The organism is Paenibacillus sp. HGH0039, from assembly GCF_000411255.1.
Classification (GTDB): Bacteria; Bacillota; Bacilli; order Paenibacillales; family NBRC-103111; genus Paenibacillus_F.
The window spans coordinates 1,334,831-1,392,501 of sequence record NZ_KE150412.1 but is presented as its reverse complement, the minus strand read 5'-3'; the positions used below and the strand labels follow the sequence as shown (position 1 = coordinate 1,392,501).

General features: G+C 53.8%; 50 protein-coding genes and 1 pseudogene (2 of these 51 running past the window's edge). 39 read left to right on the top strand and 12 right to left on the bottom strand.

The annotated features are described in order from the left end of the window. Positions 1 to 1,305: the 3' portion of a potassium/proton antiporter gene (locus HMPREF1207_RS06025; protein ID WP_009674277.1), read on the top strand. The gene continues 174 nt to the left of window position 1, outside the view; the window shows 1,305 of its 1,479 coding nt (coding positions 175-1,479); the start codon falls outside the window, past its left edge; the stop codon is at positions 1,303 to 1,305. Between the two features lie 377 nt (positions 1,306 to 1,682). On the opposite strand, the gene mnmA is transcribed toward HMPREF1207_RS06025, so the two are convergent. Continuing rightward, positions 1,683 to 2,765 (bottom strand): tRNA 2-thiouridine(34) synthase MnmA, encoded by a 1,083-nt coding sequence (gene mnmA, locus HMPREF1207_RS06020; RefSeq protein WP_009676581.1) that lies wholly within the window; start codon positions 2,763 to 2,765, stop codon positions 1,683 to 1,685. Between the two features lie 248 nt (positions 2,766 to 3,013). On the opposite strand from mnmA, the gene cymR reads away from it, so the two are divergent. The 17 genes from cymR to HMPREF1207_RS05935 all read left to right on the top strand — a co-directional run bounded on the left by cymR (position 3,014) and on the right by HMPREF1207_RS05935 (position 22,196). Then, positions 3,014 to 3,433: a cysteine metabolism transcriptional regulator CymR gene (cymR, locus tag HMPREF1207_RS06015; protein WP_009676580.1), complete on the top strand. Its 420-nt coding sequence runs from the start codon at positions 3,014 to 3,016 to the stop codon at positions 3,431 to 3,433. Between the two features lie 16 nt (positions 3,434 to 3,449). Next, positions 3,450 to 4,592, top strand: a complete 1,143-nt coding sequence (locus HMPREF1207_RS06010) for a cysteine desulfurase family protein (protein ID WP_009676578.1) — start codon at positions 3,450 to 3,452, stop codon at positions 4,590 to 4,592. A gap of 57 nt (positions 4,593 to 4,649) precedes the next feature. Continuing rightward, entirely contained in the window at positions 4,650 to 5,177 is a 528-nt protein-coding gene (locus HMPREF1207_RS06005) for a PRC-barrel domain-containing protein (protein WP_009676584.1), read from the top strand. Between the two features lie 14 nt (positions 5,178 to 5,191). Beyond that, entirely contained in the window at positions 5,192 to 5,389 is a 198-nt protein-coding gene (locus HMPREF1207_RS06000; protein ID WP_009676575.1) for a hypothetical protein, read from the top strand. A gap of 236 nt (positions 5,390 to 5,625) precedes the next feature. Beyond that, positions 5,626 to 6,696 carry an AI-2E family transporter gene (locus tag HMPREF1207_RS05995; RefSeq protein ID WP_009676582.1) on the top strand — a complete coding sequence of 357 codons (1,071 nt, stop codon included), beginning with the start codon at positions 5,626 to 5,628 and terminating at the stop codon, positions 6,694 to 6,696. A 184-nt stretch (positions 6,697 to 6,880) separates the two neighbouring features. Beyond that, positions 6,881 to 9,133, top strand: a complete 2,253-nt coding sequence (locus tag HMPREF1207_RS05990; protein ID WP_009676592.1) for an ABC transporter ATP-binding protein — start codon at positions 6,881 to 6,883, stop codon at positions 9,131 to 9,133. After that, positions 9,117 to 9,650: a DUF1854 domain-containing protein gene (locus tag HMPREF1207_RS05985; protein ID WP_009676586.1), complete on the top strand. Its 534-nt coding sequence runs from the start codon at positions 9,117 to 9,119 to the stop codon at positions 9,648 to 9,650. The genes HMPREF1207_RS05990 and HMPREF1207_RS05985 overlap by 17 nt, the downstream gene beginning before the upstream one ends. Positions 9,651 to 10,191: 541 nt before the next feature. After that, positions 10,192 to 12,819: an alanine--tRNA ligase gene (gene alaS, locus HMPREF1207_RS05980; protein WP_009676593.1), complete on the top strand. Its 2,628-nt coding sequence runs from the start codon at positions 10,192 to 10,194 to the stop codon at positions 12,817 to 12,819. 114 nt (positions 12,820 to 12,933) lie between these two features. Beyond that, the gene (locus HMPREF1207_RS05975) at positions 12,934 to 13,194 is read left to right on the top strand and encodes an IreB family regulatory phosphoprotein (protein ID WP_009676594.1); all 261 of its coding nucleotides are present in this window, start codon (positions 12,934 to 12,936) and stop codon (positions 13,192 to 13,194) included. A 52-nt stretch (positions 13,195 to 13,246) separates the two neighbouring features. After that, on the top strand, positions 13,247 to 13,657 hold the full coding sequence (ruvX, locus tag HMPREF1207_RS05970; protein WP_009676576.1) for a Holliday junction resolvase RuvX: 411 nt from the start codon (positions 13,247 to 13,249) through the stop codon (positions 13,655 to 13,657). A gap of 12 nt (positions 13,658 to 13,669) precedes the next feature. Next, positions 13,670 to 13,972 carry a DUF1292 domain-containing protein gene (locus HMPREF1207_RS05965; protein WP_009676589.1) on the top strand — a complete coding sequence of 101 codons (303 nt, stop codon included), beginning with the start codon at positions 13,670 to 13,672 and terminating at the stop codon, positions 13,970 to 13,972. Further along, on the top strand, positions 13,969 to 14,265 hold the full coding sequence (locus HMPREF1207_RS05960) for a DUF1292 domain-containing protein (protein WP_009676585.1): 297 nt from the start codon (positions 13,969 to 13,971) through the stop codon (positions 14,263 to 14,265). Before HMPREF1207_RS05965 ends, HMPREF1207_RS05960 begins: the two co-directional genes overlap by 4 nt. An 84-nt stretch (positions 14,266 to 14,349) precedes the next feature. Next, positions 14,350 to 15,429, top strand: coding sequence for an endolytic transglycosylase MltG (mltG, locus tag HMPREF1207_RS05955; RefSeq protein WP_009676587.1), 1,080 nt, complete (start codon positions 14,350 to 14,352; stop codon positions 15,427 to 15,429). A gap of 13 nt (positions 15,430 to 15,442) precedes the next feature. Continuing rightward, positions 15,443 to 16,375: a peptidase U32 family protein gene (locus HMPREF1207_RS05950; RefSeq protein WP_009676590.1), complete on the top strand. Its 933-nt coding sequence runs from the start codon at positions 15,443 to 15,445 to the stop codon at positions 16,373 to 16,375. 17 nt (positions 16,376 to 16,392) lie between these two features. Next, positions 16,393 to 17,673, top strand: a complete 1,281-nt coding sequence (locus HMPREF1207_RS05945; RefSeq protein ID WP_370866914.1) for a peptidase U32 family protein — start codon at positions 16,393 to 16,395, stop codon at positions 17,671 to 17,673. A 214-nt stretch (positions 17,674 to 17,887) separates the two neighbouring features. Then, on the top strand, positions 17,888 to 20,038 hold the full coding sequence (locus tag HMPREF1207_RS05940) for a methyl-accepting chemotaxis protein (RefSeq protein WP_009676577.1): 2,151 nt from the start codon (positions 17,888 to 17,890) through the stop codon (positions 20,036 to 20,038). 136 nt (positions 20,039 to 20,174) lie between these two features. After that, positions 20,175 to 22,196: a peptidoglycan D,D-transpeptidase FtsI family protein gene (locus HMPREF1207_RS05935; RefSeq protein WP_009676595.1), complete on the top strand. Its 2,022-nt coding sequence runs from the start codon at positions 20,175 to 20,177 to the stop codon at positions 22,194 to 22,196. Here HMPREF1207_RS05935 and HMPREF1207_RS05930 read toward each other — a convergent pair. Next, the gene (locus tag HMPREF1207_RS05930; RefSeq protein WP_009676583.1) at positions 22,184 to 23,488 is read right to left on the bottom strand and encodes an ATP-binding protein; all 1,305 of its coding nucleotides are present in this window, start codon (positions 23,486 to 23,488) and stop codon (positions 22,184 to 22,186) included. The two genes, HMPREF1207_RS05935 and HMPREF1207_RS05930, sit on opposite strands and share 13 nt — an antisense overlap. A 292-nt stretch (positions 23,489 to 23,780) precedes the next feature. Here HMPREF1207_RS05930 and HMPREF1207_RS05925 point away from each other — a divergent pair, with 292 nt between their 5' ends. Next, positions 23,781 to 24,605, top strand: coding sequence for a lipoate--protein ligase family protein (locus HMPREF1207_RS05925; protein WP_009676591.1), 825 nt, complete (start codon positions 23,781 to 23,783; stop codon positions 24,603 to 24,605). A gap of 91 nt (positions 24,606 to 24,696) precedes the next feature. On the opposite strand, the gene HMPREF1207_RS05920 is transcribed toward HMPREF1207_RS05925, so the two are convergent. Next, the gene (locus HMPREF1207_RS05920; protein WP_036739828.1) at positions 24,697 to 25,425 is read right to left on the bottom strand and encodes an alpha/beta hydrolase; all 729 of its coding nucleotides are present in this window, start codon (positions 25,423 to 25,425) and stop codon (positions 24,697 to 24,699) included. Positions 25,426 to 25,652: 227 nt separating this feature from the next. On the opposite strand from HMPREF1207_RS05920, the gene pdhA reads away from it, so the two are divergent. From pdhA to HMPREF1207_RS05895, 5 genes are all read left to right on the top strand, one after another. Then, complete coding sequence (gene pdhA / locus HMPREF1207_RS05915) at positions 25,653 to 26,720, top strand: pyruvate dehydrogenase (acetyl-transferring) E1 component subunit alpha (protein WP_009673331.1); 1,068 nt, start codon at positions 25,653 to 25,655, stop codon at positions 26,718 to 26,720. A 131-nt stretch (positions 26,721 to 26,851) separates the two neighbouring features. After that, complete coding sequence (locus tag HMPREF1207_RS05910) at positions 26,852 to 27,832, top strand: alpha-ketoacid dehydrogenase subunit beta (protein WP_009673352.1); 981 nt, start codon at positions 26,852 to 26,854, stop codon at positions 27,830 to 27,832. A gap of 51 nt (positions 27,833 to 27,883) precedes the next feature. Beyond that, positions 27,884 to 29,221 carry a dihydrolipoamide acetyltransferase family protein gene (locus HMPREF1207_RS05905; RefSeq protein ID WP_009673302.1) on the top strand — a complete coding sequence of 446 codons (1,338 nt, stop codon included), beginning with the start codon at positions 27,884 to 27,886 and terminating at the stop codon, positions 29,219 to 29,221. A 4-nt stretch (positions 29,222 to 29,225) separates the two neighbouring features. Next, the gene (lpdA, locus tag HMPREF1207_RS05900) at positions 29,226 to 30,641 is read left to right on the top strand and encodes a dihydrolipoyl dehydrogenase (RefSeq protein WP_009673310.1); all 1,416 of its coding nucleotides are present in this window, start codon (positions 29,226 to 29,228) and stop codon (positions 30,639 to 30,641) included. Between the two features lie 323 nt (positions 30,642 to 30,964). Next, positions 30,965 to 31,876 (top strand): diguanylate cyclase, encoded by a 912-nt coding sequence (locus HMPREF1207_RS05895; RefSeq protein WP_016423504.1) that lies wholly within the window; start codon positions 30,965 to 30,967, stop codon positions 31,874 to 31,876. Positions 31,877 to 32,172: 296 nt separating this feature from the next. On the opposite strand, the gene HMPREF1207_RS05890 is transcribed toward HMPREF1207_RS05895, so the two are convergent. From HMPREF1207_RS05890 to HMPREF1207_RS05880, 3 genes are read right to left on the bottom strand one after another with little or no spacing between them, the layout of a single operon-like run. Further along, positions 32,173 to 33,558, bottom strand: coding sequence for an ABC transporter substrate-binding protein (locus HMPREF1207_RS05890; RefSeq protein ID WP_009673335.1), 1,386 nt, complete (start codon positions 33,556 to 33,558; stop codon positions 32,173 to 32,175). 45 nt (positions 33,559 to 33,603) lie between these two features. After that, complete coding sequence (locus HMPREF1207_RS05885) at positions 33,604 to 34,425, bottom strand: carbohydrate ABC transporter permease (RefSeq protein ID WP_009673345.1); 822 nt, start codon at positions 34,423 to 34,425, stop codon at positions 33,604 to 33,606. After that, positions 34,422 to 35,366 (bottom strand): carbohydrate ABC transporter permease, encoded by a 945-nt coding sequence (locus HMPREF1207_RS05880; protein ID WP_009673295.1) that lies wholly within the window; start codon positions 35,364 to 35,366, stop codon positions 34,422 to 34,424. Before HMPREF1207_RS05880 ends, HMPREF1207_RS05885 begins: the two co-directional genes overlap by 4 nt. A gap of 366 nt (positions 35,367 to 35,732) precedes the next feature. Here HMPREF1207_RS05880 and HMPREF1207_RS05875 point away from each other — a divergent pair, with 366 nt between their 5' ends. The 7 genes from HMPREF1207_RS05875 to HMPREF1207_RS05845 all read left to right on the top strand — a co-directional run bounded on the left by HMPREF1207_RS05875 (position 35,733) and on the right by HMPREF1207_RS05845 (position 44,469). After that, positions 35,733 to 37,064, top strand: a complete 1,332-nt coding sequence (locus HMPREF1207_RS05875; RefSeq protein WP_009673299.1) for an ABC transporter substrate-binding protein — start codon at positions 35,733 to 35,735, stop codon at positions 37,062 to 37,064. A gap of 100 nt (positions 37,065 to 37,164) precedes the next feature. Beyond that, complete coding sequence (locus HMPREF1207_RS05870; RefSeq protein WP_016423503.1) at positions 37,165 to 38,052, top strand: carbohydrate ABC transporter permease; 888 nt, start codon at positions 37,165 to 37,167, stop codon at positions 38,050 to 38,052. 1 nt (position 38,053) lies between these two features. Further along, a complete protein-coding gene (locus HMPREF1207_RS05865; protein ID WP_009673303.1) occupies positions 38,054 to 38,896 on the top strand; it encodes a carbohydrate ABC transporter permease in 843 nt (280 codons plus the stop codon). A gap of 20 nt (positions 38,897 to 38,916) precedes the next feature. Beyond that, a complete protein-coding gene (locus tag HMPREF1207_RS05860; protein WP_231392016.1) occupies positions 38,917 to 40,695 on the top strand; it encodes a cache domain-containing sensor histidine kinase in 1,779 nt (592 codons plus the stop codon). Further along, positions 40,665 to 42,290 (top strand): response regulator, encoded by a 1,626-nt coding sequence (locus HMPREF1207_RS05855; protein ID WP_016423502.1) that lies wholly within the window; start codon positions 40,665 to 40,667, stop codon positions 42,288 to 42,290. The genes HMPREF1207_RS05860 and HMPREF1207_RS05855 overlap by 31 nt, the downstream gene beginning before the upstream one ends. A 23-nt stretch (positions 42,291 to 42,313) precedes the next feature. Next, the gene (gene nagZ, locus HMPREF1207_RS05850; RefSeq protein WP_009673353.1) at positions 42,314 to 43,951 is read left to right on the top strand and encodes a beta-N-acetylhexosaminidase; all 1,638 of its coding nucleotides are present in this window, start codon (positions 42,314 to 42,316) and stop codon (positions 43,949 to 43,951) included. 239 nt (positions 43,952 to 44,190) lie between these two features. Next, positions 44,191 to 44,469 (top strand): hypothetical protein, encoded by a 279-nt coding sequence (locus tag HMPREF1207_RS05845; RefSeq protein WP_009673313.1) that lies wholly within the window; start codon positions 44,191 to 44,193, stop codon positions 44,467 to 44,469. Between the two features lie 21 nt (positions 44,470 to 44,490). On the opposite strand, the gene sda is transcribed toward HMPREF1207_RS05845, so the two are convergent. Next, positions 44,491 to 44,628 (bottom strand): sporulation histidine kinase inhibitor Sda, encoded by a 138-nt coding sequence (gene sda, locus HMPREF1207_RS30715; protein ID WP_009673311.1) that lies wholly within the window; start codon positions 44,626 to 44,628, stop codon positions 44,491 to 44,493. 399 nt (positions 44,629 to 45,027) lie between these two features. On the opposite strand from sda, the gene HMPREF1207_RS05840 reads away from it, so the two are divergent. From HMPREF1207_RS05840 to HMPREF1207_RS05825, 4 genes are all read left to right on the top strand, one after another. Then, entirely contained in the window at positions 45,028 to 45,801 is a 774-nt protein-coding gene (locus HMPREF1207_RS05840) for a sporulation protein (protein WP_009673307.1), read from the top strand. Between the two features lie 30 nt (positions 45,802 to 45,831). Beyond that, complete coding sequence (locus HMPREF1207_RS05835; protein ID WP_009673325.1) at positions 45,832 to 46,257, top strand: hypothetical protein; 426 nt, start codon at positions 45,832 to 45,834, stop codon at positions 46,255 to 46,257. A 179-nt stretch (positions 46,258 to 46,436) separates the two neighbouring features. Then, the gene (locus tag HMPREF1207_RS05830; protein WP_009673294.1) at positions 46,437 to 46,988 is read left to right on the top strand and encodes a cysteine hydrolase family protein; all 552 of its coding nucleotides are present in this window, start codon (positions 46,437 to 46,439) and stop codon (positions 46,986 to 46,988) included. A 42-nt stretch (positions 46,989 to 47,030) separates the two neighbouring features. After that, a complete protein-coding gene (locus HMPREF1207_RS05825; RefSeq protein WP_009673305.1) occupies positions 47,031 to 48,479 on the top strand; it encodes a nicotinate phosphoribosyltransferase in 1,449 nt (482 codons plus the stop codon). A gap of 110 nt (positions 48,480 to 48,589) precedes the next feature. Here HMPREF1207_RS05825 and HMPREF1207_RS05820 read toward each other — a convergent pair whose 3' ends face one another. Continuing rightward, positions 48,590 to 49,915 carry an MFS transporter gene (locus HMPREF1207_RS05820; protein WP_009673317.1) on the bottom strand — a complete coding sequence of 442 codons (1,326 nt, stop codon included), beginning with the start codon at positions 49,913 to 49,915 and terminating at the stop codon, positions 48,590 to 48,592. A gap of 233 nt (positions 49,916 to 50,148) precedes the next feature. Here HMPREF1207_RS05820 and HMPREF1207_RS05815 point away from each other — a divergent pair, with 233 nt between their 5' ends. Continuing rightward, positions 50,149 to 50,910: an NAD-dependent protein deacylase gene (locus tag HMPREF1207_RS05815; RefSeq protein ID WP_016423501.1), complete on the top strand. Its 762-nt coding sequence runs from the start codon at positions 50,149 to 50,151 to the stop codon at positions 50,908 to 50,910. A gap of 140 nt (positions 50,911 to 51,050) precedes the next feature. Then, positions 51,051 to 52,670 carry a phosphodiester glycosidase family protein gene (locus tag HMPREF1207_RS05810; RefSeq protein ID WP_016423500.1) on the top strand — a complete coding sequence of 540 codons (1,620 nt, stop codon included), beginning with the start codon at positions 51,051 to 51,053 and terminating at the stop codon, positions 52,668 to 52,670. A gap of 524 nt (positions 52,671 to 53,194) precedes the next feature. On the opposite strand, the gene namA is transcribed toward HMPREF1207_RS05810, so the two are convergent. The 4 genes from namA to HMPREF1207_RS05790 form a co-directional block, all read right to left on the bottom strand. Continuing rightward, a complete protein-coding gene (gene namA / locus HMPREF1207_RS05805) occupies positions 53,195 to 54,205 on the bottom strand; it encodes an NADPH dehydrogenase NamA (protein ID WP_009673300.1) in 1,011 nt (336 codons plus the stop codon). A gap of 88 nt (positions 54,206 to 54,293) precedes the next feature. Next, positions 54,294 to 55,040, bottom strand: coding sequence for an amino acid ABC transporter ATP-binding protein (locus tag HMPREF1207_RS05800; RefSeq protein ID WP_009673329.1), 747 nt, complete (start codon positions 55,038 to 55,040; stop codon positions 54,294 to 54,296). Positions 55,041 to 55,049: 9 nt separating this feature from the next. Continuing rightward, positions 55,050 to 55,727, bottom strand: coding sequence for an amino acid ABC transporter permease (locus tag HMPREF1207_RS05795; protein ID WP_009673347.1), 678 nt, complete (start codon positions 55,725 to 55,727; stop codon positions 55,050 to 55,052). 31 nt (positions 55,728 to 55,758) lie between these two features. Then, positions 55,759 to 56,601: an amino acid ABC transporter substrate-binding protein gene (locus HMPREF1207_RS05790; RefSeq protein WP_009673312.1), complete on the bottom strand. Its 843-nt coding sequence runs from the start codon at positions 56,599 to 56,601 to the stop codon at positions 55,759 to 55,761. A gap of 102 nt (positions 56,602 to 56,703) precedes the next feature. Here HMPREF1207_RS05790 and HMPREF1207_RS05785 point away from each other — a divergent pair. Beyond that, positions 56,704 to 57,098, top strand: a pseudogene (locus HMPREF1207_RS05785) (YvaD family protein). Positions 57,099 to 57,484: 386 nt separating this feature from the next. After that, positions 57,485 to 57,671, top strand: partial view of an NAD-dependent epimerase/dehydratase family protein gene (locus HMPREF1207_RS05780; protein ID WP_009673340.1) — the beginning only. The gene runs 830 nt beyond the window's last position; the window shows 187 of its 1,017 coding nt (coding positions 1-187); it begins with the start codon at positions 57,485 to 57,487; its stop codon lies off the right edge, out of view.

Genomic DNA, 57,671 nt, shown 5'->3' with positions numbered 1-57,671 from the left:
ATGGCGCTTATCGTTATTCTGTTCGACGGAGGCATGCACACGAAGTGGACGCACGTGAAGGAAGTGATCCGGCCTTCCCTGATGCTCGCTACCTTAGGCGTACTGCTGACTACGGTTATCGTGGGGCTAAGCGCCTACTGGATTTTGCAGGTATCGCTTAAGGAAGGGCTTCTCCTTGGTGCCATTGTCGGGTCTACGGACGCCGCGGCGGTATTTGCCGTTCTCGGCAATCAGAACGTAAAGAGAAGGCTGACCTCGACGCTGGAGGCGGAATCCGGAACGAACGATCCGATGGCCGTGTTTCTGACGGTTTCCCTCATCGAGCTTATTCAAATGCCGGACACGAGCATCCTTCTTCTGATCGGCAGTTTTTTATGGGAGATGGGTTTGGGGCTTGTGCTGGGACTGGTCATCGGCCGTCTGGCCGTTTGGAGCCTCAACAAAATCGATTTGGATTCTTCAGGGCTGTATCCCGTTCTGGCGCTTGCCTTTGCCATCTTTACATACGGGTCTACGGCGCTGCTTCACGGGAGCGGACTGCTGGCCGTCTATGTGATGGCCCTGCGGCTCGGCAACGCGGATTTTGCCTACCGGTTCTCGATCACGAGGTTTCATGAAGGGTTTGCCTGGATGATGCAGATCCTGATGTTTATGCTTCTCGGACTGCTGGCGTTCCCGGACGATCTTATCAGTATTGCCTGGCAGGGAGTAGCTCTTGCCCTTATTCTGATGTTTGTTGCGAGACCTGTCGGGGTATTCGGAAGCATGCTCGGCACCGGATTTCAATACCGGGAAAAGCTGCTGATCTCGTGGGCCGGTCTCAGAGGAGCCGTTCCGATCGTACTCGCCACTTATCCGCTGCTTGCGGGACTGGAGCACGGACGCATGTTTTTTAACATCGTTTTCTTCATCGTGCTTCTATCGACGCTGATTCAGGGTTCAACCATTTCCGTCCTGTCCAAAAAACTGGGCCTTACCGAAGGTTCGGCGAAGAACGATACCCACACCCTTGAGCTTCTGGCTCTCGGGAAAGCGAATGCGGAAATTATCGAAATTAAAGTGACGGAAAACGGTCCGGTCAACAACAGGCTGATCAGTGACCTGGATCTTCCGGAAGAAGTTCTCATTACGGCCATCGTCCGAAAAGGAAAAATTATAACGCCTCACGGGAATACGGAGCTTATCGAAGGGGATCTTCTGTATACGCTCGTTTCGAAGCCGATGAGGGAGAAGGTCAAGAAAATCTTTTATGAGGAATCCCCCGCCATCAAACCTGCCGATCTTACGCCCGAGAAAGGGCTGTGAACACAGCTTTGGAGCCGGAACAGCTAACGGGGTAAATTATTTCCCAGGTAATCAATGCTGCACCTATTGTAAGTATGCTTGGCCTATACATGTACTTACAAAAAGAACGCGAATCCCTTTTGGAGGGATTCGCGTTCTTTTTGCTGCCGATGCCGAGCAGGCAGCCTGCTTAGACTGCAGCTGCCGCGCAAGCAGACAACCGGTCCCGATTGAAGCCAGGGGCGGCCGCGGTGATGCGGAGCCGCCCAGGCAACATTCCGGAGGGCATGTTCTGTCCGCTTTCCGTGAACCGCCGCTGCTCAACGAGCGAATGCTTCCGTCAAAGTACACGGCCCTGCGGCCGCTCTTATGAGCCCTACGGCCCGGGATGGTTCATCTTAGCGGTGCACCTTATCGATGATTCCGCCGCCCAGGCAAATTTCGCCGTCGTAGAAAACGACGGACTGGCCGGGCGTGATCGCTTTCTGCGGCTCGTGGAATACCACTTCGGCCGCTCTGTTCTCGCCCAGTGTTACCGTAACGCCCTGATCAGGCTGACGGTAACGGAATTTAGCCGTACAGGCGAACTCACCCTGAGGTTTCCGTGTGCTGATCCAGTTCACGTCCGTGGCGGACAGGCCTTTGCTGTAAAGGCGCGGATGCTTGTCCCCCTGAACGACGTACAAAATGTTGCGTTCAAGGTCTTTGTCCGCAACGAACCAAGGCTCGCCGGTACCCGAGCCGCCGATTCCGAGTCCCTGACGCTGACCGAGCGTGTAATACATCAAGCCGTCGTGGCGGCCCTTCACTTCACCGTCCAGCGTCTGGATGTCTCCCGGCTGGGCGGGCAGGTATTGGCTCAGGAATTCTTTGAAGTTCCGTTCCCCGATAAAGCAGACGCCGGTACTGTCCTTCTTCTTGGCGGTCGCAAGGCCTGCAGCAGCCGCGATTTCGCGGACCTGAGGCTTCGGCATGTGCCCGATAGGGAACATGGCTTTCGAAAGCTGGTACTGGTTCAGCGCGTGCAGGAAGTAGGTCTGGTCCTTGTTCGAATCGTTTCCGCGAAGCAGAACGAATTCCCCGTCGCGTTCCTCCAGGCGGGCATAGTGGCCGGTCGCGATAAAATCGGCGCCCAGATCAAGACCTTTCTGCAGAAACTCGCCGAACTTGATTTCCCGGTTGCACATAACGTCCGGGTTCGGGGTGCGCCCGCTTTTGTATTCATCCAGGAAGTATTGGAACACCTTCTCGGAGTACTCTTTTTCAAAATTAACCGTATAAAACGGGATGTCGATCTGGTCGCAGACTCTCCGTACGTCTTCCGCGTCTTCCTCGGCGGTACAATGGCCGAACTCGTCGGTATCGTCCCAGTTCTTCATAAAGACGCCGATGACGTCATAGCCCTGCTCTTTCAGCTGCAGAGCCGCTACGGAAGAGTCTACCCCGCCCGACATACCGAGAATGACTCTCTGTTTGCTCATGGCCGGTTCTAATCCTTTCTTGCCAAAAATGGCTGGTGACACCTGTATGAACCTCAGGGTTCTACCCATTATAACGCGCTTTTCGCAAAGTGAAAATATTTCATCAAGATGTCATGGTTTTGTAACCAAATTAATCGGAATTGTGATAACATAGTAAAGAACATGCCTAAATGGAATGAATCATAGAGAAATAGGTTACCCTAGAGCTAGTAATCTTACACATAAGCAGGGGTAGAAGAGGTGTTAATTTGAAAATTTCAACAAAAGGCCGTTACGGCCTCACTATAATGATGGAACTGGCCGCAAGATTCGGGGAAGGGCCGACCTCGCTGAAAAGTATCGCAGAGAAACATCAACTATCCGAACATTACCTGGAGCAGCTCGTAGCTCCTCTGAGAAACGCAGGTCTTGTTAAAAGTATCCGCGGCGCCTACGGCGGATATATCCTTTCAAAGAACGCGGAAGAAATTACCGCGGGTGAAGTGATCCGAGTCCTGGAAGGGCCGATTTCACCGGTCGATTTTACGGAAGAAGACGATCCGGCCAAGCGGGATTTGTGGATTCGTATCCGGGACAGCATCGCGGAGGTTCTGGATTCCACAACTCTGGCTTCTTTGATTTCTTATCAAGAAGAAGGCAAACGCGACAGCTATATGTTCTATATTTGATTGCAGGGTGACCACTATGGGAATATATCTTGATCATGCCGCTACAACTCCTCTCCATCCGGAGGTGCTGGAAGCCATGATGCCTTACTATACGGACTATTTCGGCAACCCTTCAAGCATCCACAGCTACGGCCGGGCCGCCAAGACGGCGCTCGACCGTTCGAGGAGCGCTTTCTCGGCGGCAATCGGCTGTTCACCGGCCGATCTGCTGTTTACGAGCGGGGGAACCGAGAGCAACAATACAGCTTTGTACGGGGTCGTCGAAACCTTCGGGGGCAGACGGGCTCACGTGATTACAACCCAGATCGAGCACCATGCGGTGCTGCATCCGGCAGAACGTCTGGCGCGAATGGGCTGCGACGTTACATTTCTGCCAGTAGATATGACCGGTCTTATCCGAATAGAAGACTTGGAGGAAGCCATCCGGCCCGAGACCGTTCTGATCAGCGTCATGTACGTGAACAACGAGGTCGGCACTATCCAGCCGATCGAAGAGATCGGACGGTTGGCCAGAAGCCACGGCATCGCTTTTCATGTGGATGCGGTTCAGGCGCTGGGGAAGCTTCCGATAGATCTGTCCGTGCTTCCCGTAGACCTCATGAGCTTCTCCGCTCATAAAATCAACGGGCCCAAAGGCATCGGCGCTCTCTTTGCTTCCCGTAAGCTTCAATTGGCTCCGCAAGTATTGGGAGGCTCGCAGGAACGTAAAAAAAGAGCCGGCACAGAAAATGTGGCCGGAGTAGTCGGTTTTACAAAAGCACTGGAAATATATAACAACAATAACAAAGAATACAACATTCAAACTTCCGAGTACCGCCAACATATGGAGCGGATTTTCCTGGAGGAACTGGGGCCTGACGGTTTTGTGGTCAACGGCAACCCTGATGTGTCCGCTCCCCATATTTTTAACGTGAGCTTTCCGGGGAGCCATACGGAAACCCTGCTCATGAATCTCGATCTGGAAGGTATCGCGGCTGCCAGCGGGTCCGCCTGCTCGTCGGGCTCTCTTGAACTTTCTCATGTCCTGCGGGCCATGGACCTTCCAGAATCTGTATGCAAGTCGGCTGTCCGTTTTAGTTTTGGTTTTGGGAATTCTATAGACCAAATTGAGACGGCGGCCCGTAAAACCGCAACCATCGTGAAGCGGATTCGTAGATAAGAGAAGGGCGCGCCCTTTGGCGGCGGCAAGCTGTCACGAGGAGGTTTAATATTCCCCTTGCGTAAAGCCCGCGACATTATCGGATTGCCTATATTCTGCTTGTCCACAGGCAAACGTGCAGGAACGGTGAGAGACGTTTTATTCGACAATGAATGGACGATTCTCGGCGTTTTGCTGGACGCACAGCATTGGTATTCTTCTTGCCGGTATATTCCTGCCGGTGAAATTACGGCCTGCGGACAAGACGCAGTCACGATTGCCGACATGAAATCCGTACGAAGTTATGCGGAAGCGGAGAGCCTGGGGCTGATCCCGCTGAACGGCGGCAAGCACAAGCTCAAAGAACTCCCCGTTATTACGGCAAACGGTCAGCAATTGGGAACGATCGAGGACGTTTATTTGCTTGAACAATTGGGTACAAAGATAATAGGTTTTGAACTGTCCGAAGGTTTCGTATCCGATTTAATGGAAGGTCGCAAGTGGCTCCCAATGCCGGTATCGCTAACCATTGGTGAGGATGCGGTGATTGTTCCGCTTAACTCCCGGCTTGAGGCGGAGGAAATCTTCGTATCTAAAGAAGAATAGGGTGAAAATTGCACATGATGCGCTGTCCAAATTGCAGTTCCAAGGATATCGGCAAAATCGGATCCCATCAATTCTATTGCTGGGGCTGCTTCATTGAACTCGCTGTGAACGGGGAGAAAATGTCCGTTTATCAAGTGGAGGAAGACGGTACGCTGAGTTCGCTCGACGATCTGTTTTTTGAAGAAGAAATGCCGCAAATTCATGCCCAATAAGGGTTTACAACTTGACTAACCGAAATACGAGAAATAAATAAAAGGCACTGCCTCTGCAGGGATAAGCTTAACCGCTTCGGCCCGGCAGGAGCGGTGCTTTTTGGTTTGGGCCGATAGAAAAGAACCTGCTGGTGCCGAAGGAGCTTGGATTAATTGCCAAGGTAGTACATATACTGAAGAAATGGAGAGGGACACTCATTCGCCGAAGTCTGTCAGCGTCAACAGGAGGGAACGCCATGAATTCGATTTTTAAAAACGGCTGGTTTGCCGGCCTGATTTATACGCTTCTCGGACTACTGGTCCTGTTCTTCCTGCTGCAGATAAGACCGATTCTGGGGAGTGTCTTCCATTTCTTGAAAGCGGTGCTGACCCCTTTTCTGATTGCGATGATTATTTCCTATGTACTCAACCCCGTCGTCAATCTGCTGAGTACGCGCAAAGTTCCCCGGACGTTTGCCGTTCTGCTCATTTATGCCGTGTTTCTGACCTCGCTTACGGTCATTTTTATGAATGTGACTCCGATGTTCGTCAAGCAGCTTGGGGAACTGAACGAGCATATGCCTGAAATGACGATCAGGGCCCAATCGCTTGTGGACGGCATGAAAAACAGCCAGCTCCTTCCGGATACGGTCCGGTCGGGTATCCACGATGCGATTTTTAAACTCCAAAAAAATCTGTCCCTCAAAATTTCGGACACGATTCATGGCATCGGAGGCACCATCAATATGCTTCTGACCGCTTTCATCGTTCCTTTTCTCGCTTTTTATATGCTCAAGGATTTTCAATTGATCGAGAAAACCGTGCTGGCCATTGTTCCGAAATCGCGGCGCAGGCAGGTGGTCAAGGTGCTGGTCGATATCGACACGGCGCTGGGCAACTATATCCGGGGGCAGTTCCTCGTTTGCGTTATCGTCGGGGTGCTGGCTTATATCGGTTACTGGGCCATCGGGATGCCGTATGCGCTGCTGCTGGCAGGGCTCGTTGCGGTTTTTAACATCATTCCTTATCTGGGCCCGTTCTTCGGGGCGGCTCCGGCTGTTATTATGGCGGCGACGGTTTCGGTAAAAATGCTTCTGCTTGTTATCGTAGTCAATACGATTGTGCAAATTTTGGAGGGAAACGTAATATCCCCTCAGGTTGTGGGACGGACCCTGCATATGCATCCGCTGCTCATTATTTTTGCGCTGCTCGTCGGCGGAGAAGTGGCGGGGATACCGGGCCTGATTTTGGCCGTTCCCTTTTTTGCCGTGCTTAAGGTGGTGCTCCAGCATCTGTTTCTTTATTACATCCACCGGCGTACGGTGTAGATTCGGATAGAGGGCGGAGAAAGATGCCGTACGGAGAAAGGAGCCCGAAGTCTACTAAATAAAGGCGCGTCCGGGCAGAGTCGCCAATCGGATCCGGGCCGTTCTCTTGCGCTTGCAAGAGGCGTGCGTTACGATCAGACTAACGATTCTGCCGCCATTGAAGAGCGGCAAAAGGAGGTTGCCCATGGCACTCAAGGAGCCGCCCGCGACAGCGGAAGAACTGCCGACCGAACTTCTCCGCAGCCTGGGGGCAAAGCCTGCGGCATCCGCCCGGGCGGACATGGACGAGAGCGGCCGGCCGGATGACCGCTGGCTGGTTGTAGGCGCCGGACAAATTGGCGTCTACGCTTCCGGCGGCGCCTGCCTGCGCAGATTCGCGCCGGAAGCGGTCCGGAGCCTGCGGACCCAGGATGCTCCGCAGGGCGGGGGATGCCTCATCGCGGATACGGATGCGGGCCCGGTCGTGCTCGTCCGCTACACGGGCGCCTGCGCCAAAGGGCTCGAAGCGGCGGTTCATGCAGCCAATCTGCTGCTGGAAACCGGCGGCTTTGACCCCACTGGCGGAGCAGGCGGAGAACGTGCCGGCCTATGCGCGCTGTGCGGAGAGGCGGCACCCGGGCAGGACCATGACTGCACGGCCGGAGATAAGACGGAGCGGAGCAGTCCCGGACGCCGGCGCGTGCTGACTCGGCTGCTTGCGTATACGCGCCCGTACCGCGGCCGGATGGTCCTGGCTGCGCTGTTTTTGATCATCGCGGTTTTGCTGGAGCTGGCGCCTCCGCTTGTGACCAAGATTATCGTCGACGACGTGCTGCATCCGGGAGGGATGGCCGAGACGCTGCTGATTTGGGTGGCGGCTCTGCTGGGCGCCCGATTGGTGCTGTCCGCGCTGCAGATCGCCCGGGGGTTTATCGGGGTCAAGGTCGGAGCGGCCATGATGAACGATATCCGCCGTGAAACGTTCGAGGCGCTGACCGAGCAGTCTCTCAGCTTCTACGACCGCCGCCAGACGTCACAGTTTATCGGCCGGCTCAATCAGGACACGGATTCGATGAGACAGTTTCTCACGGAAGGCGTGATCTGGGTGGCGAGCCAGGTACTCACGGTCGCGGCTATTTTGTCGATGATGCTCGCCCTCAGCTGGAAGCTCACCCTGGTTGTGCTTCTGCCGACTCCGCTGCTGCTTGCGGGAGTCTGGATTTTGTGGCCGAGGGTCCGCCAGCTTTGGTACAAGCAGTGGAGAGCGCTAAACGCGCTTCAGACGCTGGTAGGCGACTCCCTTCAAGGCATCCGTGTCGTCAAGGCATTCGGCCGGGAAAAAAGCGAGCAGGCCCGATACGGGGAAGCCAACCGGGAAATGATGACGCAAACCGTGCGGATGGAAGGGCTGTGGCAGGCTGCAACCCCGCTGTTTATGCTCGTTACGGGCGCAGGCGGGATCATCGTGTGGTATTACGGCGGCCTGCAGGTGCTGGACGGCGGCTTGACCTTGGGCACTCTGATGGCCTTTACGGTTTACCTCACGATGTTTTTCGGTCCTTTGCAGTGGTTTACGCAGGCGATCAGCTGGACGAACCGGGCCGTGTCGGCCGCCGAGCGCGTTTTTGAAATTATGGATACGCCACGCGAAGTTTCCGATACGGCAGATGCGGTAACTCCCGGCCGGCTGGAAGGCTCCGTTTCGCTGGACCGGGTTACATACGGTTATGAGAAGCATAAGCCTGTCCTGAAAGACATCTCTCTGGAAGTGAAGCCCGGTGAAATGATCGGATTTGTCGGACATTCGGGAGCGGGTAAATCTACGCTGATTCATCTGATCTGCCGGTTTTACGATCCGGACCGGGGGCGGATTTTAATAGACGGGATTCCGCTGAAGAAGCTGAGCCAGGAAAGCCTGCGGGCCCAGATCGGGGTCGTGCTTCAGGAAACGTTCCTTTTCGACGGGACGATTGCTGAAAACATCGCTTACGCGAAGCCGGAAGCGTCGCCTCTGGAAATTATGCGGGCCGCAAAGATCGCCAACGCCCATGATTTTATCGTCGCGATGAGCGACGGCTATGATACGCGGGTCGGCGAACGCGGTCACCGCCTGTCCGGCGGGGAGAAACAGCGCATTGCCATTGCGCGCGCCATCCTGCACGATCCCCGTATTCTTATCCTGGACGAGGCGACCGCTTCCGTGGACACGGAGACGGAGCGTCTTATCCAGGAAGCCGTTTCCCGGCTTGTCCGGGGACGGACGACCTTCGCGATCGCCCACCGCCTGTCGACTCTGCGCAGCGCGGACCGTCTCGCGGTGATCGACAAAGGGCGCATAGCCGAAACCGGGACTCACGAGCAGCTGATGGAACAGGAAGGCATCTATTGGAAGCTCGTGAAGGCCCAGACCGAAACAGCGTTGATCAGGGAGCGTGATACCAGTGCCGAACCCGTATGAATCCGGCGGTTTCCCCGAAGGCGGGGACCCCTTCGATATCTTACTGCTCGAAGCAGATAAATGCCGGTTTCAACGCACGGAAGGCGGCCTGCTTTTGTTGTCCTGCGATGGGAGGGATCATGAGGAAGTTCTGGTGTTCCGGACGTTTCCCTTCTCCGAGCCGGACCGGTACATCTCCATCCGCACCAAAGAGGGAGAGGAGATCGGTATCATCGCCGATTTGCGGCAGCTGGACGATGCCTCCCGCCAGGAGCTGGAGAAGGAGCTGCATTTGAGATACTTGCTTCCCCGCGTCGAAGCTATCCGCAGCATCAGGCAGAAGACGTCAGGATGGCAGTGGGACATCGTTACCCAGTTCGGACCGGAGCGGCTGCAGCTTCCCAACCTGCATGAGCACGTGTTCAGGCAAGGAGAGGATCGTCTCCTCCTGGTGGATACCGGAGAGCGCAGACTGGAAGTGGCCAGCATTCGGAAGCTGGATCCGGCAAGTTTTAAGCAGCTGCGGAAGATTTTTTGAAATAAAGAAACCTTCCGCTCGTCACGGAGCCTGACCGATCCGTTTGAAGCGGTTGTGCTTCTTTTCCGCCAATTTGCAAAGAGGGGACATGCCATCGGCGGGGCTTCTTTAATCCGCATCCGTCAGGTTGACATCGTTTCCAGATATGAACTATAATTTTCGGTAACTGAGTCAAACTCGATATGCAAAGCGCTGAAGAAATCCAGTACGCCATAGCCCATTGGCAGAGAGAAGGTTCCTTCTTCTATAGAAGAAGGCTGCGAGAACCTTTCATGAAGGATGGCCGAACGCTCATTTCGGAGTGTGGGTGACAAGTTACACAAGCCCAACGGCAAGCGGATCCGTTATCGTCCGCAACGAGGAGATTGGATGAAACGGCAAGGCGCCTGCCTGCACGTCATCCGATAACCAGGGTGGTACCGCGAATTTTTCGTCCCTGTTGATAACAGGGGCGTTTTTTGTTTCCTGTAGAGAGGGCCGAAGGAGCAGCAGTCCAAGCCTACTAAACCAAAATTTTCAACAAACGGAGGCTCGAAACGCTATGAAAGCAAGTGAAATTCGTTCCAAGTGGCTGGAATTCTTCGCCAGCAAAGGACACAAAATCGAGCCGAGCTCCTCGCTCGTGCCTCACAACGACCCTTCTCTTTTATGGATCAACGCCGGGATGGCGCCGCTCAAACCTTATTTTGACGGCCGTGTCGTTCCCGAGAATCCGAGAATCGTAAACGCGCAGAAATGCATCCGTACAAACGACATTGAAAATGTCGGCAAAACCCGCCGTCACCATACATTTTTCGAGATGCTCGGAAACTTCTCCATCGGCGACTACTTCAAAGAAGAAGCCATCACCTGGGCCTGGGAATTTCTGACGGACCCGAAATGGATCGGGTTCGATCCGGAGCGCTTGTCGGTCACCGTTTATCCCGAGGATACGGAAGCTTTTGAGTTTTGGAATAAAAAGATCGGTCTGCCGGAAGCGCGTATTTACAAGCTCGACGAGAACTTCTGGGATATCGGGGAAGGCCCGTGCGGACCTTGTACGGAAATCTTCTACGACCGCGGAGACAAATACGGCGATCTGAACGATCCGGAATGCTGGCCGGGCGGAGAGAACGAGCGTTTCCTGGAAGTGTGGAACCTCGTATTTTCCCAGTTCAACCACAACAAAGACGGCAGCTACACGCCGCTGCCCAACAAGAATATTGATACGGGCGCGGGTCTGGAGCGTTTCGCTTCGATTTTGCAGGATGTGGACTCCAACTTCGATACGGATTTGTTCCAGCCGATCATTGAAGCGACCTGCCGCATCGCGGGTGTGAAGTACAAGGAGAACGAAGAGTTTGACGTGGCTTTGAAGGTCATTGCCGACCACGTCCGTACCGTCGCTTTTGCGGTGGGAGACGGCGTACTGCCTACGAACGAAGGCCGCGGCTACGTTATTCGCAGACTTCTGCGCCGCGCCGTCCGCTACGGCAAAGTACTCGGCATGGATAAACCGTTCCTGTACCAGCTCGTTCCGGTCGTAGGCGAAATCATGGGCGTTTACTACAATGAAGTCGTGGAGAAACGCGAGTTCATCGAGAAAATCATCCGCATCGAAGAAGAACGTTTTCACGAAACGCTGTCCGACGGTCTTGCCATTCTTGCCGGCATGGTCGAGAGCACCCGTGCGGCGGGCGGGCGCGCCATCAGTGGACCGGATGCTTTCAAGCTGTACGACACGTACGGATTCCCGGTCGACTTGACGGAGGATTTCGCGAACGAGCAGGGTCTGGCCGTCGACCGCGAAGGATTTGAAGCGGCGATGGAAGAACAGCGCGAGCGTGCGCGCAGCAACCGGAGCAAATCCGGCAGCATGAAAGTGCAGGGCGGAGCGCTCTCCGAGTTTACGGATAAAAGTGAATTTGTTGGATACACTGAATTGGTAGTTCCAGCCAAAGTGCTGGCGATCGTGCACGACAACGAGTTTGTGGATGCGGCGGGAACCGGCGAAACGTGCCAGATCATACTCGACCGGACGCCGTTCTACGCCGAAAGCGGCGGACAGGTAGCCGACCGCGGCGTCATCGCGGGCGACGGCGTACGCGCGGCCGTACTCGAAGTCGGCAAAGCGCCTCACGGCCAGCACGTTCACAGCGTGACCGTCGAGCAGGGCATCCTGCGCACGGGCGATTCGGTTACGGCTCAAGTCTCCGGCGAGCTTCGCGGAGATACCGTGAAGAACCACACGGCCACTCACCTGCTGCATAAAGCGCTGAAGGAAGTGCTCGGCACGCACGTTAACCAGGCGGGCTCCCTCGTTGAGCCGGACCGCCTGCGGTTCGACTTCTCCCACTTCGGCGGCATCACGCCGGAAGAACTGCAGGATGTCGAACGCCGCGTGAACGCTCAAATCTGGGCGAACACGCCGGTGGACATCTCCCTTCGCGGCATCGACGAAGCGAAAGCGATGGGCGCCATGGCGCTGTTCGGCGAGAAATACGGCGACATCGTCCGCGTCGTCCGCGTCGGCGATTACAGCCTCGAGCTTTGCGGAGGCTGCCACGTACTGAGCACGGGCGAAATCGGCTTGTTCAAGATTGTCAGCGAATCCGGAATCGGTTCCGGTATCCGCCGCATCGAAGCGGTGACAAGCCGTCAGGCTTACGAGTACGTGGACGGCCAGCTGCAGCTGCTGAGGGATGCGGCCGGCGTTCTCAAGGCCAACACCGCGGACGTGCCGAAGCGTCTGGACTCCACGCTCCAGCAGATGAAAGAGCTGGCGCGCGAGAACGAATCGCTGCGGGCCAAACTGGGCCGCATTGAAGCTGGCGCCCTGGAAGGCCGCCTAAAAGAAGTGGCGGGCGTACCGGTCCTGGCCGCCCAGGTGAGCGCATCCGATATGGATTCCCTGCGGGGCATCGTGGATGAAATGAAAGCGAAGCTGGGCTCGGCCGTGATCGTGCTCGGCGCCGTCGCAGGCGACAAAGTCAATCTGGTTGCCGCCGTTACGCCGGATCTGATCGCCAAAGGGCTTCATGCCGGCAAGCTGATCAAAGAAACAGCGGCGAAATGCGGCGGCGGCGGCGGCGGACGCCCCGATATGGCCCAGGCCGGAGGCAAGGACCCGTCCAAGCTCCAGGAGGCGCTGGACGGCGTCGAAGCGCTTGTGGCCGGACAGATTTCTTAAATTTTCCTGCGGGAACAGGAATTTTCCGTCCCGCAGAGAATATATGACAATAGCGGGATTAGCAGCATTTACAACCGATAGAGTTTGAAAAAGCAAACATTGGAGGTGCCTTTCATGGATTTTATGGACAAAACGGTGAAATTCAATGTCAAAGCCGATGAGATCGAAACATCCCCCAAAGAAGTGCTATTAACTGTCTATGACGCTCTGCAGGAGAAAGGCTACAATCCGATCAATCAAATCGTCGGTTACTTGCTTTCCGGGGATCCGGCTTACATTCCCCGGCACAACAACGCCCGGAGCCTGATTCGCAAACGGGAACGCGACGAACTGATCGAAGAATTGGTACGCTCTTATCTCAAAGAGCATAAATAAACGGGCCTGCGCCGATTCCCGGCAGACGGGTCCGGCTTAGGAGTTCACACGTATGAGAACGATGGGCCTAGACTATGGCGACAAAACAATCGGCGTTGCTGTCAGCGATCTTCTCGGGCTTACCGCCCAAGGGATCGAGGTTATACGCAGAGCCAGTCCGCAACACGATTTAGACCACCTGCGGCGGTTAATCGGGGAGTACGAAGTAACGGAGATCGTGGTCGGCCTCCCCAAAAATATGAACGGCTCGATCGGGCCGCGCGGTGAGCTTTGTCAGGAATTCGCCGCACAGTTGACCGAGACGTTTAACCTGCCCGTCCGTATGTGGGACGAACGATTGACTACGGTATCCGCGACCCGCACTCTTTTGGAGGCGGACGTTAGCCGGAAGAAGCGCAAGCAGGTGGTCGATAAGATCGCCGCTGTGCTGATTCTGCAGGGATATATGGACTCTAAACGATGAGGTGATGGAACCATGGCTAAAGAAGAGGATTTTCAGCAAGAGGAAGCGGAAATTATTTATATCCCCGATGATGAGGGCAACGAAGAAGAATTCGAAGTCGTCATGAAATTCGAAGTGGATGGTTCCGACAAAAAGTACATGATGGTCGTGCCGGTTGAAGGCGACGAGGAATCCGACGAAGTGTACGCATTTCGTTACGAGGAAGACGAGAACGGCGACGATCTGAAGCTTTACACCATCGAGGACGAGGAAGAGTGGAATATCGTTGAAGAAACGTTTAATACACTAATCGCCGAAGAGGAAGAAGAAGCATGAGTGTAAAACAGACGAACGAGTTGCGGAGTTCTTTCGGAGATGATATTATTTTATTCGACGAACAGGACGAATCCACCGTCTTTCGCATTTTGACGGAGATTCTCCATGAAGACCGCCACTACGCCGTTCTGCAATCGGAAGAGATGAAGAAAGAAGGCGAAGTGTCCGTGTTCCGGGTATCCCGGGATTCGGAAGGCACACTGGAGCTGGAAACCATCGAAGATGACGAAGAGTGGGAAACCGTCTCCGAATTGTACGACGAACTCACGTTTCCGGAACACGACGAACCTTAAGAAATCTAAAGCAAACCAGAGCGGAGTCAAATCCGCTCTTTTTCATGCGAATGATTGACCAAGATGACTATTGTGGAGGAACTTATGCATCGTCCTAAATCACGAATAAAACGCTTGATGACCGGGCTGCTGGTAATTGTTCTGCTCTTAGCCGGCTGTGCTGCGGCCGCGGCTTATTATATACGGGGAGAACTGCAGCCGACCTCGGCTTCCGATAAGGAAACGAAAGTCGAGATCGTATCCGGCGACGGCGTGAAAAATATCGCTTCCAAGCTTGAGAAGGAAGGCCTTATCCGCAACGCCTCCGTTTTTATGTATTACTTGAAATGGAAGAACGAAGGCGGCCGTTTCCAGGCCGGCGAGTATGTGATGAAGCCCGGGATCGGAACGGACGAGATCATTGCGATGCTGAACAACGGGCAGACGGCAAAAGCGAACCGCCTGACTATACCCGAAGGATACACGGTCACGCAGATTGCCGACAAAGTCGGACAGCATAAGGGGATGGAAGCGTCTGCCTTTGTTAAGGCGGCGGAAGCGTACAAACCTGCGGAAGGGGAAGAACTGCTTGCCGGAATTCCGGCCGATACCAAACTTAAGCATAGGCTGGAAGGGTATCTGTTCCCGGATACGTACAATATCCCCAAGGATGCTACCGAGCAGAAACTGATAACCCTCATGGTCGATCAACTGGACAAACGGCTGCAAAGCCTTCCCGCGGATTGGAAGGACAAGCTGAAGGCAAGCGGGCTGACATTCCATCAAATGATGACGATCGCTTCCCTGATCGAACGTGAAGTGGTTGTGGACGAGGAACGTCCGCTCGTGGCAAGCGTCATTTACAACCGGCTGAAAATCAAACAGCCGCTGCAGATCGACGCGACTGTGCAGTATGCGCTGGGCAAGCAGAAAGAAAGACTGCTCGAAAGCGATCTGAAGATCGAAAGCCCTTATAATACGTATAAAAATCCGGGACTGCCTCCGGGTCCCATCGCGAGTCCAAGCCTGGCGTCCATCGAGGCGGCGCTGTATCCGGCGGAGTCGAAATACTTTTATTACGTAACGAAAAAAGACGGAAGCCAGGGACATTTGTTCGGAGAAACCTATGCGCAGCATCTGGCCAACATCGAAAAGAGCAAGCAAACCGAGAAAAACGCGAAATAAGAAGGTGACGAGGTTGATTTCAAAACCCGAGCTGCTTATAACGGCAGGAACAGTAGAGGAAGCGAAGCGATTCATACAAGCCGGGGCGGACGCCGTACTGATCGGCGAAGCGGCATTCGGCATGCGCCTTCCGGGCGATGTGACGATTCAAGATCTGGAGGAACTGGTTCCTTACGTTCATGCTAAAGGCGCTAAAGTCTATGCGGCTGTAAACAATGTTTTCGATAACGAAGCGCTGCCTGAAGTTGAGAAATATCTTGCGGCCATCTCCGCTATCGGTGTGGACGGAGCCGTTTATGGAGATCCCGCCATACTGCGGATGGTGAACAAAGCGGAATTTAAGCTCCCGCTTCACTGGAATGCGGAAATGACGACGACGAACTACGCCACCGCGAATTACTGGGCGTCCCGCGGAGCCGTGCGTGCGGTTCTGGCCAGGGAACTGAACCTTGAGGAAACGCTTGAATTCAAGCGTCACGCCAAGCTGGAAGTCCAAGTTCAAGTGCACGGGCTGACGAATATTTACCATTCCCGCCGCAGCCTGGTCGCCAATTACGTGGAGCATCTGGGGAAAGATGCAAACAGTGTCGATCGCTCCATGGATAACGGACTTTTTCTGATTGAGCAGGAACGTCAGGAGGAGCGGTATCCGATTTATGAAGACAGCAACGGCACCCACGTGATGAGCTCCGACGATATTTGCATGCTGGAAGATCTTCATGAGCTGCTCAAGGGGAGCATAGACAGCCTTAAGATTGAAGGGCTGCTGAAATCCGCCGAATATAACGAAACCGTGGTAAGGGCATACCGTCAAGTGATTGATGCCTACTGTGCGGATCCGGATTCTTACAAATTCAACGACGAAATGCTGGAGCCTATCCGACGCCTGCAGGATCCGAGCAGGGAATTGTCTTTCGGCTTTTTCTACAAAGAACAAGTATATTGAGGTGAACCACCATGAGTATGGCCGCAGCTGTTAACGAGCGTGCGCGCGGCAGACGCGTTCGTCTGGACAAGCCGGAACTGCTTGCCCCGGCGGGAAGTCTGGAGAAGCTTAAGTTTGCCGTACATTACGGGGCCGATGCCGTGTATATCGGCGGTCAGAAGTACGGTCTGCGCTCCAACGCCGACAATTTTACTTTCGAAGAGATGCGCGAAGGCGTCGAATTCGCAAACCGTTACGGCGCCAAAGTTTTCGTGGCGACGAATATTTATGCCCACAATGAAGATATCGAGGGAATTGAAGAGTATTTGAGAGAACTGCAGGAAGCCGGCATTTCGGCTATCATCGCCGCAGACCCGATTATTATGGACACCGCCAGACGCGTGGCCCCCAAACTTGAGGTGCATCTGAGCACCCAGCAGTCGGTCATGAACTGGCAGACGGTGCAGTTCTGGAAAGAAGAAGGCATCGAGCGGGTAGTTCTCGCCCGGGAAGCGAGCATGGGCGATATTGACGAGATCAAACGGCATGTCGATATTGAGATCGAAGCGTTTATTCACGGTGCGATGTGCAGCTCCTATTCCGGACGCTGCGTGCTGTCCAATCATTTTACGGACCGCGACTCCAACCGGGGAGGGTGCTGCCAGTCCTGCCGCTGGAAGTACGACTTGTACGCGAAGGGAGCTCCATTGTCCGATCCGCTTGCGCCCGATTTTCCCCTTTACGGTGAAGAGGAAGATGCGTTTATGATGAGCGCCAAGGATTTATGCATGATCGAGCATATTTCCGATATGATCGAGTCCGGCGTGGACAGTTTTAAAATCGAAGGCAGAATGAAAAGCATCCATTACGTGGCGACGGTTGTGAATGCCTATCGCCAAGCCATCGACAGCTATTTTGAAAATCCGGCAGCCTATGAGGTCAAACCGCTCTGGCGCGACGAGATCAATAAAGCGGCTAACCGTCCGCTGAATACCGGATTTTTCTACGAAGCGCCCGGTCCCGAAGATCATATTTTCGGACCGGAGGACAAGGCGGCGAGCTACGACTTCGTCGGCGTAGTCATGGAGTATGACGAGAAGACGGGAACCGCCGTCATCCAGCAGCGCAATTACTTCAAACCGGGTACGGAAGTGGAATTTTTCGGTCCGGGGGGCACGCACTTCAAGCAGCGGGTGGATGTCATTCGCGACGAGGAAGGCGCCGAGCTCGATGCGGCTCGTCATCCTCTACAGCTTATCCGCATTCAAACCGAGAAGCCGGTTAAACCGCTGGATATGATGCGCAAACGTACCCGTTAATGGATTTTAATACCGACTGGCTTAAGCCGGGCGGTATTTTTTTTTATTTCTAGGTCTGTGTAATCAAAAAAAGATGATTTTATAGGAAAAATGGCACAAATCGAAGAGGAAAAACACAAATCGTCGTCGAACATTAAAACAAAAGTAGAAAATACTGGGGATATTAAGTTTTTGCGTAAGACTTTCTTCCTAAAAAAAGTGGATGGTGGTGCCCATGAACAAAAAACTCACACAGACAGCAACCCAGTTAAGAGAGCGTTTTCAAAAGAAACAAGCTCCATCAGGGGGCGCTCCGAAGCCGGGAGGATCGGGAGGCGGTTTTCTTTCTTCCTCTATGGGATTGAGCAACCCGGCAAAATCCGTAGGCATGAAATTGTTTCTTATTTTTATCGTCAGTATTTTATTTTTTGTTCTGACCGTGGGGATCACCTCGTACCAGCTTTCGAAAAGCGTCGTGCGCGGCAAAGTGAGCGAAGCGTCGAAGCAGACCATGATTCAGGCGAGCCAGAAGCTCGATCTTCTTTTTGGCGGCTTTGAAGATTTAACGATGCAGATGATGCTCGACGCCGATTTGCAGCGCCTGCTTGATACACGCAACGAGGTTAAAGAAGGTACATACGAACAGCTCGAAGTCACCCGTAAAATTACGGAAAAAGTGAATTCCTATTTATTTTCCAACAAATCGATCAAAAGCATGACGCTGTTAAAAACAGACGGTCATATGATCAACTCCAACGGAGCTTCCTTGAACGCTACGACGGAAGAAATTACAAAAACGGACTGGTTCCAGGCCGTTTCCAAAACCAGCGGGCAGCCGCTGTGGCTGGACACGAAACCGAAAGGTTATTTCAGCGGAGAACCGAGTGTCGCCATGGGCCGCTACCTGAACTCGACGAGCACTTCCACGCCGATCGCGATGCTTCTGATGGAGATTCCTACGTCGATTCTGGAAAAAGAGCTCGGGCTTATCCAGCTCGGCGATGACAGCACGATGTACATTTCGGATGCGTCCAACAAGCTGATTTATGCGAAAGATCAGGAGCTTCTCGCAAAACCGTCCCCGGTTACGATCAGTGAGGAGAAGCAGAAGACGGATGCCGGCGACTTCCTCTCGTCGGATAAACAGACTCAGAACGTATACTCGAAATTCGCCGGTACCGGCTGGTTCCTCGTAGGAAGCATGCCGGTCGGAGAACTGGTTAAAGACGCGAACGTAATCTTCAACCTGACGCTGGTAATCGCCCTTGCGGCGGCCGTTATCGCCGCTTTGATCGGCATTTTCGTGGCGAGAATGATCGGCAGGCCGCTGGCCGGACTGGCCGGGCTTATGAAGCAGGGTGCCCAGGGCAATCTGAAGGTACGAGCGAATCTTAAGAGCCGGGACGAAATCGGTATGCTTGGAGAAAACTTCGACATGATGATGGAGCAGATTACGACGCTGGTCCGCCAGACGAACGAATCCGCCCAGGAAGTGCTGAACACGGCCTCCGAAGTCGCGAACGCCTCCAAGATTACGGCGACTTCCGCCAAGGAAATCGCGGTAGCAACCGACGAGATCTCGGGAGGAGCCGCAGGACTCGCCTCCGAGTCCGAACGCGGGAACGAGCTGACGCATCATATCGGCGAGAAAATGAAACAGGTGATGTCCGCTAACCTGGAGATGGGAACGGCAGCCTCCGGGGTCCGAAGCTCAGGCGAACAGGGCACGAAGTACATGGAAGAGCTGATGGACAAAACCGGCCAGACGGAAGTGATGACCCGTTCCATGGTGGAGAAGGTCGACAACCTGAAAGAGAGCACCCGGTCCATCCGCAAAATATTGGAGATGCTGCACAATCTGACGAAGCAGACGAATATCCTTTCTCTTAACGCAACGATCGAGGCTGCAAGAGCCGGAACGGCAGGCAGAGGATTTATGGTGGTCGCCGATGAAATCCGCAAACTGGCGGATCAGTCCAAGCAGTCCATCGACGTTGTGGCCCAGATTACGGAAACGATTCAGCGCGAAATCGACGAAACCGTCCACGTGCTTCATCAAGCCTACCCGCTCTTCAATCAGCAAATCGGTGCCGTGAAAGAAGCGGACGGGATTTTTGCCCAGGTCCAGAATCACATGAGCCAATTTATCGAACGGTTGAACGCGGTGACGGAATCGATAAGCGAGCTCGATCAGTCGCAAGCCGTCTTGTCCGATGCGATGACGAATGTGAGTGCCGTGGCGGAGGAATCCCTGGCGACTTCCGAGGAAGTTGCTTCCCTCAGCTCCGAGCAGCTCAGCATCAGTCAGAATCTGGTGAAGCTGTCCGACAGATTGGAGAACCTCTCGAATTCCCTGAAAGACACGCTGTCCAAGTTTACATTGTGATCCCGCAGAACGCCTCGTTTCCGGAAAGCCGGAAGCGGGCGTTTTTCTTTTTTTTCGTTCCCGAATGGAAGGTTTGAGCGTATTCCCCCTTGTCTATACTGGAATCAAAAGAAGCGGACACGGGAGCGGTGAATGTATGGGCAAAGAATTACGCGGTACTGCCGGAAAAGAAAAGACAGATGCCGGAACGGGGATCTGGCTTGAGGGAATTGGTATCAACGGTATCAATGGCGGCAATGGCGGCAACGGCAGCAGTAGCAACAGCAGCAGAGACGTGGGCAGCAGGAGCATCAACCGCATCGACGGCAGCAAAACGGACCCGCGCCGCAAACTCCTGCTGCTGCTCGGGTTGACCGCTATTCTGGCACTCCTGGCCGCGCGGTTATTTTGGATTCAGGTGCTGAGACCCCACCGCTTTTCGTCTTATGAAGTAGACCTGGTCAAAAACTCCGTTTTGCAGCGTCAGAAAAGCATTGTGCTCGATACGGGAAGAGGAGACATGTACGACCGGAATTTGAAGCCTCTAACCGGCAAAACAATCCGGACGGCCATTATCTTTCCGGTCCATCCCGATTATACGGGCTCGGCCGAACAACTTCGGAAGGTCAGCGGAGCTTTCGGGGTGACGGCGGACGACTGGAAGGTTTTTGTAAAACAGGTGAAGGAGCCGCTTTTATGGACGGGGAGCCTGACTATTCCGGACGGGGGAAAGAACGTCGGCCAATGGGCTTCTTCCAAATCCGGCGAGTCTGTAAAAGAACCGCTGGAATTAACGCCTTCCCAAATCGCTCTGCTTGAGGGGAGCGGGCTTTCTTACGTGCAGGTGACGGATTACAAAACCCGCTATCCGGATCATCCCGCCGCAGCCCAGGTGATCGGCTACATCGGGCAGAATCCGGAGCGGATCTCCGGCCTGTATGCCCGCGAGCTTGCGGCCGGACATTTGACGCTTACCAGCGAGATCGGGGTATCCGGACTCGAGAAAACGTTCGAGTCCCGGCTGCGGGGTATCGGGGAACGCACTTTATCCGTGTTTACGGATGCGGGTAAACGGCCGCTGGACGCTCTAAGCGCCAGACTGATTTCACCCGATCAGTCCCGTTATCCCCTGCAGTTGATGACTACACTGGATTCGGGCATTCAGCGGAGCATCGAAGAACGGATGACGAGACGGGGAATTACAAAAGGGGCGGTCGTCGTCCTGGATGCCGCCAATGCGGATATCGTGGCGATGGCTTCCAAACCGTCATTCCATCCGGGGGAGATCAACGCGATAGATGGAGACTGGGCCAATCTGGGAGTCAAAGCTGCCGCGCCGGGTTCGATTTTCAAAACGGTTGTAGCCGCAGCGGCGCTTGAGAAAGGCGTTGTTAAGCCGGATGAGACTTTTGACTGCCACGGGGCATGGGGAAAATACGGGTTTACCTGCTGGAAGAAGGAAGGTCACGGAAAGCTTACGTTCGAAGAAGGATTTGCCCAATCGTGCAATATCGTTTTCGGCGAAGTGATGCGGCGTGTGGATTCGGACGAGCTGGAAACCTATGCACGGAATCTGGGGCTGCTGGCTCCAGTCGGATGGAAAGGAAGCCTCACGGGAGGGGCCGCGGTCGCTCAACTCGACGGTGAGGAAGGCGGCCAGCTCTTCGGCGCACAAACGCCGAGAGACGATGAAGGAGTCCGGCTGCAGACCGCCATCGGCCAGAGGGACGTCCAAGTGACGCCCCTTCAGGCGGCGAATCTGGTCGTAACCGTCCTGCACCGGGGAAAAGCTCGCGCTCCGCGCCTCGTGAAAGAGGTCCGGTTCCGGGACGGCCTGACCCTGGACTCGTTTCCGCCCAAATTTCTTCCCGGTGCGAAGGAATTTCTCTCTCCTAGGGCAACAAGTGAACTCCTGCGGGAGATGAGACTCGTCGTGCGGAGCGGAACGGCGGGACAGCTGAATGCGGCGAAGTGGCCGCTGGCCGGAAAGACAGGCACGGCGCAGGTACAGTCGGGACCGCATGAGACCGTTAACCAGTGGTTTATCGGCTACGGGCCCGTCGATGCTCCCCGCTATGCCGTAGCTGTCGTCATTCGCGAAGCTGCGCCGGAAGCGCCTTCAGAAGCGGTTCCGCTGGCGCGTGAGATCATGGACATGCTGGCGGATCAGCCGAACTGATCTTGCGCGGGAGCGAACTGGGGCGGTTTCGCCGCTTGGGGGAGTGTGACAAGCACGCGGGTTCCCCGGCCGGGCACGCTCGTCACCTGCACCTTTCCGCTGAAGGTTTCGATGATGCGGAACGCCACCATGACGCTGAGTCCGGTCCCCTTTTGCTTCGTGGAATAAAAAGGGGAGCCGAGGCGGGCGATTTCTTCCGCATCCATCCCGATTCCGGTATCTTCGATGGAGATGCAGACGCTTTTCGGTTCGGGATAAGCTTCTATTCGTAAGCGTCCTCCTTCCGGCATCGCTTCGATTCCGTTCCGCGACAGATTCACGAGGCATTGGATCAATTTTTCCGCGTTTGCCGTGATCCACAAAGACGGAGGAGCGTGCGTTTCCAGCTGAACCTTGCTGCTGCCGGCGTACCCTTGAATGCGCTGGACCAGGCTGACTATGATAACGCTTACGGATACCGGCTCGGTTATTTCAGCTTGAGGCTTGGCGAAGGCGAGATAGCTTGTAATAATTTGCTGGACGCGGTCCATTTCTTCGATCGCCATCGAGGTGTACATTTTTTTCTTTTCTTCGTTAACTTCCGTTTGGGATAAAATTTGCAGAAAACCTCTGGCAACCGTCATCGGATTACGGATTTCATGCGCCACGGAAGCGGCCAATTCGCTGAGGACGTTCAGCTTTTCCGCCCGCTGCGATTCCAGGCGGCTGACTCGGCTCTCCCGGATAAATTCAGACAAATAGATGACAATCGCCATGGAAATACCGTGCAATAAAATAGAGAACGCATGAAAGGAAAAAAAATCAGGTGCAAGAGGCAACTGGTTCTTGCGATGGAAAAAGATTTGAAAAGCCATAAACACAAAGCCTAGGCCGGCGGACAGAAGGACGGGACATAAAAAAGCGGAGAACCGGCCGCCTGTCTTGTGGAATTTGATGTAAAGCCCGGCAAAACAGGCGCAAATCAACAGAAAAACCGCATCTGTCGGTAAGGAGGCCGGGAAAACGAATCCGTGCAGAAGCAGAAGGCTGGCCGAAACGGCTAAAGCAGGAAGAAGACCTCCGTGCACAAAGCTGCTGACGAGGGGGATCATGAACAAGCTTTGCTTGATCCCGCTGCCGGAGCTGTAGGGAAAAGTCGCGCATGCGAGCGCAGCAAGAATGCTAACGAGCGTCATCATAGGTTTATACGATTTTTTGCTTAACGGATTGCTTTCATCGAAGAAAGGGGACACGATGACAGGTGAACACGCTATCAGGACGTTAAACAATACCTCATGAAAACTGATTGACATACGGTTCGCCTACTATCTTTAGGGTTTTATAGGAAATATGTCCCATACTTCAGATAAGATTAGGACACTAATACCTAGGCATTATTTTCCACAATTGTTCAGCTGTGTATTACTTCGATAGAGTTATACAAATTTCCTACTTGGAAAATGCCACACCTCACATCCTGATGGAAGAAAATGAACCCGTCCTTGCGGCAGGCGCCCGGTTTCCCCTACAATAAATAATAAACGGCTAAAAGCCGTGCCGAACTGCATCAGAGGATGGACCGATAGTCAGAAGGAGAATTGCCGAATGGAATCATTGCCGTTATTACCCGAAAACATTACGCTCCTTGACCGCTCAGGGGACCTGGAGGCGGATTTGTTGTTTCCGTTTGCCCTCGAAGAGCTGCTCATCCGCAAAGTGGGAGAAGGAGCCGACCCCATCGTTCATTTGTGGAGGCACCCCCAAGGTCTGGTACTCGGTCTCCGAGACAGCCGGCTGCCTCAGGCCCCCCAAGCGGCGGTCAGAATAGGCAGGGAAGGAAGAGCGGTGATTGTGCGCAATTCCGGGGGAGCAGCCGTGCCGCTGGATCCGGGAGTAGTGAATGTAACTTTGATTACACCCAAACCTGTGGGCAAAATAGATTTTCACGATGATTTCGAAACCATGTACCGCTTTCTGGGCGGTGTCCTGGCAGACTGGAATACGGGCGTCGCCAAAGGGGAAATCGCGGGCTCCTACTGCCCCGGCGATTTCGATTTGAGCGTTGGCGGCCGCAAGTTCTGCGGTATCGCCCAGCGCAGGCAGGCACGCGCGCTGTCGGTGCAGGCTTTCGTCGTCGTGGAGGGCACCGGGGCGGAGAAAGCCGCCGTGGCGCGCTCGTTTTACGACGAGGCGGGGCAGGGCGCGGCGCCGGACAGCTACCCGGACGTGGAGCCCGGGCGCATGACGAGCCTCGCCGAGTACGCGGGCGCCGGGCTCACTTCGCCCGCGTTCTGCCGTCTGACGGGCGAATGGCTCGCTCGTCAGACGCGGGTGCGTGCAGCGGATTACCGGGAATTCGCTGCGGACGAAGACATCGCGGCGATGATGCGCACGATGCGGGAGCGCTACGGCTTCAAGGCCGCGGACTAGCGCTTCGCCGGCGCAATCCGCCCGTACACGACAAAAAACCTCCATGTCCACGTAATTTCGTGGACATGGAGGTTTTTTGTCGTTCAGACAGTTAGCAGAAAAATCTTTCCAAAATCGCGGGAAGCTCTTTCTGCCAGAAGCCCCATACGTGCTTACCCGGCTTTTCTTCATAGAAGAGCCGTGCATTTTTTTGTTCGAAGAGAGCTTTCGAGAGCCGGTTCGCCTCCACGAAGTCAAAGGTGCCGCGCTCGGTCTTAACCTCTTCCTCGTCCAAGCCGATCAGCATGTACAGCTCCAGCCAGGAAAGATCTCCCTCGGACTGCAGACGGCTGCGGGTCGGTTCCAAAAAAGCGCCGGACAGGGATATAACTCTTGCAAAGAGGTGAGGATAAGTTAGGGCAAGATGCAGAGAAACCGTGCCCCCGAGGGAATCTCCTGCCAAGACGCGATCGCTTTTGTCGGTGCGTACGGCATACTTGGACTCGACGAAGGGGAGCATCTCTTCCGCGAAGAAGCGGATGTACGCCTCGTGGTTTTCCCCATCCGGCGAATATTCCGAGGTCCGGATTTTGACGTTCACGTCGACGCCTACGATAATGGCCGGCTCCCAGCCGTGGTCGAGAATGCCTGCGGTCATGGTGGTCGCTATCCGGCCGAAGTTAAAAAATTCTTCTCCGTCCTGACAGTAAATGACCGGATACGACAGAACTTCGTTATAACCCGGAGGCAGGAAAATACGCACGGATCGTGTCGAATTGAGGTGTTTGGAGCTGATTTCCTCTTTTACAATGGTTCTTTTATAGTGTCTGGAATCGGTCATAACGGGCATCCTTTCTTTACTCCTTTAAAGGAGGTTGTATTATAATAGTGTAAAGGTTTTGTTGATCTGTATTATATATATAAAACATCTGTACTATCCCGAATCGATATACGGGCGTTATTACAGCAAGTTACCTGTTGATATTCCATACGAAACAGGTTTATAATAATTAGTATAACAGAAAGTCTTTTTCCTGGCATGAAAATCATAGATGAGGTGACAATCACATGAGCAAGCCGCAGTATGAAGTTAGTTCCGAGCAAGTACAGCCCTTGACCATTATCGGGCCGGACGGAACCGTGGTTAATGAAGAAAAATTGCCGAAACTTAGTGACGATCAATTAAAAGAACTTATGCGCCGCATGGTGTTCACCCGTGTTTGGGACGAACGCGCGATCAATCTGGGACGTCAAGGCCGCCTTGGCTTCTATGCGCCGGTTTCCGGACAAGAAGCTTCCATGATCGGCAGCGAATTCGCCCTGAACAAAGAAGACTTCATTTGCCCGGGCTACCGCGATATGCCGCAAATCGTATGGCACGGTCTGCCGATGTATCAGGCGTTCCTATACTCCCGCGGCCATCAGCACGGCGGCCAGGTACCTGCGGATGTGAACGTCCTGATGCCGCAAATCATCATCGGCGCTCAAATCCTGCACGCTACCGGTATCGGTATGGCGTTCAAGAAGAAAGGCGAGAAGCGCGTTGCCATTACGTACACCGGCGACGGCGGAAGCTCCGAGGGCGATTTCTACGAAGGTCTTAACTTCGGCGGAGCGTTCAAGCTTCCGGTTATTTACATGGTACAGAACAACGGTTACGCGATCACGACTCCGTTCTCCAAGCAGACCGGCGCTCAATCCATCGCCCACAAGGCGCTGGCAGCGGGTATCCGCGGCGTACAGGTTGACGGTATGGACGTTCTGGCCGTTTACGCGGCCGTATCTGAAGCGGCTGAAATTGCCCGCAACGGCGGAGGCCCTACGCTGATCGAATCCCTTACTTACCGTTTCAAGCCGCACTCCATGGCGGACGACACGACGAAATACCGTACGAAGGACGAAGAAGGCGAATGGGCGCCTAAAGATCCGATCGTACGCTTCCGTACTTACCTGACGCAGAAGGGCCTCTGGAGCGAGGAAGAAGAAGCGAAAGTGAAAGAGGAAGCGAAAGCGACTGTAGCGGAGCAGATCAAAAAAGCCGAGCAAACCGAGAAAATGACGGTAGGCGGCCTGATCGATTCCATGTTCGAAACGACTCCGAAGCACCTGGAAGAGCAAAAAGCGCAGTTCTCCTAAGCGAGACCGCAGACGCAACCAGCAGACGGTCAGCGGCCTCTTTGGACGGCCGCCAGCCCTTTTTATACTAAATATTCCGGTCTAAGGCCGTGTTCTCTGATAGAAGAACGATATGGGAGGCAGTAGATGTCATGGCACAAATGACGATGATTCAGGCGATTCAAGACGCTATGCGCGTAGAGCTTGCAAGAGATAAGAACGTTGTGTTGTTCGGTGAAGACGTAGGCCATGTGGGCGGCGTGTTCCGTGCAACGGAAGGACTCCAGAAAGAATTCGGCGAGGATCGGGTATTCGATACTCCGCTGGCCGAATCCGCTATCGGCGGTCTGGCGGTAGGTATGGCGACTCAAGGCTTCCGTCCGATCGCTGAAATCCAGTTCGTGGGCTTCATTTATGAAGCGCTGGACCAAATGGCTGTACAGGCAGCCCGTATGCGCTACCGTTCCGGCGGCAGCTACCAGGCTCCGATCGTATTCCGTACGCCTTTCGGCGGCGGCGTTAAGGCAGCCGAGCTTCACACGGACTCCCTGGAAGGTTTGATGATCCAGACACCGGGTATTAAAGTAGTAATTCCTTCTAACCCGTACGATGCGAAAGGTCTTATGATCGCGGCGATCCGCGACAACGATCCGGTATTCTTCATGGAACACCTGAACTTGTACCGTTCGTTCCGCCAGGAAGTTCCGGAAGGCGAGTACACGGTAGAGCTGGGCAAAGCGAACGTCGTTCGCGAAGGTTCCGACGCTACGATCATCACTTACGGCGCCATGGTTCACACTTCCCTGAAAGCTGCGGAAGAGATCGAGAAAACCCGCGGCGTGAAAGTGGAAGTCATCGACGTCCGTACGCTGATGCCTTTGGACATCGACACAATTGTCGAATCCATCAAGAAAACGAACCGTGCCATTGTGGTGCAGGAAGCACAGAAAACGTCGGGTGCTGCTGCTGAAATTATCGCACAAATCAACGAAAAGGCTATTCTGCATCTGGAAGCGCCGGTTCTCCGCGTTGCCGCTCCGGATACGGTTTATCCGTTTGCCCAAATTGAAGATCAGTGGCTTCCGACACCTGCCCGCATTATCGACGGGCTGAACCAAGTGCTGGATTTCTAATCCTGCCTGCGGCTCCACGATTTTACTACTCAATATAGGAGGTTGTTCTTCTTGGCACGTTTTGAATATAAGTTCCCGGAACTTGGCGAAGGCATTCACGAAGGCGAGATTGTCAAAGTCAATGTTAAAGCGGGCGACAAGGTTGATGACGATACGATTCTGATGGAAGTTCAGAACGACAAAGCGGTCGTGGAAGTTCCTTGCCCGGTTAACGGCCAGATTCAGGAAGTGCTGATCAAGGAAGGCCAGGTTTGCCACGTCGGCGAAGTGGTCATGATCATCGACGCGGAAGGCGAGATTCCGGAATCGGAAACCTCCGCTGCGGCTCCTTCACCGGAAGCGGCTGCACCGGCTCCTTCCAACGCGCCTTCGACTGAGCTTCCTAAGAAGGAAGACCAAGGCGCTCCGACAGCTCCGGCTCCGGAAGAAACGAAGAAATCCGAAGGCGGCAAGCCGTCGGCTGCCCCTAAAGACATTCTGGCCACTCCTAGCGTCCGCAAATTTGCGCGCGAGAAGGGCATCAACATCGCGGAAGTTTCCGGCACAGGCAAGAACGGCCGCATTACCCGCGAAGACATCGAAGGCTTCGTTTCCGGCGGCGGCGCATCCGCGGCACAGGCCGATCAGCCTGCTCAGGAGAAAGCGGCTCCTTCCAAAGCGGCCTCCGCACCTGCGGTACAAGGCGAGCTGGAAGAAGAGCGCATTCCGTTCAAAGGCATCCGTAAAGTGATCGCCAATGCCATGGTTAAATCCAAGCATACGGCTCCTCACGTGACGCTGATGGACGAAGTCGACGTAACACAGCTCGTAGCGCTCCGTACCAAAGCGAAGCCGCTTGCCGAGAAGAAAGGCGTTAAGCTTACTTACCTGCCGTTCATCGTTAAAGCGCTCGTAGCGGCCTGCCGCCAGTTCCCGGTCATGAACGCCATGATCGACGAAGAGAAGCAGGAAATCGTGTACAAGAAATACTATAACGTAGGTATCGCAACGGATACGGACAACGGTCTTCTTGTACCTGTCATTCACCATGCGGACCGTCAAAATGTCTGGATGATTGCGGATTCCATCCGTGATCTGGCCACACGCGGCCGCGACGGCAAACTGACTCCGCACGAAATGAAAGGCAGCACGATTACGATCACCAACATCGGTTCCGCCGGCGGCATGTTCTTCACTCCGGTCATCAACTATCCGGAAGTCGCCATTCTCGGCACCGGCCGTATTTCCGAGAAGCCTGTCGTGAAGAACGGTGAAATCGTCATTGCACCGGTAATGGCTCTGTCTCTCAGCTTCGACCACCGTCTTGTTGACGGCGCAACAGCTCAAAATTTCATGAACTATATCAAGCAGCTGCTTAACGATCCCGAGCTGCTCGTGATGGAGGTATAAAGCGATGGTAGTAGGAGATGCTTCTTTAGATATTGACGTTCTGGTAATTGGTGCGGGTCCCGGCGGCTATGTGGCTGCCATCCGCGCTGCACAGCTTGGCAAAAGCGTTCTGATCGTGGATAAATCCGAGTGGGGCGGCGTCTGCCTGAACCGCGGCTGTATCCCTTCCAAGGCTCTTATTTCCGCGGCGCACCAGTACGAAGCGGCCCAGCATTCCGAAGTGATGGGAGTAAGCGTGGAGAACGTTAAGCTGGATTACGCGAAAACCCAAGAGTGGAAAGCTTCCGTTGTGAAAAAGCTGACCAGCGGCGTTGCCGGTCTGCTCAAAGGCAACAAAGTGCAAATGTTCCAGGGCGAAGTCATGTTCATCAACGAAAACGAAGCACGTGTTTTCAATGAGCAGGAAGCTCCGCGTTACCGTTTCAAGCATTGCATCATCGCGACGGGTTCCCGTCCGATCGAGTTGAAGCCGTTCCCGTTCGGCGGACGTATTCTTTCCTCGACCGAAGCTCTGGAACTGAAAGAAATTCCGAAAAGCATGGTTGTGATCGGCGGCGGATACATCGGTATCGAGCTGGGTCAAACCTTCGCGAAATTCGGAACGAAAGTAACGGTACTTGAAGGTTCCGATACGGTTCTTCCGGGCTTCGAGAAAGAAATGACCCGCCTGGTTGCCAAAAACCTGAGCAAGCTGAACGTGGAAGTGTTCACGGAAGCTCTTGCTCAAAGCTCCGAGCAAACCGAGAACGACGTAACGGTAACGTTCACGGTCAAAGGCGAAGAGAAAAAAGTAACGGCTGACTACGTGCTCGTAACTGTCGGACGTCGTCCGAACACGGACGGCGAGCTTGGCCTCGACCTGATCAACGTGAAATTGACCGACCGCGGTCTGATTGAAGTTGACGAGCAGGGCCGCACGAGCATTCCGCACATCTTCGCTATCGGCGATATCGTTCCAGGCCTGGCTCTGGCGCACAAAGCTTCTTACGAAGGTAAAGTGGCGGCGGAAGCTATTGCCGGACAGCCTAGCGTTGTCGATTACAAGGCCATCCCGGCCGTTGTATTCTCCGATCCGGAAATCGCTTCGGTAGGCCTTAACGAAACCGAAGCCACAGAGAAAGGCATGAACGTTTCCGTAGGCAAGTTCCCTTATGCCGCTAACGGCCGTGCTCTTTCCCTGAACGCCACCGAAGGCTTCGTTAAAATCGTAGCGAACAAAGATACCGGTCTTGTTGTCGGTTCCCAAATCGTAGGACCTGAAGCATCGAACCTGATTGCCGAAATCGGTCTGGCGATCGAAATGGGAGCTACGCTCGAAGATATCGCGCTCACGATCCATGCTCACCCGACGCTTGGTGAGATCGTAGCTGAAGCCGCCGAAGGCGCGCTTGGCCACCCGATCCATATGTTGGGCAAATAATTTCCAATATTTCTTCTTAAAATAGACACAATTAGACATGCGCCGGAGATAATTCTCTGACGCATGTCTTTTTTTACAGGAATTTGAACTAGGTCCGCAGTATTAAATAAGGTAAAAATAATAGGTACACTGGCTTATAAAGTCGAGTCAAACCTCTATGGAGGTGCCTCTACATCGTAAAGGAACTAATCGTCAATTTTGCTCTCCTGCTTGCTTTTCTGTTTGCCGTTAGTCAGCTCTACAAAGATGAACGGTTGGATTTCACGAAGCCATGGACACGGATAAAGACCGGTCTGGCGACCGGCGCATTCGGAATCGTTTTAATGTATTTCAGCATTCCGATCGCCCCCCAGACCATCGTTGATTTCCGCGGATACGCCGTCTTGCTGGCCGTGCATTTCGGAGGCATTTATTCCGGCTTTATTGCCGCCGTTCTCATTGCCGCGGCGCGCATCGCCTTGTTCGGGGGCCCCAACTTGTCTGCCTTCATTGGCGCGGCGAATGTACTTTTTATCGCTCTTGCCGGAGGCCTTGTATTAAGAAGTGCGGACAAGCGGTACTGGTCGCGCTGGGCGAAAATGATGGCGGTCCTCCTGGTCACGACGGGAGCCTCTATTTTTTCCGCCATAGGCACGACGAGCCTGCCTATTATGCCGGTTATTCTCGGCACACTGGCGGTAGGCGGATTTTTTATCGGATACATGGTCGATTATATCGTAAGAGCCCACCAGCTTTTTCTGCTGATGAAAGAAGCGTCGCATGTCGATTTTTTGACGGGCCTGAACAATCACCGCACCTTTGACAGGCTCTTTAACGAGCTCGTTCAAGCGGCGGATCGTAAACAGGAGGAACTGTCCCTGCTGACGCTGGATATCGATTATTTTAAAAAAATCAACGATACGTACGGCCACCCTGCAGGGGATGCGGTTCTCCAGCAGATCGGGGTGCTGCTGAGAGATTCATCCCGCAGGATGGATGAAGTGTGCCGGACCGGCGGCGAAGAATTTGCGGTCCTGCTCCCGGATTGCAGGCGCGAAGAAGCTTTGCACTATGCGGAGCAGATCCGCTCCAGAGTGGAGCGCCATTCCTTCCTACTCGGAGACGGGAAGGCAATCCGCCTGACGATCTCGATCGGGGCGGCTACTTTTCCGCAGGTTTCACCCGATCTTCTGATCGAGGAAGCGGATAAAGCGCTGTACCGCGCGAAGCACAACGGGCGCAATCAGGTTTGCTGAGCGCAGCCGGAGGCGGTTCCGTATCCGGTGGAGAGCATCCATAGGCTCCGCTATTTCTTCGAGGGCAGCGGGAAGGGTTTTGAACGGTGAGGAGCAATCCGGAGCCCGGCATCGGCCTGCCTGTGGATGACTAACGATTTCCCGGGTCATCCCGAATCGCAGGTTATGCGGCTAAGGCAGCGTGCGTCACGCTGAAGCAAGCATACAAAAAGAGCACAGCCTCAAGGGGCTGTGCTCTTTTTACCGGAACGGCAGGTTCATCTTGTTATGCTGTCCGCTTCTATCTTGCTTTTAACTTATTTAACCGTCTGATTGTACTTGCCGATCTTTTCCGTAATCGACTTGGCGGCTTCATCAAGAGCGGCCTGAGGCGTTTTCTTGCCGTTCAGGGCTTCCTCAATGGCACCCTCGACGATTTGTCTCGCTTCAGGGAATACGCCCATTACAGCGCCCCCAGTGGCCGTATTGGCCTTGCTTCCGTGCAGTTGGTCGATTGCCGTTTTAAACTGCGGGTATTTAACGAGGTTATCTTTAACGATTTGCTCGTCATAGGCTTTTTTCGTGATCGGGAAGTAGCCTGTATTCACATGCCAGTAAGCCTGGGATTGAGGGGAGGTCAGGAATTTGATGAACTCCCAAGCTCCTTTCTGTTCGGCTTCCGATTTGTTGTTCGTAATATAAAGGCTGGCGCCGCCTACGACAACTCCGCCTTCTGCGGCGTCCGCCGGTTTCGGCAGGGGAGCCGTGCCTACCTGGAACTTGCCCTCCGCCGTGGAGACGATTCCTTTCAGGGAGGCGGTGGAATCGAGCATCATGGCGATTTGGCCCGCCGCGAAAGCTTTTTTGGTGTCGTCGGTTTTACGTCCGAGGTTAAGCGCGGTTTTGTTGTCGACCATTGCTTTCCACCACGTTAAGGCTTTGAGGCCCGCTTCTTTATTTACATAGGATTCCGTCGCGGGAGACGTGCGTCCGTTGCCGTTGTTGACATATTCAGCTCCCTGTTTGGCGAAAAACTGCTCCATAAACCAGCCGTAAATGGCGAACGACGCACCGGCTTTACCGTCCTTGGAAAGAGCCTGGGCCGCTTTGGTGATTTCATCGAACGTAACGGGAGGTTTTTCCGGATCGAGACCGGCGGCTTTGAACATGTCTTTGTTATAGTAAAGGATCGGGTTAGACGTATTGAAAGGCATGGAATTCAGCTTGCCGCCGATGGTGTAGTACTGGGTAATGTTTTCTTCCAGCTGGGAGAGATCGTATTTATCGGCATCGATGAACTTTTGTACGGGCGTAATGGCTTTCGAGTCGATCATATAACGGCTGCCGATTTCATAGACCTGAATCAGCGACGGCCCGCTTTTGGAATCCATGGACGCTTTCATTTTGTTCAGGCTCTCGTCGTAAGTTCCCTGGAAAATGCCTTCTACTTGAACATTTTTCTGGGAAGCGTTAAAGTCGGAGATCAGCTTGTCCGTCACTTTCCCGAGCTCGCCGCTCATGGAATGCCAGAAGGTGATTTTTACCGGTGAGGCCGCGTTTTCTTTTGCGGAAGTAGACCCCGTTGTTTCTTTGTTGGAAGATTGCGTGGTGTCATTTGCGCCGCCGCAAGCCTGCATGAGCAGAGCGGAAGCCAGAAGCATAGCCATTACGGAAGTGCGGCGGGACGGTTTGTACGAAAACATGTGGAATGTCTCTCCTTTTTATCAAGCAAAATGGTGGATAAACGGTCAGCCTTTGACGGCCCCTACCGTGAGGCCGCGGACGAGCTGCTTAAGCCCGAGCACGAGCAGAAGCAGAGAAGGAAGAAGAACGAGCGCGACTCCGGCGAGCACCAGGTTCCAGGACGTAAACTCTTCGAACTGGAGCATGGAGATGCCGATTTGCACGGTGCGTTTCGCGGGATCGTTCGTGACGAGCAGCGGCCAGAGATAGCTGTTCCAGGCGCTGAGAAAGCTGTAGACGCCGAGTGTCGCAAGACCGGGCTTTGACAGCGGGAACGCGATGGAGAAAAAACAGCGGATATGCCCGCAGCCGTCGATCTTGGCGGCTTCGAACAGCTCGCCCGGCAGCTGCATGAAAAACTGGCGCAGCATAAACGTTCCGAACCCCGTCGCAAGGAAAGGGACGACAAGCGCCGCGTAAGTATCGGTCCATCCCCAGCTGCGGATCGTCAGGTAATTGGGAATCATCGTCACTTCCCAAGGGATCATCATGGTGCTCAGAAACAGCAGGAACACGAACTTTTTGCCCGGAAAACGGACGAAAGCGAACGCGTATGCCGCGAGGCTTGCCGTAAACAGCTGCCCCGCCATAATAAGCAGGGAGACAGTAAAACTGTTGGTCAGAAAAGCCCCGATCGGCACAAGCTCCATCACCTTCTTCAGATTGCCCAGGTACAGGCTTTCGGGAAGCAGGGGCGGCGGAAATTGGCCGGCTTCTCCGGCTGTCATAAACGTGGACGCATACGTAAAGAACAGCGGATAGAGAACGAGTGCGGCAGCCGCGGTCAGAACTACGTAGATGGCGGTTTTTTGTAAGGGCCGGATCATGAGTAGTGCACTTTCCTTTCCAGAACGCCGAACTGCACGAAGGTGAAGAACAGGACGATCACGAATAAAAGGATGGCCTGCGCGCTGCCGGAGCCGAAGCGGAAGTTGACAAACGCTTCCTGGTAAAGGGAATAGACCATGACATTGGTCGTATCCATGGGACCGCCTTTGGTCAGAATCTGGATTTGGCCAAAAGACTGAAAGGCCCCGATTAGGGAAACCACACCGACAAAGAACAAGGTGGGGGAGACGAGCGGGAGCACGATTCTAAAGAAAGTCCGCATCGGACCCGCGCCGTCGATTTTGGCGCTGTCGTACATATCCTCCGGTACGCTCTGCAGCCCGCTGAGCAGGACGATATAGGCGAAGCCGAGATTCATCCATACGGTCATCAGAGAGACTGAGACAAGCGCCCAGCTCGGGTCGGAAAGCCAGGCGATCGGCGCCTGGCCGAGCAGGCCGAGCCAGTAGTTGAGCATCCCGGCCGTCGGATGGAAGAGCAGGGCCCAGATCACGGAAGCGGTGCCGACCGATAGGGCCATCGGCAGGGAAAAAATGAACTGGTAGACTCTCTTGCCCTTCAGCCCCCTGTGTGTCAGCGCGGCAAGGAGCAGAGCCGCAGCGATCGTCGTCGGGATCGTCAGGAGAGCGAACTGGGCCGTAACGCCCAGACTATGATAAAATTTCTCCGAGGTAAGCAGTTCCCGGTAGTTCTCGAAGCCGACATATTCGGCGATTTTCCCCCGGAGATTCGTACTGTGTACGCTTAAATACAAGGACTGGAAGAACGGATAAAACAAAAAAATCCCGAACCCTGCCAGTGACGGCAGCAGGAACAAATAGCCGATCCCCGCTTCTCGGACGCGGTTCCACCAGGAGGCGGTCCGGATGCCCCGAGCGGTTCCGACCCGGATTGGCAATGATTCATCGACGGTATTCATCGATTCTTGATCCCCCTCTCTTTCAGAGTTAAGTGTACGTACGGACTATTTTGCTCAGATCAATTGGGCTTGAAGGTTTTGTAAAACTAACGGGGGGAAGCGCTAACCGTGTCGAATCAAGGGGCAGTATAAGGAGGAAGCAGGGGAGAATACCGAGAGTTTAAGTTGGATTACTTCCTAATAAAATGTAAAATGAACCCTTAATTTCTATAAATAGGATTAAGGACTAAGGGCCCACTATTTTCCCCCTCTAGTGAGAGGATTTTATCCCTGTATTGTTGAAATGAGGACCTGCCGTAAGAAGGGCAACGTCCCTATAATCAAACTTGTAAGACACAAATTCAAACGTTTTGGGGAGGTCTACAAATGAAAAAGAAACTGGCGACAATCATGGCCGTAGCCGTGGGACTGACAACCGTTCTTTCCGCTTGTGGCAAAGATGGCGGAAGTACTGGAGCGACAACAACTCCGAACGGAAGCGCTGCGCCGAAAGAATTTACCGTTTCTTTCCGTCATACGCAAATCAAAGACACAGCCAAGAAAAGAAAGGCTATGTTCGAGGATGCTCTTAAAGAAGTTGAAGCTAACGTTCCCGGCCTGAAATTCGAATCCGAAGGCGTGGACGAAGTTGTTAACCGCGATACAAAGCTGAAAGCCGAAATGGCCGCCGGTAACCCTCCAAAAATTTTCGAACTTTTCGGTGGTACCGATACAAAGAACTATGCGAAAACAAACAACCTGCTTGACCTGACGCCGATCCTTGACGAGCTTGGCCTGAAAGACAAATTCGTTGATCTTTCCGAGTTCACGGTTGACGGCAAAGTTTACGGTCTTCCGATCGCCGGTTACCTGGAAGGCATGTTCTACAACAAGAAAATTTTCAAAGACAACGGCGTAGAAGTTCCGAAAACTTACGAAGAGTTCCTGAAAGCTTGCGAAACGTTCAAAGCCAAAGGCATCACTCCGATGGCGCTTGGCGGCAACGAAGCTTGGGTACTGAACATGCTTCCTAACACCCTGTACGTACGCGTAGGCGGCCAATCAGTCGTTGACGGCCTCCAATCCGGCCAAAGCAAATGGACGGACGAAGCTTACGTCAAAGGTCACACCATGTTTAAAGACCTGATCGACAAAGGCTACTTCAACAAAGATGCTCTTGCACTGAAATATGCCCAAACGCAAGACCGTTTCGCTAACGGCGAAACCGCTATGATCTTCGACGGAGGCTGGGCGAACCAGAAGTACTCCAACCCGGATCAATCCAAAATGGCTGCTGACCTCGGTTTCTTCAACTTCCCGACTGTAGAAGGCGGCAAAGGTAACGATCTGATCAACGGTTCGTACTCCAACGGCTTCGGTTTCTCCGCTAAGCTGAACGAAAACGAGAAAAAAGTGGTAAAAGAATTCATCAAAGTCTTCTTCACCGAAAAATATCAACTTCGTCAGCTGAAAGAAGAAGGATTCTTCCCGTCCATGAAGCTTAGCTCCACTGGCGACAAGCCGATCATTGCCGAAATGCTGAAAGCTTCCGAAGGCAAGAAAACATTCCCGGCTTTCGACTCCCTGATTCAGCCTAAAGTGAAGCTTGATCTTGAATCCGGAATCCAAGCTTTCGTTGGCGGCAAAAAATCCGTTCAGGACCTGCTGGCTGATATTCAAAAATCCCAAGAAACAGAAAACAAAAAGACTGCAAAGTAAGATTAGTAACGTAATCTAAAATAAGCAGATAAAAAAATAACGGGTATCACATCACGTGGTACCCGTTCTTATTCGCATAGTGTGAAGGATGGAGGCTGCTATGAACAAGGTTTATCGAAATCCTCTAGCATACCTGGTGTTCATTATTCCAACCCTGTTTTTCTACTTGACATTTTATATGTTCCCGCTTCTTACAACATTCAGATACGGGTTTACTAGCTGGGATGGTCTGACTGCACCTGTTTTTAACGGATTGGATAATTTTAAAGAAGCTTTTAACGATGAGTATTTCTGGATCTCGGTCAAAAATAACCTTTACTTTATTTTGTTTTCCGTCTTTATTCAAGTTCCGGTTATCGTCATTTTTTCGGTATTAATCTCGGAAGTCAGAAAATTACGCGGCTTTTATAAAACGACCGTTTTCTTGCCGAGTATTTTGTCGACTGCCGTCGTAGGGGTACTTTGGACTGTTGTCGTATTTGACCCGACAGTAGGTTTGCTGAACAAGCTGCTTGAGTCGATCGGGTTGGATAAATTGATCCATCTGTGGCTGGCTGACGAAAGCACAGCTATGCTTTCCATTCTTCTGACGAATGCCTGGCAGTGGACCGGATTTTATATCGTTCTCGTCCTGGCTGCAATCTTCGGAATTTCCAAAGAAGTCTACGAGGCTGCCGAAATCGATGGAGCCACCGGGTTTCAGCGAGCGCTTCTCATTACGGTTCCTTTGATCCGTCCGATCCTCGCGGTTATCGTCCTGCTGTCTATCACGGGCGCGATGAAAGCGATGGATATCGTCATGGTTATGACCAAAGGCGGACCGTACGGAAGCACGGAAGTTATGGCCTCTTACATGTATAAAGTGGGTATGACGACAGGAAATTACGGTTACGCGAATACAATTGCGATCCTGATCTTCGTCTTCACCTTGATTATTACGCTGTTCAGCAACCTGCTTACAAAAAAATTAGAGGATGTGGAGAACTGATATGTCCAAATTGAAAAATGGATTTCTCCATGCCTTTCTTTTACTATACGTTTTTGTAACCTTGTATCCTTTGTTCTGGGGTTTTCAAAACTCGTTCAAAAGGCATGTTGATATCGTCGCGAATCCATTCGCTTTAATTAAAAACTTTACGCTGGATAACTATGTGAACGCATGGACCAGCGCCAACATCGGCCGGTATTTCGTCAACAGCTTGTATATTTCCGTTCTGGCCAGTGTCGTGACGATTGTGCTCGCAAGTATGACGGCTTACGCGCTGACGCGGATGTATTTCCCGAAAATGAATAAATTCGTTACCGGGGTATTTCTTCTGGCCATCATGATACCGGCGGGTTCCCTGCTTATCCCGCTGTACCGTTTCATTTTGAACGTTACTAACGTCCTGCATATTCCGCTGTACGATACACACCTTGCTTTGATCCTGCCTTATATCGCATTCGGTCTGTCTCTCTCTATTATTATTATCATGGCTTTCATCAAATCTCTTCCGAGGGAGCTTGAAGAAGCCGGAGTTATGGACGGACTTACGATTTACGGTTTGTTCTGGAAAATCGTGCTGCCGCTCATGACGCCTGCCATCGTGACCGTGTTTATCATCAACTTCCTCGGTCACTGGAACGAGTACGTTCTCGCCAACGTGATGCTGTCCAAAGAGGCGCTGAGAACGCTGCCTGTAGCGATGGCGGCGATGAACAACGGAATGGCGATGAACTATGGGGCTCTCCTGGCGGCGACTATGTTTAGCATCGTGCCGGTCGTCGTGATCTATGCTATACTACAAGAAAAGATTATCGAAGGCTTGGCTGCCGGAAGCGTCAAGGGTTAAGTTGAAAGGACATGGGAGTAATGATGAATTTACGAAAAAAAGTATTTCTGGCTTTCATGGGATTCATCATTATTCCCTTATTATCTATTTCAATTTTCACTTATATGATCTTTCAGGACATTACCCAAGAGAAATACATGGAGCAATCCGAGCTGACCATTAAGTCAATCGGCCGTAACATTGCAAGCCTTTTTAAGGAAGCCAACTATTATTCGGATTATTGGATGCTGGGAGACAATCTGCAGACGCAGCTCGTTGAATTGAACGAGAACCCGCCGTCCGACGAACAACTGAATAATGTAACGAATAGCTTAAGAAAAATATTTCTTACCTATGAGCCGCTTGGGACTTTTTCCGTATATAATTTATATGGAGAAAACTACTCAAGCGGTGTTATTCCATTTACGCCGATTCCTTTTAAAACGTTAAAAGATCATCCGATTTATGAAGAAGTCAAGAATTTGAACGGATTTCCCCGCTGGATCGGGCCTTATGAAAATCCGGAATTGACCGGAGACAACAATTTGTTCAGCCAGGTCCGCACAGTCAATTATTATGAAACTCCGGGTTCCGGTAGAATTGGAACTATGTTTCTTCAATTTGACTTTAAAGAAATGGATAAAATTTTCAACTTTTATAATCAAAAGAACAGCCACTTTCTGTTAGTAAACCAGCAAGGGGTTATTTTGTACGACAACCGTAAGCTTACAAATGGCTCCAATTTAAATAAATTTTTATCTCAAAAAGTGGATTTGACGGAGACTTACGCCACTTCCAGAGTCAAATTTGACGGTATAGAGAGTCTCGTGACGGTATATGATATAGGGCTGGAAAAATACGGAACCCCCAAGTGGGCGCTCGTATCTGTCACCCCGTGGGATTATATCTCCGGCGAAATGTCCATTATTCTGAAATGGGTCGGAACGATCATGTTCCTGTTCCTCATATCCGCCCTTCTTTTCAACCTGCTGTTTGTCAACCGGTATATCCGGGCCATTATCCGGATCGTCAGCTCCATGAAACAAGTGGAACGGGGAGATCTGGACGTGCGGGTCAAAGTACAGGGGAATGATGAAATGACCGTTCTCTCGAGAGGCTTCAACAGTCTCGTGTCCCGTATCCATGACCTTGTGGAAGAGGTCAAGCAGGAGCAGGAACATAAGAACAAAGCGGAGCTTTCCCTGCTGCAGGCGCAGATCAAGCCTCACTTCCTGTTTAATACGTTGGAGTCGATTAATGCGCTGGCCGTACAAAATCAAGGTAAAAAAGTGAGCCAGCTCGTTTACAGGCTGGGGACGATATTAAGGATTTCGTTCCATCATAAAGAAGAAATCGCCCTCGGCCTGGAAATCGACTATTTGAAAAATTACATGGAAATTCAGAAATACCGTTTTGAAGAGCTTTTCGATTTTGAGATTCACCTGCCCCGAGAGCTGGAAAATCACTCCATTCTTAAGCTGACGCTGCAGCCGCTTGTTGAAAACAGTATTCAGCACGGATTCGAAGGGATTACGTACCAGGGGATTATTACCATTCGTGTTGAAGACGGCGGGGATCACATTATTTTGTGGGTTGAAGATAATGGCATCGGCATCCCCGAGGACGTTCTTGTCAGGTTCCAATACCGGAAAAAGAATCCTAGACTCGATACGAATGAGCCAAGGGTAGGATTAGGTGTACTTAATGTAGCCGACCGTCTGCGGATTCATTACGGAAATGGCTACGGGCTCTATATTTGCAGCGAGCCGAACAAAGGTACACGAATCAAATGTATAATTCCCAAAACGACAGCAAGGTGATGATGATGAACTTAAAAGCTTTATTGGTGGATGATGAGATCAATATTTTGCGCAATCTGCAAACCGTCATACCGTGGGAGAAGCACGATATTGAAGTCGTTGCGCTCGCATCGAACGGAGTCAAGGCCTTGGAGATGGTCCAGGAGCACCAGCCGGACCTTATCCTTAGCGATATTCGTATGCCTTTGATGGACGGAATCGCGCTGCTGGAGCAGGTTAACAAGCTGGAAAGGGATATCCAGGTTATTCTGCTGACGGGGTTTCAGGAATTTGAATATGCGCGGTCGGCGTTAAAATACGGGGCCAAGGATTATATTCTTAAGCCGATCAACTACGAAGAGCTGGAAGCGGTCGTGGAGCGGGTCGCTTTTGATATCCGGGAGAAGCGCAAGGCGGAGATGGATGAGCAGAAAAGATGGAGTCGGGTCAGGCACTTGGCGTATGAGAAGTTTTTATTCGATATTCTGCTTGATTATACGAACGTGACGACCCGGCATTTTTTCGAGGATGAAAACAGTCTGGAAGAGACGGAGTTTACCCTTCTACTCATCGACCTGGACAATTATTCGCAGCTTTCCCGTTCTTGGAACGAGAAAGAGCGCAAGCTCAAAAATTTCGCTGTCCGCAATGTGCTGCAGGACGCGCTGGAGCCGTATGAGCTTTTGTATTCGGTTCTGCAGACCCGGGAAGGGGAATGGTGCGTGCTTATCCGTCATCAGAGGGAAACGCCATTCGATCTGCAGACGGTGAGAGGGTGGAGCGATGCCCTTCAACTGGCGGTGAAGCAGCACGTTAAACTGACGGTCAGCCTGGGCATTTATCCCGAGCACATGTCCGTTCTCCAGCTTGCAGACGCTTACAAAAAGCTTCAGCGCGCGCTTCAGCTATCTCCAAACGTCGAACAGATTCTACTCTTGGAAGAAGTGAATCCCGGCCGGAACGAATGGAACAACTCCATGTGGGAGCTGGTCGAAGAAATCGTATCCAGCTTGAAGCGGCGGGATAAAGCGCAAATGGAGCAAACCTTCGAAAAGCTCAATCAAAGCCTGCGGGTTATTTCCGAGCATTCCTATGTGCGTGTGGAGCAGATTCTGCACTTTCTGGTCCTCCACCTCATCCGGGAAATGCGGGAAATCAACATCATGTCCGATGAGGAAGAACGGGGCCTCTGGTCCAATCTGGAGCGCAGTGTCGGAGTCAAGGATCTGCTTGCGACGATCCATCAGCTTATTCAAGACTGCATGAATGCGGGGATGAACCGTAAGCCGAGCGAGCTGCTGATGGTCAACGCCAAAGAATACATTGCCAAGAACTTGTCCAACGATTTCGGCGTAGAGGAAATTGCCGATCATCTCGGGATCAGCTGCAGCTACTTCAGTCTGCTGTTTAAACAGCACTTCGGGGAAACCTTCCTGGAGAATTTGACCCGTCAGCGGATCGAACTGGCCAAGTCTCTTCTTCGCATGAGCGACAAGAGCATTACCCAGATCGGCAAGCAGGTGGGCTATGCGGAACGCCGGTATTTTACCCGGGTGTTCTATAAGTTTACCGGCATGACGCCTTCCGAATACCGCGAACAAATTACGAACGCATAAATTACCGATAGGGGATGAAAAGTATGAAACAACGGTCAGAAATGAGCCTCCGGCAAAAAATCGGACAAATGATGATGTGCGGTTTTTCCACATCGAATGAGTTCGACTCGGCGATGAAGCCCAACAAGAAAATTATCGACTTGATTCAGAAGCACGAAATCGGCGGCGTTATCTTGTTCCGCCGCAATTTGGACAATCCGAAGCAGGTGAGCGAGCTCAATCACGAGCTGCAAGTGCTGGCTAAGGACTCGGCGGGAGGACCCCTTCTGATCAGCATCGACCAGGAAGGTGGCATGGTTGCCCGTATCCACGAGGGCATCGCCTGTATGCCGGGCAGCATGGCAATCGGGGCGACAAGAGACGCCCAGGCGGCTTATGAAACAGCGCGGATCAGCGGGGTGGAACTGCGCGCGATGGGCATCAATCTAAACTTCGCGCCTTGCCTCGACATCAACAACAATCCGATGAATCCGGTGATCGGTGTCCGTTCTTTCGGCGAAACCGCGGAAATCGTCGGCGAGATGGGAGCTGCGGCTGTGAAGGGTTACCAGGCGGCGGGTGTGGCACCGACGATCAAGCATTTCCCGGGGCACGGGGACACACACTCGGACTCCCATCATGCTCTGCCCATGATTCCCCACGACCTGGAGCGCCTGCGGGAGCTGGAGTTCGCTCCGTTCGTGAAGGCGATTCAGGAGGGAGCCGACGTACTGATGTCGGCGCACGTTATTTTTCCGGCGCTGGAGCCCGATGGCCTGCCTTCGACTTTGTCCAAGCGGGTACTGACCGATTTGCTGCGCGGTGAGCTTGGTTACGAAGGCGTCATTGTGACCGACTGCCTGGAGATGAAAGCGATCGCAGACCATTACGGGACGGCTGAAGGAGCGGTCATGGCGGTTGAAGCCGGCACCGATTTGCTGCTGGTCAGCCATACTTACGATACCCAGGTTCAAACCATTGAACGTCTGGTGGAAGCGGTGGAATCCGGCCGTATCAGCGAAGAACGGATCAACGAGTCGGTGGACCGTATTCTCGCTTTAAAAGCCGGTCTGAATATTACGGTGGGCGCTGCGGCCGGCGATATTTCCGCAGTGGGGTCCCCTGAGCATATCGAGCTTGTGCGTGAAACCTACAAGAAGAGTGTGACGCTTGTTAAGGACGAGGATCAGCTTCCGCTTGTGAAAGACAAAAGAACGTTTGTCATCTGGACGGAAGTCCGGGAATGGACGCAAATCGACGAAGTGGTGGAGCAGAAGGAAACACTCGGAGCTTTCCTGGCGGAAACCGTTCATGAGGTAACGGAAGAAAGAATCCACACGAATCCTTCCGAAGAAGAAGTGGAGCGTGTACTGAAGGCAAGTCAAGGCTATGACCAGGTTATCGTGGTCACGTATAATGCAAGTTTTTCGCCCAATCAGGTTCGCATCGTAAAAGAACTGGCGGCCAGAGACAGCAAGCTCGTCGTGGTGGCCGGACGCAATCCGTTTGACTTTAAAGAGTTTCCGGAAGTGAAAACTTTCCTGGCGAGCTACGAAAACCGTCCTCATGCCATGAACGCGGTTGCCGGGGTATTAACCGGCCAGTTCCCGGCGAGCGGCAAGCTGCCCGTTACTGTGACGCCTGAATACTCGTACGGCTGGTCTGCCTCTCCTCGGAGCTAACCGCCGAATAACCGAAAAGCCCTGTAAGTTAACTTCCGTTAGCTTGCGGGGCTTTTTTTGGGCTGTACGTTTCTGGTGTATTTTTTTTCGAATCTGTACTTGTAAAACGGCAATTTTCTTTCGTTCCGCAGCCGCTCCATGAACGTATAGAATGTGAATCTTAGCGCATATAGTGGTAATGGTCTTCGCATAAGCCGAAGACCCGGCGCTCGTCATTTTCGTTACTAAGGGGGAGAGGTATGGGATCGAACAGGTTGGCCGGCATACGCAAATTTATCACCAATGAAAAAGAAAGGACGTTATCGAATATCCGGAATGGAACAATAGGTAAAGAACAGGCAACCGGAAGCCTCAATACCTTGTATCAGTTGGCTGCAGATATTCACGATATTCACTATATGAAGGACATAAGCAGTACGATTGCGCTGCTGCGTTCCGCTTCCGACAATTGGCAGAGACAGGGAGCCTTAATCAGTCAAACGATAGATTCTGCGGTGTATCGGCCCGGTATAAAATAAACGGGGCCGGCAAGCCGCCGATTAATATAAATTGCGGCGTCTAATCTCGGAGGCAAGTTGTTGAAGAAATTCGGCACCCAACTTCATTTGTAGGGCTTGTACGAAACAATCAAGCAGCTGATAATCACTAAGCAGCTCTACAGCTGATTTTTTTAACATGACATTCATCCTTTATGAATAAAATGGTAAACGTGGGTACAATCTTATAATAAAAGATTCAAATCGTTTCGTCAGCGCAAATTGATTACGCAATTGCGCGTTTATCATTACACTTTCATGCACATTATTCTTCCAAAAAACAATAAAAATGACCTGTTCCTTTCCATCTGATAGAGGCTTTCGTCCTACTGTTAAAAGAAGGGAGGTCCCGAAACAGGGTAGAAGGTCCGAGATTTCAGTAAAAAAGCAAGTGAAATCGGCTTTTCCGCAGGCTCCGGCTCCTTTCGCAAGGAGCCTTTTTTACGTGCGGCCGGAATTGTTCCGAAGACACGATTGTCCAAATCATGTATAATTTGCTCGAAAGATTTCTATTTTTTAGCAAGTTCAGGAGGATGAAGAATGACGTTTTTCCAACGGATGCTGGCCAGTATCGGTTTTGGCGCCGCTCAAGTGGATACACGCCTCAGCAAGAATGCCTATTACCCGGGTGAAGAGGTCGAAGGTGTCGTTCATATCCGCGGGGGCCAAGTCGAACAACGTATCGAGGAGATTTATATTTCGCTGGTCACCGAATACAAACGCGAAGTCAATAACAGTCATGTGAAGGAGACGAGAGAAATTGCCAAATACCTCGTTTCGGACCCGTTCACGCTCGGACCGAACGAAGAGATGGAAGTGCCGTTCCGGTTCAGGCTGGCCGAACATACACCGCTTACGCTGGGGCATACTCCGGTCTGGTTCTCAACCGAGCTCGATATTGCCAGCGCAATCGACCCGAGCGATTCCGACCGGATTGAAGTCATTCCCTCCCCGGAGATGCAGGTCGTGTTCGACGCCGCGGACCAGCTCGGCTTCCGGCTCCGGGAGGCGGAGGTGAAGCAGTCGCCGAGGTTCGGCGGACGGATCGGCTTGCTGCAGGAATTCGAATTCGTTCCGGCCGGCCGTTTTCGCAGCGAGCTGGATGAGCTGGAAATCAGCTTTCTGCCGGCGACGGAAGGTCTGGAGCTGCTGCTGCAGATCGACCGCAAGGCCAGAGGCTTAGCCGGCTTTATCGCGGAGGCTGCGGACGCGGATGAAACGCTCCTCCGGCTCCGCATTCATCCGGCAGATCTCGGCAGAGGTCCTTCCTACATGGCCGGTGTACTGGCCGAATTGATTCAAGATCATCTGTAAAATCAACCTTTTACGAAAGATGGGGACACTATGCCTGCCGGAAGCAAAGCGAAGACGACGCTTTTTCTGAGCCTTATTTTCCCGGTGTATGCCGGAGTCGGCCTGTGGGCCGCGGATTTGCTGACAGGCACCCGGGCAACATCGCCGGAAGGGAGTCTGCTCGGGAGCTTTTTCCTTCTGCTCGGAATTTTCATGGCGTTTCCGTTTTATTTTGTTTCGTTCTTTCCGCTCGGCAAATTGCTCGGGTGTCTGCATTCCACACAGCCGGTCAAAGCGCTGGCATATGCGGTTGCGGGAGGGCTGGGCGGCTATTGGCTTTTGTCCAATCTATACGGAGGTCTCCTGGAAGAACAGCAAGGCATGGGGCCGGCAGCCGGAGTTCTTGTTTTTGCCGCGCTCGGTCTCTTGCTCGCTTGGACGGAAACTTATCTGGAACAGAAATTCGGAGCTGCTTAAGGAGAAACAGCCAAAAAGGAAGACAGCGAAGGATAAGAGAATCAGGACTGCCGCGTGTCCGGCGCAGCGGTCTTTTTTGTTGGCTGGAAAGGGCTGGGCCCGTTTGATTTTAGAAGGTCGGAGTGATATGATCGTTACAAACTTTTAAGCCTAAGATTCGGGGAAGGGGTTATCGGGTTATGAAAGCTTTGATCGTCATTGACTATACGTACGATTTTGTCGAAGGCAAGCTTCGGGTAGGGGATCCCGCGATTGCCATAGAGGAGAGAATTACGGCGCTCACGGAGGAATTTCTGGAAGAGGGCGGCTTTGTCGTCATGGCCGTGGATTTCCATCGTTTGAACGAGCCTTTTCATCCGGAAACGAAGCTGTTTCCGCCTCACAATATTGAGGGCACGAGCGGACGCGAGCTGTACGGCCGTTTAAATACCCTTTACCGGGAAAAGGAAGGCCAGATCTTGTGGCTGGATAAAACGCGGTACAGCGCGTTCTGCGGTACGGATCTGGAGCTGCAGCTGCGAGCGCGCGGGATTCAGGAAGTTCATCTGGCCGGCGTCTGCACGGATATTTGCGTCCTGCATACGGCCGTGGATGCGTATAACAAGGCTTTCGAGCTGATCGTCCACGAGGATGCCGTGGCCAGTTTTAACCCGGACGGGCACACGTTTGCCCTAAACCATTTCCGTACTTCGCTGGGCGCTCAAGTCGTGAGAGGCAGCGAACCGGTCTAACAGCAGGACTACTACATTGTCAGGAACAGGTGAGACGAATTCATGAGCAGCATACCGAATTTAACCTTACATACGGATAAGTATCAGATTAACATGATGTACGCCCACTGGAAAAACGGTTCCCACCGCCAGAAAGCGGTATTCGAAGCGTTCTTCCGGAAGCTTCCTTTCGGAAACGGATACGCGGTCTTTGCGGGTTTGCAGCGTCTCATCGACTATGTACACTATCTTAAGTTCGACGAGCCGGCTCTGCGCTATTTGAGCGAGCAGGAAGAGAATTACGACGAAGGATTTCTGGAAGAATTAAAAGCGTTCCATTTCGGCGGGTCGATCTACTCGATGGAGGAGGGAACGCTCGTTTTCGCGAACGAGCCGCTCGTACGGGTTGAAGGCACGATTTTCGAAACCCAGCTGATCGAAACGGCGCTGCTTAATTTTATCAACTACCAAACGCTGATTGCGACGAAGGCTTCCCGCATTAAAAACGTGTCTCCGGCCGACACGTTCCTGGAATTCGGCACACGGCGCGCCCAGGAAGCGGACGCCGCGGTATGGGGAGCGCGGGCCTCGTATATCGCCGGCTTCGATGCTACCTCCAACGTGCTGGCCGGCATGATGTTCGGCATCCCTTCCAAAGGGACCCACGCCCATTCTTGGGTGCAGGGTCACGCTACGGAGCAGGAAGCGTTCGATACATTCGCCGAGGCGCTGCCGAATCAGGTGACGCTGCTTGTGGACACGTATCATACGCTGAAAAGCGGCGTGCCGCATGCGATCCAAACGGCAAAGAAGATGGAAGAGCAGGGGAAACGGATGCAGGCGATCCGTCTGGACAGCGGCGACCTGGCTTATCTGTCCATCAAAGCCCGCAAAATGCTCGACGAAGCGGGTCTGGAGTACGTGAAAATCGTGGCGTCCAACGACCTCGACGAGAACACGATTTTGAACTTGAAGGCGCAGGGAGCCCGGATCGACACGTGGGGAGTAGGCACCCAGCTAATCACCGCGGCCGACCAGCCTTCGCTCGGCGGCGTCTACAAGCTTGTGGCGATCGAAGAAAACGGCGTCATGGTGCCGAAGATCAAGATCTCCGGTAATCCCGAGAAAGTATCCACGCCGGGCTGGAAGGATGTCTACCGGATTATCGGCTCCGATACGGGCAAAGCTATCGCCGATTACATTGTGCTGCATGACGAGACGGACGTCCAGGAAGGCAGGAAGATCAAGCTTTTCGATCCCGTTCATCCGTATATTTATAAATATGTGGACGAGTATAAGGCGGTCAAGCTGCTGAAACCCGTCTTTGAAGACGGCAAGCAGGTATACGAGGTGCCTTCCCTGGAAGAAATGAGAGCTCATCACCGGAAGCAGCTCGACCAGTTCTGGCCGGAATATCTCCGCAAGCTGAACCCGGAGAAGTATGCGGTCGATCTCAGCACCAAGACGTGGGAAATGAAAATGAAGATGATTGAAAACTTCAATTTCGGCTGATTGATCAAAAGCCCCGTACCGGGGGACGAGTGTTTCGTCCTTCGGATACGGGGCTGCTTTTTGCATAATCGGCTAATTTGGAAATAGAGAAAGCGGGGCCTTCTGTCCGGTCAAACCGTTTCGTGCTGCTCCGGAATGCGTTTGTGCACAATGAGGCCGATGACGACCATAACCAGAAGGGAACCGAGCGCAACCCGGCTGGCCAAGGTGCCCTGATCCTGGAGCAGGAAGGTGATCGTCCCGTACAGAACCGGTCCCACAATCGAGGACACTTTGCCGGAGAAGGCGAAGAGGCCGAAGAATTGGCCGCGTTTGTCCGGGGGCGAGAGCTCCACGATCAAGGTGCGCGAGGTCACCCACATGGACCCCATGGAAATCCCGTAGATGACGCCGGCCGCCCAGAACATAGGCTCGTTGACGGCTGTCGTTCCCAGGCCGATGGCGACGATCAGCAGCAGGGCGACATAGACGACCGCGCGCTTGGCCCCGTATTTCCGGGTCAGGTAGCCGAAGACGAAGGAACCGAATATGCTCGAAACGGTCGCTACGAGATACAAAATGAGGAACCTGACAGTTGAAAAGCCGACCACGGTTTTGGCGTACACGGCCATCACGGAGATGGCGGTCTGCAGGGCATCATTGAAGAAGAAGTAGGCCACCATGAACAGGAAAATAGGCCGATATTTCTTCATTTCTTTGAAGGTGGCCGCGATTTCCTTGTAGCCGCTTAAAAATCCCGTCTGCCCGCCGGAACGGGGTGCGGGAGCCGCCTCTTTGTAGAAGAGCATAAGCGGTAGCGCAAAAAGCAGGTAAAGCAGCGCGCTGGGCAGGAAGGTCTGCTCATACTGCTGTCCGCTTGCCAGCGGGTACACGGAGAGCCCGATCAGGGTACCGATATACCCGAGCGCGACGCCGAACCCCGAGATGAGGGGGATTTCCCTGGAATTTCCCAGATCGGAAATCATCGCATCATAGAACACGACCGACGAGCTGAAAAAGAACTTGGCGATGACGAAAAAGAACAGGACGCCCGCCACGGCAAGGGGAAGCCCCAAAAACGAGGCGCTGCTTTGCCAGTTGGCCGATAATGCCATGAGCAGCGTAAATCCGATCGCGAGCAGCGTGAACGGGACCATAAGGCCTTTCTTGCGGCCGGTACGGTCCATCCAGACGCCGTACAGCGGACTGAGCAGGACGATGAGCAGACCCGAGAGGGCGTTGGTATACGTAATGAACGTGCTGGCCACCTGATCCATCCGCGCATCGCCGCCGATTACCTGGGTCAAGTAAAACGGGAAGAACAACGTGACGATGTTGGAGGAGAAAATCGTGTTGGCCAAATCGTTTAATCCCCAGGAGAGAACGGGCCTGGACAGAAAAAGCTTGCGTCCTTTCGCAGGGAGGGGCGCCGGTGTGACCGGGTTCGTTTGAGACATGAGGCACCTTCCTTTTCACGGGTTAAAAAATGTTAAGCACTGTATTTAATCGGATTTTTTTCTTGTACACACTTATTCGCCCGGCTTTACCGGAATTCCTCTCCTTTTACCTAATATTTGCAATCGCTTTCTGGAAGGTGCAAGAAATAAGGTACAATAAGGAGAAACCTTTCGAAATTCTGGGGCCGCGAAAGGCCGGGTTTGTATTTATTTCAATTCAGGGAGGGCTCAAAATGAGCGATCTGCCATCGAATGAAAACCATACGGAAAATCTCCGTCGTCTGATTGACGAAAGCGAGCGCATCGTGTTCTTCGGCGGTGCCGGTACTTCCACGGAAAGCGGGATTCCCGATTTCCGCTCTTCAAGCGGCTTGTACAACAGCGGGGCGGAGTACGACTATCCGCCGGAAGTGATGCTGAGCCGTAGCTTTTTTATCCGCGAGCCGGAGAAGTTCTACGCCTTCTACAGGGGCGAGATGCTTCACCCGGCGGCCAGGCCGAACCCGGCCCATCTGGCGCTTGCGGAACTGGAGCGAAGCGGCAAGCTTACCGCCGTCATTACGCAGAATATCGACGGACTCCATCAGCTTGCCGGAAGCAAGCGCGTTCTGGAGCTGCACGGCTCTGTGCTCCGGAACAAATGCCTCTCCTGCGGCGAAGGCTACGGACTGGATGCGGTCATGGAAAGCATCGAGACGGTACCCCGCTGCACGGTGTGCGGAGGCATCATCAAGCCGGACGTCGTCCTCTACGAGGAAGGGCTGGATGCGCATGTGCTGGGCGAAGCGGCGGCTCAAATCGCCGCGGCCGATTTGTTGATCGTCGGCGGCACCTCGCTGACGGTTCAGCCCGCCGCAGGCATGGTAGGCCGGTTCCACGGAGGCCGTCTGGCCCTGATCAACCTGGACCCGACTCCATACGATTCGCATGCTTCCTGTATTATCCGGGAGCCGATCGGAAAAGTGCTGGCGCCTTTTGCGGAAAAAAGGGCTTAAACGGTTTTTTCGAGAAGAGAAGGACTGATTCGGGAAGGAATCCGGCGGGTCCGGCGGCGAATTTTATTCGACAGAGCGGACGCTGGTTGGCGGTTGAACCAGACGGGACCGGATTACAATGTCAAAGGAGACATGACAGCATGAGACGCGGTCTGGATATAGCAGGATACGCTTTTTCCCGGTTGGGTAAGCGGGGGAGTTTAACGGAAGGCGCGGGCAAGCGGAAAGCGCAATCGGATGTTGCAAGAGCGGAGATTTTGAATGAGGGTGGCGGCCGAAAGGACCTTTGGCCGAATGGCGTGTACGCCGGAGCCAAAGGAGCTTTGCGTACGGGAGCGGCCGCGCTGCTGATCGGCGGCATCCTGTTCGCGGCGGGCCCTGCCCGTCAAGCTCTTGCCGACGATGCGGTCACAAGCGGCAGCAGGCAGGTAAGCGCCGGCGGGAAAAGCTTCGCCGTCAAATGGGTGCGCGTCGATGTGACGGACCCTTATCTCGAGGTTGTGCCCGTTTCGGCATCGCGCGGCATCGGGTACGACGAGAGCTTCTCGTCCATGATCGCCAGGACGGGAGCGGTCGCCGCGGTGAACGGGACTTTTTTCAACGCGTATGAAAAAGACGCCTCGATCCGTTACCCGAACGGCCTTATGCTGAAAGACGGGGAGCTGTTGCATTCCGGGGAGAACCAGTCCCTGATAGTCGATGCGGACAAGACGGTGGATATCCGGAAGCTGAAAATGTCCTATACGATTACGGCGACTCACGGCGGCAAGGATTATACGTTTTCTCCGTGGGGGACCAATAAGGATTACGGCGATTCCCAGCCCGACCAGGTCGTCTGGTTTACGCCCGAATACAAAGCCGCCGTCAGCAAAAGCGGAACGACGAAGGTGGTGGTGCGGGACGGCGTCATCACGGCCATTACAGGCGATGCCGTGTACGTACCGTACGACGGGTACGTTTGTCTGATCGGTAACAGCTCGAACAACAAGAGCAACCTGCTTCCGCACCTCCATGTGGGCGACACCGTCACAACGAAGCTGGAAGTGACGGAGAACGGCCAGCGCGTTCAAGGAGCGGAGCTGTGGCAGAGCGCCACGGGGGTCGGGCCCAAGCTCGTGACCGGCGGCAAGGTGGATATCGACCCTGCCCGGGACGGCTTCACCGATCCGAAAATCACGAAGCAGGCCGCTATGCGCAGCTTTGTGGGCGCGGATGCTCAGGGCAGACTCGTCATGGGGACGGTTAACGGCGCAACGATGAACGATCTCGCGCAGATCGCGCTCTCGATGGGCTTGACCGATGCCATGAACTTGGACGGCGGGGCCAGTTCGGGGCTGTACGCCAACGGAAGCATGCTGACGGCCCCCGGACGGGCTCTGAGCAACGCGCTTGTGGTGAAGAGACACGCGACCCCGCAGGTGCAGGTTGCGGTGAACGGCCAACTGTCCGCGGGCTTCAAAGGTTTTGTCGGCGGAGAGACGACGATGGTCCCCATGCGCCCTTTGCTGAACGCGATGAATACCGAATACAAGTGGGACAACGCGGCGCATTCCCTGACCTTGAAGAAGGGGGACGTCGAGATGGTCATGACCGTCGGCAGCTATTATATCCGCGTCAACGGCACGGATTACTGGGTGCCTGCGGCGCCGCAACTGTTGGATAATTATTTGTATGTCCCATTGCGTTTCACGGCCGAGAAGATCGGGGCGGAGGTCAAGTGGGATCAGAGGTTGTACCGGGCCGACATTGTGCTTCCCTGAATCTTTTACGTCCCTGCCGCCAGGCAGGGGCTTTTCTTTATGTCTCACGCGTGCAATCTCCCGGCATTTTCGCTTGCGCGGCAGCTCCGGGGGCCCGGGAGGCGCCGCATGACGCTGGTAACTGTATGCTGACGGGGAGGCGTCCGCGCAGCGTATGCATCCGTAGGCGAGCAGGCAGCGTATGCGCACCGGCAGACGTCCATATGCGTCCGCGCAGCGTAGGCGCATCGGAAGGCGCCCCATAGGCGAACAGGCAACGTATGCGCATCGGCAGACGTCCGTAGGCGAGCAGGTAGCGTATGCGCATCGGAAGGCGCCCCATAGGCGAGCAGGTAGCGTATGCGCATCGGCAGGCATCCGTAGGCGAGCAGGCAGCGTATGCGCATCGGCAGGCGTCCATAGGTGAGCAGGCAGTGTATGCGCATCCGGCAGGCGTCCATAGGCGCACCTCCGCCCGCACACCAAAAAAGCCGGCCAGGCATCCGGACTCTTCGTGAGTCCGGTGCCGGCCGGCTTAAGCCGCGTTACCAGGCGCGCGTGTACTGCTTCGGGGCAAATGCGGGCTCGACTCCGAGCTCGCGCGCTGCCGTGCGGGGCCAGTACGGGTCTCTCAGCAGCTCGCGGCCGATGAAGATGAGATCGGCCTGTCCGCGCTCGAGAATATCCTCGGCCTGCTTGCCGCCCGTAATGAGGCCCACCGCCCCTGTCGGAATGACGGCCGTGTTCTTGATCTGGTCGGCCAGGGATACCTGATAGCCCGGGTAGACGTCGATCTTGGCGGGAACGACGCCGCCGGAGGAGCAGTCGATCAGATCGACGCCCTGCTCCTTCATGAGGGAGGCGAAGAACGCGTAGTCCTGTATGCTGTTCCCGTTCGGGTCGTACTCATCCGCCGAGACGCGGACGAACAGCGGGCCGTCCCACTGCTCCTTGACGGCGTTGATGATTTCCTGCAGGAAGCGGTAGCGGTTCTGTCTGCTTCCCCCGTATTCATCCGTCCGGTGATTGGACAGGGGCGAGAGGAATTCGTTGATAAGGTAGCCGTGAGCGCCGTGAATTTCAATCACGTCGAACCCGGCGGCTTTCGCTCTCCGGGCCGCGTCGGCAAACGCCCGGACGGTCTGGGAAATCTGCTCCGGCGTCATTTCTTCCGGCGTCTTGCCGCCTGGAAAAGGGATGGCGGACGGAGCGACGATAGGCCCGTCCAGCTCCGCTTTGCGTCCGGCGTGCGCGATCTGGATGCCCGCCTTCGATCCGTGGCTGCGGATCAGCCCGACCAGCTCGCGCAGCCCCTCGACGTGGCCGTCGCTCCAGATGCCCAGATCCTGCGGAGAGATGCGTCCCTGCTCCGTCACGGCGGAGGCTTCCAGGATGAGGAGGCCGGTGCCGCCGACCGCTCTGGAAGAATAATGGGTCCGGTGCCAGTCGGTCACTTTGCCGTCCCGGTTTTCGCAGGAATACATGCACATCGGCGACATGACGATCCGGTTGGGAAGGGTAACGTTCCGGATAGTAAACGGTTCGAACAATTTCATGGAAAATCCCGCCTTTCCGACAAATTTATGTACGCTGCTCGTTCCATTATACTCCTCACCGCATGCTCCGATCAAAAAAAAGCGGGGACTAGCCTCCGGAAATGCGGTGCAGAAAACGCCGAGTCCGCTCATGGGACGGCGAGTCCAGCACCTTCGCCGGAGAGCCTTCCTCGACGATGACCCCGCCGTCCACGAATACGATGCGGTCGGCCACGTCGCGGGCGAACTTCATCTCGTGGGTGACGATGACCATGGTCATTCCTTCGCGCGCGAGCTGCCGGATGACCTCGAGGACATCTCCCACGAGCTCCGGATCAAGCGCCGAGGTCGGCTCGTCGAACAGTAGGACGAGCGGGTTCATCGCCATGGCGCGGGCGATCCCGACACGCTGCTGCTGGCCCCCGGACAGCTGGTGGGGGTACAGCCCGGCTTTATCGGCAAGCCCGACCTTGGCGAGCAGTTCCTGCGCCCTGTCCCGCGCTTCGGCGGCTCGCTTCCCCTGCACCGTGACGGGCCCCTCCATGACGTTGGCCAGTGCTGTCATGTGGGGGAACAGTTCGTACGACTGGAACACCATGCCCGTCTGCCTGCGCAGGGTCAGGATGTCCTGGGAGGACGGCTTCCTGCCGCCGGTAAAGTCCAGCCCGGCATCGCCGATCCGAAGCGATCCGGCGTCCGGCACTTCCAGGAGATTGATGCAGCGGAGGAGTGTCGTTTTGCCGGAACCCGACGGCCCGATGACGACGACAGTCTCGCCACGGGCGACGTTCAGGCTGATGCAGCGAAGCACTTCCTGGGACTGAAACTGTTTTTTCAGGTGGGAGAGTTCGATCATAAGAGCCTCCTATCTGGCGGCGTAACGGTCGAAGCGCCGTTCCATCAGCCGCTGGGCATACGTGAGTACCGTGCTGAACAGCAAATACAGAAGAGCCGCCTCGCAGTAGAGCAGCATGGGCTCGTAATACACTGCCGTCCTCTGCTGGGCAATCTGGAACAGCTCCGTCAGCGTAATCGTAGCCGCAAGCGACGAGTCCTTCACCAGAGAGATGAAGGAATTGGACAACGGGGGGACCGAAACCCTTGCGGCCTGGGGCAGAACAATCCGGCGCAGAGCCTGCCTGCGGGTCATCCCGATGGAATAGGCGGCTTCCCACTGTCCCCGTGAAATGGACAAAATGGCGGCGCGGATGATTTCGGAGTTATAGGCGCCCACACTCAGCGTAAAAGCCAGCACGGCGGCCGGGAACGCATCAATGGTCCAGCCCAGGCTGGGCAGGCCGTAATAGATGATGAACAACTGCACGAGGAGCGGGGTCCCCCGGATGATCCAGACATAAAAAGCGGCGATACCCGCCAAGAGCCTCCAGCGCGAAAGTCTCGCCAAGGCTGTCGCGAACGCGAGGGCCAGACCGAGCGCAAAGGAGATCAGCGTCAAGGTGACCGTGTACTGCAGTCCCGCTTTCAGCATCGGCCAAAGCGATTCCATAAAAATTTGAAGCAGCCGTTCGCTGCGCTCGGACATACGATTTCAACCCCGTTTCGTCAAGTGCTTGTTACTTGGACACGTCCGTTCCGAACCATTTGTTCGAAATGTTCAGGTAGGTGCCGTCCTGTTTCATGGAAGCCAGCGCTTCGTTGACGGCTTTAACCAGATCGTTGTTGTTTTTGTTAAAAAGGAAAGCGCTCCGGGACGCTTCCGTCGTTTCCGCGACGACTTTGATCGGCGCATCGGGCTTCTGCTTTTTGAAGTCGAGGTAGGACAGGTTATCGTTGATGGTCGCATCGATACGTTTGGAAATAAGGAGCTCGATCGCCTGGTTGAACCCTTCGATCGCGACGATTTCCGCGCCGTTCTTCTTGGCGATATCCGCGAGGTTGCTGGTGAGCGACTGCCCGGATTTTTTGCCTTTCAGGTCCTCTAGTTTCGTAATATCCTTGTTGTCTTCGCGCACGATAAGAACGGCTTTGGAGACGATGTACGGATCGGAGAAATCGTACTTTTCTTTGCGGTCCTCGCGGATGGACACCTCGTTGGCTACCAGGTCGAAGCGCTTGGCATCCAGCCCGGCGAGCATGCCGTTCCAGTTCGTTTCCTGAAACTCCGCCTGGACGCCGAGTCTTTTCGCCACTTCTTCCGCGAGTTCCACGTCGAATCCCGTCAGTTTGCCGGATTTATCGTGGAATGTGAAAGGAGCGTAGGTGCCTTCCGTGCCGATGCGGATTTTTCCGGCGGATTTGACCGCGTCCAGTGTGCCCGCTCCGGCGGAAGGAGTGGCGGCGCCGGGCGAGGGCGAAGGAGACGGCGCGGGGGTAGCGGTTTTGCCGCACCCGGCGAGCAGCAGGGTACAGGCGAATACGGCGGTCAGAGCGATGCCGCTTTTGCGGAAAGATTTCATTTGTCTATGCCTCCAGTATCTTGTTATATTTTGTATAGGTTTCCTTAACCGCTCGGAATTATGAATGAGATTCCCAAAAGTTTTCGTCACGGAGGTTGCATCATGAAAGGGTTGAAGCCGTTTTTTTCGTTACGGACATCGGATTTATCGTGTACTGGCTGGTTACGTTTTTCCATCTGCTCCCGGACAGCGCATTGTTCAAAGATTACGACAATCCCGTTATCGTCGCCTGGAACTGGTCCTTCTTTCCCCTGGATCTTCTTATTTCGTTTACGGGGCTGTTCAGTATCTATCTTCAGAGGAACAAAAGGGCGGCATGGCGAAGCTGGGCGCTCGTTTCCCTGGTCTTGACCTTCTGCTCGGGTTTGCAGGCGATCGCATTCTGGGGATTCAGCGGCGATTTCGACGCGGCCTGGTGGGCCTTCAACTTGTATTTAATGATCTATCCGCTGTTCTTCCTGCGTCACTTTATCGCGCGGGAGCCGTCTTCGACGTAAGGATGCAAGGGAAAAGCGTTTTTTTGCTATCGATAGAAGTTTATCTCATGGGTTATCGTCCGCGGCCGGAGCTTCCGGAAGCGTACCGGGCTGTGCTTGCGCATATTTAGACCGCTTAGAGATGGTTGTCTCTAATTCATACGTCCAAGCAGGAGGACCGCAGCGGCGAATAAATAGAGAAAGCGATCAAAAATTTCTTGAAATAATTTGATGAATATGGAATTAATACCTGTTAATAATCTTTCTCGTGTCCCGTAAGATGACTTTTCCGTGTATCCGATTTAGAGACAAATTATCGTATCTATAAGACGATTTAAAGACCTTGTCTTTATATAATCCGGCATGAAATACTGGTACTATCTTGGGAAGCAGAAAGGGAGACCTGTATGAAAACCGTTCAAGAACTGGAAGCGAAACTGGCGCAGCCCTCTGAGGCGCTTATCAACGATATGGCCAATCTGGAGGGAGATATTATGCTCCTCGGGATCGGGGGTAAGATGGGACCGAGCCTGGCGAGACTGGCGATGAACGCCATTAAAGAAGCGGGTGTGGACAAAAAAGTATACGGGGCTT

Excerpts from the sequence above, each read along its gene's own strand:
- mnmA (WP_009676581.1), bottom strand. The coding sequence starts at position 2,765 with ATGAGCAAACAGAGAGTCATTCTCGGTATGTCGGGCGGGGTAGACTCT.
- HMPREF1207_RS06010 (WP_009676578.1), top strand. The coding sequence starts at position 3,450 with ATGGGAATATATCTTGATCATGCCGCTACAACTCCTCTCCATCCGGAG.
- HMPREF1207_RS06000 (WP_009676575.1), top strand. The coding sequence starts at position 5,192 with ATGATGCGCTGTCCAAATTGCAGTTCCAAGGATATCGGCAAAATCGGA.
- HMPREF1207_RS05995 (WP_009676582.1), top strand. The coding sequence starts at position 5,626 with ATGAATTCGATTTTTAAAAACGGCTGGTTTGCCGGCCTGATTTATACG.
- HMPREF1207_RS05990 (WP_009676592.1), top strand. The coding sequence starts at position 6,881 with ATGGCACTCAAGGAGCCGCCCGCGACAGCGGAAGAACTGCCGACCGAA.
- alaS (WP_009676593.1), top strand. The coding sequence starts at position 10,192 with ATGAAAGCAAGTGAAATTCGTTCCAAGTGGCTGGAATTCTTCGCCAGC.
- HMPREF1207_RS05975 (WP_009676594.1), top strand. The coding sequence starts at position 12,934 with ATGGATTTTATGGACAAAACGGTGAAATTCAATGTCAAAGCCGATGAG.
- ruvX (WP_009676576.1), top strand. The coding sequence starts at position 13,247 with ATGAGAACGATGGGCCTAGACTATGGCGACAAAACAATCGGCGTTGCT.
- HMPREF1207_RS05965 (WP_009676589.1), top strand. The coding sequence starts at position 13,670 with ATGGCTAAAGAAGAGGATTTTCAGCAAGAGGAAGCGGAAATTATTTAT.
- HMPREF1207_RS05960 (WP_009676585.1), top strand. The coding sequence starts at position 13,969 with ATGAGTGTAAAACAGACGAACGAGTTGCGGAGTTCTTTCGGAGATGAT.
- mltG (WP_009676587.1), top strand. The coding sequence starts at position 14,350 with ATGCATCGTCCTAAATCACGAATAAAACGCTTGATGACCGGGCTGCTG.
- HMPREF1207_RS05945 (WP_370866914.1), top strand. The coding sequence starts at position 16,393 with ATGGCCGCAGCTGTTAACGAGCGTGCGCGCGGCAGACGCGTTCGTCTG.
- HMPREF1207_RS05940 (WP_009676577.1), top strand. The coding sequence starts at position 17,888 with ATGAACAAAAAACTCACACAGACAGCAACCCAGTTAAGAGAGCGTTTT.
- HMPREF1207_RS05935 (WP_009676595.1), top strand. The coding sequence starts at position 20,175 with ATGGGCAAAGAATTACGCGGTACTGCCGGAAAAGAAAAGACAGATGCC.
- HMPREF1207_RS05930 (WP_009676583.1), bottom strand. The coding sequence starts at position 23,488 with ATGTCAATCAGTTTTCATGAGGTATTGTTTAACGTCCTGATAGCGTGT.
- HMPREF1207_RS05925 (WP_009676591.1), top strand. The coding sequence starts at position 23,781 with ATGGAATCATTGCCGTTATTACCCGAAAACATTACGCTCCTTGACCGC.
- HMPREF1207_RS05920 (WP_036739828.1), bottom strand. The coding sequence starts at position 25,425 with ATGACCGATTCCAGACACTATAAAAGAACCATTGTAAAAGAGGAAATC.
- pdhA (WP_009673331.1), top strand. The coding sequence starts at position 25,653 with ATGAGCAAGCCGCAGTATGAAGTTAGTTCCGAGCAAGTACAGCCCTTG.
- HMPREF1207_RS05910 (WP_009673352.1), top strand. The coding sequence starts at position 26,852 with ATGGCACAAATGACGATGATTCAGGCGATTCAAGACGCTATGCGCGTA.
- lpdA (WP_009673310.1), top strand. The coding sequence starts at position 29,226 with ATGGTAGTAGGAGATGCTTCTTTAGATATTGACGTTCTGGTAATTGGT.
- HMPREF1207_RS05895 (WP_016423504.1), top strand. The coding sequence starts at position 30,965 with ATGTATTTCAGCATTCCGATCGCCCCCCAGACCATCGTTGATTTCCGC.
- HMPREF1207_RS05890 (WP_009673335.1), bottom strand. The coding sequence starts at position 33,558 with ATGTTTTCGTACAAACCGTCCCGCCGCACTTCCGTAATGGCTATGCTT.
- HMPREF1207_RS05885 (WP_009673345.1), bottom strand. The coding sequence starts at position 34,425 with ATGATCCGGCCCTTACAAAAAACCGCCATCTACGTAGTTCTGACCGCG.
- HMPREF1207_RS05880 (WP_009673295.1), bottom strand. The coding sequence starts at position 35,366 with ATGAATACCGTCGATGAATCATTGCCAATCCGGGTCGGAACCGCTCGG.
- HMPREF1207_RS05875 (WP_009673299.1), top strand. The coding sequence starts at position 35,733 with ATGAAAAAGAAACTGGCGACAATCATGGCCGTAGCCGTGGGACTGACA.
- HMPREF1207_RS05870 (WP_016423503.1), top strand. The coding sequence starts at position 37,165 with ATGAACAAGGTTTATCGAAATCCTCTAGCATACCTGGTGTTCATTATT.
- HMPREF1207_RS05865 (WP_009673303.1), top strand. The coding sequence starts at position 38,054 with ATGTCCAAATTGAAAAATGGATTTCTCCATGCCTTTCTTTTACTATAC.
- HMPREF1207_RS05860 (WP_231392016.1), top strand. The coding sequence starts at position 38,917 with ATGATGAATTTACGAAAAAAAGTATTTCTGGCTTTCATGGGATTCATC.
- HMPREF1207_RS05855 (WP_016423502.1), top strand. The coding sequence starts at position 40,665 with ATGTATAATTCCCAAAACGACAGCAAGGTGATGATGATGAACTTAAAA.
- nagZ (WP_009673353.1), top strand. The coding sequence starts at position 42,314 with ATGAAACAACGGTCAGAAATGAGCCTCCGGCAAAAAATCGGACAAATG.
- HMPREF1207_RS05845 (WP_009673313.1), top strand. The coding sequence starts at position 44,191 with ATGGGATCGAACAGGTTGGCCGGCATACGCAAATTTATCACCAATGAA.
- sda (WP_009673311.1), bottom strand. The coding sequence starts at position 44,628 with ATGTTAAAAAAATCAGCTGTAGAGCTGCTTAGTGATTATCAGCTGCTT.
- HMPREF1207_RS05840 (WP_009673307.1), top strand. The coding sequence starts at position 45,028 with ATGACGTTTTTCCAACGGATGCTGGCCAGTATCGGTTTTGGCGCCGCT.
- HMPREF1207_RS05835 (WP_009673325.1), top strand. The coding sequence starts at position 45,832 with ATGCCTGCCGGAAGCAAAGCGAAGACGACGCTTTTTCTGAGCCTTATT.
- HMPREF1207_RS05830 (WP_009673294.1), top strand. The coding sequence starts at position 46,437 with ATGAAAGCTTTGATCGTCATTGACTATACGTACGATTTTGTCGAAGGC.
- HMPREF1207_RS05825 (WP_009673305.1), top strand. The coding sequence starts at position 47,031 with ATGAGCAGCATACCGAATTTAACCTTACATACGGATAAGTATCAGATT.
- HMPREF1207_RS05820 (WP_009673317.1), bottom strand. The coding sequence starts at position 49,915 with ATGTCTCAAACGAACCCGGTCACACCGGCGCCCCTCCCTGCGAAAGGA.
- HMPREF1207_RS05815 (WP_016423501.1), top strand. The coding sequence starts at position 50,149 with ATGAGCGATCTGCCATCGAATGAAAACCATACGGAAAATCTCCGTCGT.
- HMPREF1207_RS05810 (WP_016423500.1), top strand. The coding sequence starts at position 51,051 with ATGAGACGCGGTCTGGATATAGCAGGATACGCTTTTTCCCGGTTGGGT.
- namA (WP_009673300.1), bottom strand. The coding sequence starts at position 54,205 with ATGAAATTGTTCGAACCGTTTACTATCCGGAACGTTACCCTTCCCAAC.
- HMPREF1207_RS05800 (WP_009673329.1), bottom strand. The coding sequence starts at position 55,040 with ATGATCGAACTCTCCCACCTGAAAAAACAGTTTCAGTCCCAGGAAGTG.
- HMPREF1207_RS05795 (WP_009673347.1), bottom strand. The coding sequence starts at position 55,727 with ATGTCCGAGCGCAGCGAACGGCTGCTTCAAATTTTTATGGAATCGCTT.
- HMPREF1207_RS05790 (WP_009673312.1), bottom strand. The coding sequence starts at position 56,601 with ATGAAATCTTTCCGCAAAAGCGGCATCGCTCTGACCGCCGTATTCGCC.